This window comes from Devosia psychrophila, from assembly GCF_000971275.1.
GTDB lineage: Bacteria > Pseudomonadota > Alphaproteobacteria > Rhizobiales > Devosiaceae > Devosia > Devosia psychrophila.
Window position 1 is genome coordinate 1 of sequence record NZ_LAPV01000011.1, and the last position, 53,794, is coordinate 53,794.

Genomic DNA, 53,794 nt, shown 5'->3' on the forward strand with positions numbered 1-53,794 from the left:
AGGCCCATATTGCCGGTGGCCGTCTCTCGGTACGCTGCGCCCTCTACATGGCGAGCCTCTCCGCCATCCGCGCCAATCCCCCGATCCGAGACTTCTACCAGCGCCTGCGCGACCAGGGAAAACCCGGCAAGCTCGCCATCGTCGCCGCCATGCGCAAACTCATCACCACAGCCAACGCCGTCATCGCCAACGATGCACCATGGAAGGGCAAAAGCGATTGACATCAAACACGGTTGCTCAGGGGAGGGAGGTGGGGGTAAACTCTTTCTCCACCTCTCCCTTTGGGGGAAGAGGTCGACCCTCTTGGGTCGGGTGAGGGAGCCTTCCCCACGCAACTCACCCAGTAAAGACCCCTCACCCAGCGCTACGCGCCGACCTCTCCCCCGAAGGGAGAGGTAAGAGGAGGATTTTTCATCGGCACGTGCTTCAGCTTCTCGATCAGATAGGCATGCGTGGCCTTGTTGGCGACAATGAGCGTGCCGGTGCGTTCGTAGATGTCCGGGCCCCGCCCCCACCAGTCGGTGACGACACCGCCGGCTTCCTGCACGAGCAATATTCCCGCGGCCGTGTCGACGAAGCCGGTTTCCTCGTAATAGCCGGTGAGACGGCCGAGGGCGACATAGGCGCAGCTGTTGGCGGCGCTGCCCACAATGCGGACGGCACCGACTGGGGCACGGATGGCATCGAGGCGTTCGTAAGCGCCGGGATAGAGCTGCAGGCCCGGAGTCGGCAGGCCGGTGCCGATATTGAACAGACCTATGTCGGCCTGGTCGCTGACCGAGAGGCGCTCGCCGTTCATGAAGGCGCCCTGCCCGGCAATGGACCAGAACATTTCCTCAGCGGGCGGGTTGTACAGCACGCCGATCACCGTCTCGTTGCCGCGACGCAGCGCAATCGAAATCGTGTAGTGCATGCCGTTGATGAAATTGGTGGTGCCGTCGATTGGGTCGACCAGCCAGCGGTGTTCGTTGTCAGTGTCGACCGGGTCGAACTCCTCGCCAGTGAAGCTCCAGTCCGGATAGCGCTCGAACAGCACCTTGCGGATCAGCAACTCGCTTTCCTTGTCGGCGTCGGAGACGAAATCGGCCGGGCCCTTGATGCCGATTTCCAGCTCCCGGAAGCGTTTGAAATGCTCGAGCGTCAGCGCGCCAGCGTCGCGGGCAACGGCGATCATGTCCGCGAGGACGGTTTCGTAATTCATCTTTGGCTCCAGGATTATTCAGCACCATGCGCGCGGTGGCGCGCCGGATCGGGACGGCTTTCAACACTATCGCAGGCATGCTCAAGATTTATGGCAAAGCCTGTGTCTGTCGATCGAAATCAGGTGTCGGCGGATGCTTAAAGCAGCTCCGGTTCCTGCACCAGTTGCACGCCGAAGCGGGCTGCGACACCGGCGACGATTTCGGCGGCGAGGTCGGTGATTTCGGCCTGGGTGGCGCCGCCGTTGTTGACGACGACAAGGGCATGATTGGGTGAAACGCCAGCAGCGCCGTGGGTGTGGCCTTTGAAGCCGGCGCGTTCGATCAGCCAGGCGGCGGAGAGCTTGATGCGGCCATCGGCGGCCGGATAGCGCGGCGACGATGGGAATTCGGCGGCGATAGCCTGGGCCACTTCGGGCTCGACGATGGGATTGTGGAAAAACGAGCCGGCGTTGCCGGTGACGCGCCAGTCGGGCAGCTTGCTGGCGCGGATGGCGACGACGCGGTCCATGATGGTTTTGGCGTCTGCATCGGCGGGAATGTCGATGAGGCCGGGATAGGCGAGGTTTGGCCGCCAGTCATTGGGTAGCGCCAGCGTTACCGATAAAACAATGAAGCGGCCGGGAGCGCGCTTAAAAAAGCTCTGGCGGTAGGCAAATTCGCACTCATCGCGATCGAAGCTGCGGATGCTGTTGTCGGTCGCGTCGAAAGCCTGCAACGAGTGGAAGCGATCCACTAGTTCGAGACCATAGGCGCCAATATTCTGGATAGGCGCCGCGCCGACCGTGCCCGGAATTGAGGCAAGATTTTCCAACCCCGGCAGGCCCTGGCCGAGCGTCCATTCGACGATGGAGTGCCAGTTTTCGCCGGCACCGATTTGCACCAGCGTGTGGTCGCCATGAGTGCCGACGATGTCTCGCCCGGCAATGCCCATCAGGGCGATGACGCCCTCAAAATGCGGCCGCAAGACCACGTTGCTGCCGCCGCCGAGCACGCGTAGCGGCAGGTGCATTGCCGCGGCTTCGGCGAGCAAGGGTGCAAGTTGGCCCGCGTGGGTGATGGTGGTGCCAAACCGCGCGCGGGCCGGCAGGCCGAAGGTATTGTGGCGCTGCAGGTCAAGGTCCGGCGTCATGTTCAGGCTGTCTCCGCGATCACCACGCTGATACAGCCAAGATACGCCAAAATCGAGACTCTTCGCTACGAAGGCCCAGCCACACTCGATGTTATCCCGGCCTTGAGCCGGATTCATCTCGAGATGGTGGATCTGCCGCCAGGTGGCACTGCCTGTTCCAACACCTAACGGCCCCGTCCCAATCTCAAGATGGGCCCCGGCTTAAGGCCGGGGTGACACCGTGGATGTGGAAGTATTCAGGCTAGTGGGCCGCAGGGCCGATCAGGCGGGAGCGAATGGCGTTGGAGATGTTGTCGAAGATGAACACCACCATCAGGATCAGCAGGACCATATAGGCGACCTTGTCCCAGTCGGAGTTTGTGCCCATGGACTCGAGCAGTTTGAGGCCGATGCCGCCGGCACCGACGGCGCCGATGACGGTGGCCGAGCGGGTGTTGCTTTCCCAGAAATACAGCGACTGGGAGACGAATACCGGCAATACCTGCGGCACGACGCCGTAGCGGTTGACCGAGAGTGGGCTGGCGCCGACCGACTGCATGCCTTCGCGCTGCTTGTCGTCGACGTTTTCCAGCGCCTCGGCATAGACCTTGCCCAGCGCGCCGGTGTCGGTGAAGAAGATCGCCGCAATACCGGGGATCGGGCCGGGGCCGAAGCCGCGGGTGAAGAACAGCGCCCAGATCAGCATGTCGATGGAGCGGATAAAGTCGAAGAAGCGCTTCATCAGCCAGTTGGCGGGGCGGTTGGCAGTGATGTTGCGGGCCGCAATAAAGGCCAGGGGGAAGGCAAACAGCGTCGCGAAGAGTGTGCCGACAAAGGCCATGACCAGCGTCTGCATCAGTTTGGCGAGGATATCGCCATGCTGCCAGGCCTGGTTGTTGAGCCACTGGTCGAGCACCAGTTGCGCGTTGGACATTTCGGGGACAATCCGATCGCCACTGAACATCAGGCCGATGCTGGAAAACAGGTCATTGCCCCACAGCGGCGAATTGGTGTCATAGAGGAAATTGGCCCAGCCAAAGAAGCGGCGCTGCACATTGACCTGGTTGGCGCGGATTTCGGCCTGGCCAGCGAAACCGTAATTGACCAGGACCTTGGCGCCGTCCTGCTCGATGGCGGCAGGAACATCGGCTGGCGCAGTCGCACCGTCGGCGGTGATGGCAATTGGATAGCCGACGCCATCGATGTAGACATCGACCTGCGTGGTGGCGATCTCGAGGCGGTCATCGGCATTGCCGAAGGTTGCGATCATGCTGCCATCGTCCTGCGGCGTCAGCCAGTCGATCGTGGTGTCTTCGGCATATTGGCCGCGGCTCGACCATTGCGGCACCACCACGCCGTCTTCAAAGCGCAGGCGTGGCTGGGCCCGCCAGGAATACCAATCCTGGACATAGATGGCAGCGCGGTCCCATTTGCCGTTTTGCAGAGCCGGGCCGACGTTGAAGAAAAACCAGCAGAACACCAGGTAGGTCAACGTCGCGGCGAAGCCGACCAGCAGGCCCCAGCGCTGGAAGAAATTCTGTTCGAACACCGATGGATATTTGGCGTGCAGGCGATTGCTTTCGGCGACGGAAATGCTCATCACGCTGCTCCCCGGCCGAGTTCGAAGGACGCCTTGCCGACCAGCTTCTGGCGCAGATAGCCGGAGAACTGGTCGATGATGATGACGGTGACCAAGAGCAGGATGACGATGGCATAGGTCTTGGCCGCGTGATCGCGACTGATCGACAGTCGGAAGGCCTCGCCGATGCCGCCGCCGCCCACCGCACCGATAATAGTGGAGGCGCGCACGTTGATCTCAGTGCGGAGCAGAGCATAGCTGACGAAATTTGGCATGACCTGTGGCACGATGGCGTAGCGCACGCGCTCGAGCCAGGAGGCGCCGACCGATTGCAGCCCCTCGTCAGGCTTCATGTCGGCATTTTCGACAACTTCGAAGAACAGCTTGCCTAGCGCGCCGATGGTGTGGAGCGACACGGCGGCAATGGCGGCGATCGGGCCGATGGACAGCACGGCGGTCAGCAAGCCGGCAATGACGATCTCGGGGAAGGCGCGCATCACTTCCATGATGCGGCGGACGATCCAGCGGACGGCACCGGCGCCGACCAGGTTGGTGGCTGCGAAAAAGCAGAGGCAGAAGGCAATCGAGCCACCGATGATGGTCGAGACGATCGCAATATTGACCGTGATAATAAGTTGATAGATGAACTGGGGAATGTAGAGGCTATCGGTGAGATAGACGCGCTGCGAGGTGTAGTCGAACTTCTGACTGCCGTCGTAATAGGGCGACGCGATGTCGAACATGGCGCGGAAGATCTCGAACGGATCTTCGGGCACGAAGTTCTTGATGAAGTCGAACATGTAGGGAAGCCGCTCGAAGAACTTCCCGGAATTTGCGGCATTGGCGTAGTTCATTGCCGCCAGCAGTGCGACGAGAATGCCGAGGACGATCAGGATCGAATAGACCCGGCGCGTCAGCACCTGGCTGCGATAATGCTGCAGCAGGGTGGTGTTGGCATGGGAAAGGCCGTCGGTGCTGTGTGCGATGTCGGCCATAGGCGAGGTCTTTCCAAACTCTCGATGTCACCCCGGCCTTGAGCCGGGGCCCATCCTGAGGTGCTGGAGCGGGCGAGATGGCCTAGCAGGACCAGCTTGCGGTTGTGGCGCGATCTCGAGATGGATCCCGGCTGAGCTAATCCTCGTGCGCGAAGCGACACGGGGAGCCGGGATGACACCGCGGGTGGGAAGGGTTGCGGTGGCAGATCACCACCGCAACCTTGGCGAAATCAGCCGCCGATAATGGACTTACGAGCGTCGATGATGGTCTGGTACATGGTCTGGTCGGCGTCGACGAAGTCGGTGTAACCACCGGCAGTGAAGGCGTCGAAGCATTCGAAGTCAGCTGCTGGCAGGCCCTTGAAGAAGGCGGTGACCTTTTCCTTCATGTCGGCTGGGAGCTTGTTGGAAACCATCAGCGGACCGTTGGGGATGATTGGCGACTGCCAAACTTCGACCAGGTCATCCATGTCGAGCAGGCCCTTGTCGACCATGATGCGCAGGTTGCCGGAAGTGAAGCCTTCCGAGAATTCGCCCTGGCCCGAACCGAAGGTGGTGCCGACGTCGAAGGTGCCGTCGAGGACGCCGAGGACGAGGTTTTCGTGACCGCCGCCGAAGCCGGTTTCGCTGTAGAATTCAGCGATCGGTGCGCCGATTTCGGCTGGCAGGGTTACGTTTGGAACGAGGTAGCCCGAGGTCGAATCAGGATCGGCAAAGCCGAGCTTCTTGCCCTTGGTCGAAGGCAGATCGGTGATGCCGCTATCCTTGCGGGCAACCATGATCGAGTGGTAGCCGGTCGAGCCGTCTTCCTGCTGGGTGGTCAGGACGGGATCAACGGCTTCCGGGTCCTTGAGGTAGATGGCTGCATAGGACGAAGCGCCCATGATGGCGATGTCGATGGTGCCGCCGAGCAGGCCCTGGATGATGCCGTTGTAATCTGGCGACGGGAAGAACTGAACTTCGGAAACGCCAGTTGCAGCCTTCAGTGGCTCAGCAACGCATTCGGACCGACGCAGCTGGTCGGCTTCGTTTTCGCCGCCATCGAGGCCGATGCGCAGGACGGTGACGTCCTGAGCGAAAGCAGCGGTGGACATGGTAAGGGCCACGGAGGCCAGCAGGATTGTGCGGAGCGCGGTCATGGAGTTTTTCCTTTAGGACGCGGGTTGTCGGCAGGCCCGAAGCGGGCCGCGGAACGAGTTTACGAAGCGGGATTGGCGCTTGTGGTATTGATGATCGGCGGCCTGAGCGGCGCGATGGAAGTTGAAGTCATGGCTTCCGAGAAGGCCTCCTTGAGTCCGTCGGCGCCATAGATGGTGCGGGCCACGTCGGTGGTGAGCTCGTCGGGGGTGCCGTCGAACACGACCTTACCGGCCGCCATGCCGATGATCCGCTCGCAATAAGCGCGCGCCGTATCGAGCGTGTGCAGGTTGGTGATGACAGTGATCTTGCCTTCGGCATTGATGTCGCGAAGGCTGTCCATGACGATCTGGGCGTTGCGCGGATCGAGCGAGGCGATCGGCTCGTCGGCCAGGATCATCTTGGGGTTCTGCATCAGTGCACGGGCGATGGCGACGCGCTGCTGCTGGCCGCCGGAAAGGGTCTGTGCCCACTGCGTTGCTGTCTGGGCGATGTCGAGGCGCTCGAGGGCTTTCAGCGCCTCTAGCTGTTCCTGCGCTGTAAAGACCTGCAGCAGGTTGAGCACCGGATTGCGACCATTGAGCCGGCCGAGCATCACATTGGTAATGACGTCGAGGCGCGGCACGAGGTTGAACTGCTGGAAGATCATGGCGCAATCGCGCTGCCAGTTGCGGAGGGCCTGGCCGCGCAGCTCGGAGGTGCGCACACCCTCGTATTCGATATAGCCGGCCGAGACATCGTTGAGCCGGTTGATCATGCGCAGCAGGGTGGACTTGCCGGCGCCAGAGCGGCCGATGATGCCGACCATTTGCCCCTGCGGGATTTCAAGGTTCACGTCGCTGACGGCAAGCTTGTCGCCGAAGCGTCGCGATACGTTAGAAATCTTGAGCATCAAGCGCCCCTGCCCGTTGAACTGCGGCAGTGCTAGGGCGAGGCGATGAAGCTAGGATAACAGTTGAGTGACGGTTGTGTGACTGTGCGAGAAGATGTGTTGTGGGGGTGTCGCGGGGGATAAGGCCAAGGGCACTAACGCGCCGTAGTGCTAGTTGGACGCCCATCGACTACGGCGCTTCGGATAAGGGCGTCAGAATCTATTCATTTAAATCCAGCTTTACACCATAGTGGCCTTCGCCTTTACTATCGGTCCATCCGCCGACGATCATGGCATCCGCTGTAAATTGGCTGTAGCCGCGCCGATCAATCATCTCGGCCATCGCTTTGGCCTCGCGTCGAGCAACATATCCAACCTTGCGGCCCTCGATGAGCACGGCAATGGCATTCCTATCGTGCGAGTTATTGGGCTCTCGGATCAGCGTGGCTAAGAACTCGACCTCGTGCCCCTTCTTAGTTTTGCCACCGGCTATGCGATCTAACGCCTCTTGGTAGTTTGACTCGCCCACTATATCGAAACCGAAAGACCCATCGCCCTCTATATGGGGAACCGAAACTCGTTCAGACGACATCGAGTCTTCGTTGGCGCTTCGAAAATGCCCCAGCCACTTCCAAATAACTATGCCAGCGAGCGCAGCAAGTCCAAGCCACCCTATTACTGTGCCCATCAATTCCCCCCAAGACCTTCAGTCGTATGGGAACAGGAAGTAAGTGGAGAGTCTAGGACTAGGTTATCAGGGGGCATACTTCTCGAGAAACGCCTCGATGCCGAGCTTGCGGAAGTCTGGGAGAGCTTCGTGCAGCTTCTCGTGATCCCAGTCCCACCACGCCATGGCGTCTAGGCGGCTGGCGACATCGTCGGTGAAGCGTTGCTTGATCGTTCTGGCCGGGACACCAACGGCGATGCCGAAATCTGCCACATCCTTGGTGACCACCGCGTTGGAGCCGATGATCGCCCCGTTGCCGATGGTGATGCCCGGCATGATCACCGCTCCATGGCCGATCCAGGTGTCGTGGCCGATGCTGATGCCCTGCCCGGCGCGCCAGTCAAAGAATTCCTGGTCATCCTGCTCGCCCTCGAAATACCAGGCCGAGCGGTAGGTGAAGTGATGCAGCGAGGCCCGTTCCATCGGGTGCATGCTGGCATAGATGCGGGCATGGCTGGCGATATTGGCAAACTTGCCGATCGTCGCATAAGCGATCTGGGTATTTTCGACGCAATAGGAATAGTCGCCGATGCTCGAGCGCGACACATGGCAGCCGGCGCCGATTTCGGTATAGCGGCCGAGCGTCGAGTTGCTCACCTGTGCGGTCGGGTGGATACAGGGTTGTTCGCCGAGCCGGGTCATGCGGCCACCTTTGGAGCGAAAGCCGTGACGTCGACGATCCGGTCGGCGACCTGGATGCGCACATCCTCGTCGTGGAAGATGCCGAGAAGAGCCACGCCCGCCACCTTCTTTTCGGCGATCATGGCGACAACCACAGCCCGATTGGTCGCATCGAGCGAGGCCGTCGGCTCGTCGAGCAGCAGCACCGGATGATGGGTGATGAAGCCGCGCGCAATATTGACGCGCTGCTGTTCGCCGCCCGAAAAGGTGGCCGGAGGCAGGGACCACAGGCGTTCCGGCAGGTTGAGCCGGGCGAGAAGCTCCCGGGCCTTGGCCTGCGCTTCGGTCTTGTCGACGCCACGGATCACCAGCGGCTCCGCCACCACGTCAAGCGCCGACACGCGCGGCACGGTACGAAGAAACTGGCTGACATAGCCGATTGAGTCACGGCGCAGCGTCAGCACCGTGCGCGGATCGGCCGTTGCGAGATCGACGATCTTGTCGTGATGTCGGAGCTGAATGGCCCCAGCATCGACGCCGTAATTGCCATAGACCATCTTGAGAATGGAGCTTTTGCCGGCGCCGGACGGGCCACCCAGCACGACGCATTCGCCGGGGTGTAGCTCGAAGTTCACATTGGCAACGACGGGGAGAATGATCCCGTCTCGCAGATGCATGGTGAAGGTCTTTGAAAGGTTTTGGACGGATAGAGCGGTCATGATTGGAACTCCGAAGGTTCAGTCGTCACCCTCCCCCTTGCGGGGAGGGTCAGGGAGGGGGACGTTTGGCCCAAGTATCGGGGCTCTCGCACCCCCTCCCAACCTTCCCCGTCAAGGGGGAGGTGCGGTCCGGTGGTTGTTGCCGGCATAGTGCATCACACCTGCAAAATCGAGCTGACGAGCAACTGCGTGTAGGGCTCGCGCGGATCATCGAGCACCCGGTCGGTCAAACCCGCTTCGATGACATAGCCGTCCTTCATCACCATCATGCGGTGGCTGAGCAGACGCGCCACGGCCAGATCGTGTGTGACGACGATGGCGGCGAGGCCGAGTTCGCCGACGAGACCACGCAGCAGGTCGAGCAAACGCGCCTGCACCGAGACGTCGAGGCCGCCAGTCGGCTCATCCATGAACACCAGCCGCGGGCCGGTCACCAGGTTGCGGGCGATCTGCAGCCGCTGGCGCATGCCGCCGGAGAAACTGCGCGGTTGGTCGTCGATGCGGTCAGCGGCGATCTCGACGCGGCCGAGCCAGTCGAGGGCTGTGTCACGGATGTGGGCATAATTACGATCGCCTACCGCCATCAGCCGCTCGCCGACATTGGCGCCGGCCGAGACGGTCATGCGCAGGCCATCGGCCGGGTTCTGGTGCACAAAACCCCAGTCGGTACGGACGAGGAAGCGGCGCTCGGCTTCGCTCAGCTCATAGATATTGCGCCATTGCCCGTCGCGCATCCGGTACATGGTCTTGCCGGAGGTGGGTTCGAGCGTAGCCGACAGAGAGTTCAGCAGCGTGGTCTTGCCCGAGCCGGATTCGCCGACAATGGCCAGCACTTCGCCGGGCCAAAGATCGAAATCGACGTGGGCGCAGCCGAGGCGGGAGCCATAATATTTAGTCAGGCCTTCGACGCGGAGCAGTGGTTCCTGATGGGAAAAATCCTGGCTCATTCTGCTGCCTCCTGCATGCCCAGCGTGCCGACATGCCCGGCAGCCCGACGTTCTTCGCAGTTGTCGGTATCGGAGCAGACGTACATGTGGCCGCCGCGATCATCAAGGATGACCTCGTCAAGATAGACCTGTTCGGCGCCACACAGCGCGCAGGGGTCTTCGAAATGCTGGATGGTAAAGGGGTGGTCCTCGAAGTCGAGGCTCACCACTTCGGTATAGGGTGGCACGGCATAAATGCGGTGCTCGCGGCCGGCGCCAAACAGTTGCAGGGCGGCGCTCATGTGCATTTTCGGATTGTCGAACTTGGGCGTCGGGCTCGGGTCCATAACGTAGCGGCCCTCGACCTTGACCGGATAGGCATAGGTGGTGGCGATGCGGCCGTGGCGCGCGATATCCTCATAGAGCTTGACGTGCATCAGCCCATATTCCTCGAGCGCATGCATCTTGCGGGTCTCGGTTTCGCGCGGTTCGAGGAAACGCAGCGGCTCGGGGATCGGCACCTGATAGACCAGGATCTGGCCCTGCCCCAGCGGCTTTTCCGGGATGCGGTGCCGGGTCTGGATGATGGTGGCGTCGGACGTATGCGTGGTCGTGGCGACCCGCGCGACTTTGGCGAAGAAGGCACGGATCGAGACGGCATTGGTGGTGTCGTCGGCGCCCTGGTCGATGACCTTGAGCACATCGTTGGGCCCGATGATCGAGGCTGTGACCTGCACGCCGCCGGTGCCCCAGCCATAGGGCATCGGCATTTCGCGGGAGCTGAACGGCACCTGATAGCCTGGAATGGCGATGGCCTTGAGGATGGCCCGCCGGATCATCCGCTTGGTCTGCTCGTCGAGATAGGCGAAATTGTATTGGGCGGTGGTGGTCATTCCGCGGCCTCTTTCATGTCAGCGGCGTCGTGTTCGGCGCGCATGCGGCGGATCAGGTCGAGTTCGGCCTGGAAATCGACGTAGTGGGGGAGTTTCAGGTGTTCGACGAAGCCAGTGGCCTGCACGTTGTCTGAGTGTGAAATGACGAATTCCTCGTCCTGCGCCGGGGCGACGACGTCTTCGCCAAATTCGCGGGCGCGGAGGGCGCGATCGACGAGCGACATCGCCATGGCCTTGCGCTCGGCCTGGCCGAACACCAGCCCATAGCCGCGGGTGAACTGCGGCGGGACTTTTGCACTGCCCTTGAACTGGTTGACCATCTGGCATTCGGTGACGCGGACGCGGCCGAGGCTGACGGCAAAGCCGAGTTCGGGGACGTCGAATTCAACCTCGACCTCGCCGATGCGGATTTCACCGACGAAGGGGTGACTGCGGCCATAGCCGCGCTGGGTGGAATAGCCGAGGGCGAGCAGGAAACCCTCGTCGCCACGGGCCAGGGCCTGCAGCCGCAGGTCGCGGTCGAGCGGGAAGTCCAGCGGTTCGCGGGTGAGATCGCCGACTTCGCGGTCGGGATCGGTATCGCCGTCGGGCTCCATCAGGCCCTGGCGGCCGAGCATGTCGGTGACGCGGGGCGCCTGTTCGACGTCGGCTTCGCGGGTGATCGGCGCGGGGACTTCACCGCCGGCAATCGCGGGGTCGAGCAGGCGATGGGTGTAATCGAAGGTCGGTCCCAGCAGCTGGCCGCCGGGCAAGTCTTTGAAGGTCGCCGAGATGCGGCGCTCGATCAGCATGCTGCCGGTGTCGATGGGGTTGGAATAGCCAAAGCGCGGCAGCGTGGTGCGATAGGCGCGGACGAGGAAAATGGCTTCGATCAAGTCACCGCGGGCCTGGAGCAATGCCAGCGCGGCGAGTTCCTTGTCATAGAGCGAGCCCTCGCCCATGGCGCGGTCGACGGCGAGGCCGAGCTGTTCGACGATCTGGTCGAGACGCAAAGCGGGCACCGAGCGGTCGCCACGACGACGGTCGGCCAGCAGGGCATGGGCGTTGGCAATAGCGGCTTCGCCACCTTTGACGGCTACATACATGTCAGTGTCCTTCCGAAATGCGCGTCGAGCGCGGCAGGCCGATGACGTGACCGTCGGCCACCAGCAGGAGGTCGATACCGCGGGGAAACAGTTCGCGGTTTTCAACCCACTGCGTGAGGAAATCCTCGGGCAGTCCGATGGGGCTACAATGCCAGTGGTCGTTGACCCCAGGCCCACGCAATACGATGTCGGCGCCCCCGCTCAGGGCGGGCACGGCCAGCACGATGGTCGTCGAGCGATCGGGATATTCCTGGGTGCCGAGATTGAACTCGTCGAAGCGCGGCAACTCGTCGACACTGGCCACGATGGCAAAGGTCGCCCTGCCCGGATCACGCGTCAGCGGCGCGCCGGTGTGGAAGGCGATGAAAGCCTCGATGGGTTCGGTGCGCAGCGTCTCTGACAGCCAGATGTGGGTATCGGCGTCGCTCAAGGTTAACAGTGTGCTAGCCAATTCGACCTTGAGTGGCCCTTGTGCTAACGCCGTTTCGGCCAGTTTGTGGGGCGTACCGGGATTTGCAAGCGCATCCATGATAGCTCGGAACGACGTCTGGGCGTCGAATACAGGGTTGGCGAAGCCGCCCTCAAAAGTGCTGTCCATCTCAGTTATCCCCGCGCACCATGGTGAAGAAATCGACCTTGGTGGCCGCGGACTCTTCGCGGCTTTTCTGATCGCCAGCGGCGGCAAGCGCCTGCAATGGCGCGATGATCCGGGCTTCCACCGGCGCCACATCGCGCTGCCACAGCGCGTCGATCACCGCGATCACTTCGGCCTTGGCGAGGTCACGGCCGAGGCAATACCCATGACCCACCTGCCCGGTTACAATGCGCACGCTGGCGCGGCTCACCGTCGCCTCGCCCAGGTTGAACGGCGCCCCGCCGCCTCCGGCCCGGCCGCGCACCATGACGAGGCCGACCTCGGGGCCGCGCACTTTTGAATGCTCGGGCTTGTCGGCCCAGGCGTCCCACAATTGGGCCAAAGCACGCGATGGGGCGGCAGCCAAAACGTCGAGCATGGCTTTTCTGGCGATGTCAGAAAGGGAAGTTTGCGTCTGCATGCTTGCCTCGATTTGTCTAATGTAATAGACAACTAATGTCTGAATCCGGTCCTACGCTCCCCGTGTGAAAATGCAATGACAGTTTTGAAAGACGTTTCCGGCGGAGTGGCTTTATGGCGCCGCATCGCCGATGCCATAAGGCTCGACATCGTCGGCGGCAAGCTTGCCGAGGGTGATCGCCTGCCGACGGAGGCGGTTCTTGCTGAACGGTTTTCCGCAAATCGACATACGGTCCGACGCGCGCTTGCAGTGCTGGCTCAGGATGGCGTGGTGGGCGCCGAACAGGGTCGCGGCACCTTTGTGCGCAACGCCCGCCGACTCAGCTATCCCATTGGAAAGCGGACGCGATTTCGCGAGGGACTGAAGGGCCAGGCATCGTCGCTGACCTCGGTCAGCCTCAGCAACCGGCTGGAGAATGCCACGGCAGCGGTGGCGAAAGCTCTCGACATCCGCAGCGCCTCAAAGGTGGTCCGTCTCGAAGGCATGTCGCTGGCGGACGGGGTGTCAATTTCCCGATCGACCACGTGGTTGCCGTATCGGCGCTTCCCCGATTTCGCCGAGCGGATCGCCCGATTTGCATCGACCACCGAGACCTTCGCCAGCTATGGCATCGAGGACTATGCCCGCGCCTCAACCCGCATCTCGGCCCGCCATGCCGATGTGGAGGAGACCAAGCTGCTGGGGCTCGCGCCGGGGGCGATCCTGCTGGTTTCGGAGGCGGTAGATGTGGATGCCGAAGGGGTGCCGATATCCTATGCGCTGAGCAGGTTTCCGGCGGAGCGGATGGAATTGGTGGTTTAGGGTTGCACCAGTCCCGTGACATCCTGCAATAGCTGCACGAACTGTTCGCCGGCGACTTCCAGCTCGCCGGAGTTGTCGATGCGTATGGTGCTGGCCGGCAGGCGGTCGCCGACGCTGCGGTCGAGGCGGCGCGGGATGGATTCTCCGGTTTCGCGGCCGCGACTGGCGAGACGCTGGGCGATGACGTCGCGGTCGGCGATGACCGAGACGACGACGGTTTCGGGGTAGCGCTGCATGAGTGCCGGGATGACGGCGCGGGATAGATTGGCGACTACCGCTTTGCCTGCCGCAAGGTCATGTTCCAATGCAATTGGAAGACCATAGCGCAAGCCGTGCGCGTCCCAGTTCAGGGCGAACTGGCCGGCGGCCTCGGCAGCGGCAAAGGCTTGCCCATCCATGCTGTCATGGTCTTCGCTACCGCCATGGGCTTCGCGGGTGACTACGCGCTTGACGAAGGCAACACGGCCGCTGGCTTCCAGCCGGGCGCGGGCGAAGGCGATCAGGCTATCCTTGCCTACCCCGCTCGGTCCGACGACGGCTACGAAAGTTCCGTTCATATCACTCGCTTGCCCTGCCGCCACACGGTCAGCACGATGGGAATACCATCTTCGACGCGCAGATGCACGAAGTCGGCGCGCTTGCCCACCGCGATCTCACCGCGATCATCGAAGCCGGCGGCTTCTGCCGGGCGCTTGGTAACGAGCTGGATGGCCTTGGAAAGGCTGATCCCCTCGACGTTGTCGGCGAGCGAAAATGCCGACTGCAGCATGGAAAAGGGGATGTAGTCGGACGACAGGATGTCGAGCAGGTCGGCCTCGGCCAGAGCGCGGGCCGAGACGTTGCCGGAGTGGGAACCGCCGCGCACGACATTGGGGCCGCCCATCAGGATCGACATGCCAGCCTGGCGGGAAGCCTTGGCGGCTTCGATCGTGGTGGGGAATTCGGCGATGTGCAGACCGAGAGCGACGGCTTCCTCGACATGGTCGCGGGTGGCGTCGTCGTGGCTGGCGAGGACTATGCCGCGGTCGTGGCACATTTGGGCAATGGCGCGGCGGTTGGGGCCGGAATGGGCGTATGACTGGGCGTTGCGGCGGACGCTGAAAGCGTCCAGTTCCGCATCGTTCATCTTGGTCTTGCCCTGGTAATAAACTTTGTAGGCGTCGACGCTGGCGAACTGGCGCTGGCCGGGGGCGTGGTCCATGAGCGATGCCAGGCGCACCTGGGGATCGTCCATCATGGCCTCGAAGCTTTCAAGGCAATCGGGCGCCGAGACCTCGCAGCGCAGGTGAATGTGATGATCGGCACGCAGGCGCCCGGCTTTGCTCCCGGCGCCAATGGCGGCCGCAAGAGTGCGCATGTCGGCGGCGCCGATGTCGGTCTGCTCGTCCAGCCCGATGCGGATGGCATCGAGCACGGTTGTGATGCCTGAAGCTGCGATCTGGGCGTCATGCGCCTGTACGGCGGCGACGGGGTTCCAGCGCACTTTCGGGCGGGGTGCGTAATGGGTTTCGAGGTGGTCGGTGTGGAGTTCGACCAGACCCGGAATGAGGTAGTCGCCTTCGAGGTCGATACCGGTACGGGTGCTCTCCGAAATGTCGGTGATCATGCCGCCATCGACGCGGACAGAGCCCTCAAACACCCGGTCAGCCAAGACAATCTTGGCATTGGTCAGGACGAGTTCCCCGAGGGCGACAGTGTTCATGAGCGTACAGTTCTGGCTGGTGCGGATGCTAAAGCCCTGCGGTAGCCGAGTTTGATGACAGTTTGGCGACCAAAACATGTTGCTCACAGGCAGGGCGGCCGGGCTTAGCGCCGCTAAGGCAAAGCCTGAGTGACACACTTCTATTTTAGGCGTTGCCAAACAAAGAAGGGGACGTTTGCCGCAAGTCCGCTTTGCCGACAAAAACCGCTTGCCATCACACCCCTTGCCCGGTATCCACGCCCCTGCCGGAGAGGTGGCCGAGTGGCCGAAGGCACGCCCCTGCTAAGGGCGCAGATCTCAAAAGGGTCTCGTGGGTTCGAATCCCATCCTCTCCGCCATTTATCTGGCCTAAGTCATTGAAATTGCTAGTGACGTCTTAGGCGGTCCACCAGCCGCCCTAAGGAAACCCCTAAGGTTAGGCGGGCCGTGTCGAGCTTGAGCCCAAATCAGCCCCGAAAATAGTTTGGGGAGCCATCAACTGAAATTTGGTTACGAGGGGCAAATCAGTGGAGCGCAGAGAAAAGCCGCCAAACATCCCTGCCAAGCTTATCGTCATGCTTTCATTCGTGCGCAACGAGGAAGGCGACATAGTGCCCTTTGGTGAGGCTATGGAGATGCGCGACGAGGCGCAGGCGATCCGCGCGGCGCAGGCCATTGCATCGCAGCGAGCCGGGGTCATCGTATGGACGCGAACTGCCGACTTAGTGAATGGCGACTTCGGAGACCCCGTAACCCTATTCAAGCACGGCCAAGTGTCCGACATGGAATAGCTGTTCCGACAATGCCTGCTAAGTGGTTCAACTCAGCGTCACGCGGCTAGCAGGGAGTACCCTTGGCAAACGATATCAGCCTCAATACGAGACTGCCCCGGCCACAATAGCCGGTCGTCAGTAGTAGCCGTGGCTAAACCTCGCCAACCCATACTGCGTAAATGTTCGGGGATTGAAGCCTCGCATCCGAATGGCAGTACGAGCAAAGACGCGGCCTCTCCGGCAATTCCGTCTCTAACAAGCACGTTGACCTGCATCACATCCTCCAGACAATCAATCTGGTTGTTGAATACGCAGCCACAATGGCAGCCCCAATCACTCCCTTGTTTGTGAACCTAAGTGGTTTCGGACGGCTTTCGCCCAAAGGCATAGTGCGTTCTTGTGGCGGCGATCCGCTGAACACCCAACCCCTAGTGGCTGGTAAGAATCGCGCAGCGTTCTCATTCTGTTCACATGGCAACGCTGCGAGAAATCAAGGATAGCGGATGGAGGGTCACGGTTCACTGTGAAGCCAATCTGGTCGGTCGTATATGCGCACACTACACACAACCCCGCATCGACCAGCTTATCCAATACCTGGGCGGCGACTTTAACCTAGTGCTTCAGCGCAACGAGTTCCTGTCTCGGTTCAAATGCCAACGGTGCGGCAGTAAGAACGCCACCATCCGAACCGTTCCGCCTTCCGGTGACGGCCTTATGGATGGTTCAGGCGGTGCCCATCATCACAGTCATATGCCGTCAATCGAAGAAAGGGCCGCGCGGGCCGCAGCATTCGAGGCCGAGTTCCGGCGGATGGGTTTCAAGACCAACGCCGAGCTTGCCGCCGAGTCCCGTGCGAAGATCAAGGCCGAGAAGAATGCCGCCAAGACTGGCGCTGACTTCATTGGCCCTCCAAGCCCCTGGGCGCATCGAAAGCGTGGCAAATGGCTTTGAAGTCGCAAAACGTCTACGGAAGGGCATGGAAAACAATATCACTCCGCTTGAGCGCGCCTTCGAACTAGCAAAGTCCGGGCAATTCACTAACGTCGCCGACATCAAAAGACATTTGGGTCAGGAGGGTCTCAGCTCTGAGCAAGTCACCGGACGCACGTTGATGAATCAGTTGAGAGAACTGATAAGGACTGCCGCAGAACCCAAGTCGGGCTGATGAGCCGGTCGTTCAATTCGGACTGTTTTTTAAAGCTGTTGGTAAGGACGGCAGCAGCCGGCGGAGCTTGCGCCCAAAACTCTCACCGGCCCGGCGATTGCCTATCTAGTGCCAAATTACTTTGCGCTAGAAATCACTTTCCGAGAGGGCCTTAGCAGCAGCGTCGGCGCCTGGCCGGTCGGCGCCGAATTGCTCAATGATGAAACGCGCGCGCTCTAGTGCTATCTGGTGCCTGCGGGCGAACGCGAAGAGCTCATAAGGCTGCCCGGCTGGCTTTCTTTCGATGTCGGTCATAATGGAAGATACGCGCGAGACGGTTCAAAGTTGCGTATGGCGCATATGTTTTACGCGGGGAACTCCGTCTACTGCCGGTCCTATGGCGTGGCACCCGTACTCATATCGCCAAATAAGAGAAGCCGCCGTGGGTACCACAGCGGCTTCTCTCCGGACCCGGCGCGGGGGGCTCATTGCGCCGGACGTGCACAAATCCACCAGTAGGCAGAAGGTTCCTAAAGCCATCGCCCAAACGCGGGACCGAAAGCATTGCAATGCAGTGCGAGAGCGAGGGCGATGGCTTCCGTTACTTCCGGAGACATATTGGCCCTGCTTTCCAGGTAGTGATGGCACTTTCGCCGGAAACAGTTTGCGCTCTAAACCGCGGCTGCTTCCCCCCGCTGCAGGCAGATGACTTCGGACAGGAGCCGGTCGCATTCACGCTCGGCGGCGTCGGCGCGCTGGGCTTGTGCGCCAAGGGCCTTTTCCACCTTCTGCAGCTTGTTGACCAAATCCCGCTTTGTGATGGCGCGGTTCTCCTCTTGCACCTTCATGGTCGGTGTCCGGGAAATTGTAGGACTACTGGCGGCGGGAGCATTGCTCGAGCTTGGGCAACTAGCCGCTCGCCTTCATCCCAAACTTCATCCTTTTGATCCTCGGTCATGCGGCCATGGATGGGCATTTCGTCGGCTGGGCACCCCTCATTGATATCGTCGTGAGGCTCATCCTGCACATCGCCGCCGTGCTCGTTCTCATCCTCCCGGCTATCGTCGGGACCGCTCGACCAATGCAGTTGCCCTATGGCACTACCTGTCGGCTCATTGGCGCCTAGCCATGGTTCGCAGTCCGCATCGCCTTCCATGGCGTCGAGCGCGTCCACAAGGGCGGTCAGGACGGCGGCTTGGCTCTCGATCCGTTCCAACAGGGCATTGCGCCAGTCGGCGGAGGCGATGCCACAGGGGCACCCGGCAGGGCGTAGGAACGCGGCGTTCATTTACCTCCCCCCTCAAGCCGCGCGTCCAGCTTCGCGCCAACATCGGTTAATCGCTCGGCAATCGTGCCGAGTAGGCGGGCTAGGGCATTGCGCTGGTGTTTGTCTGTGACCGCTTCCACGGCCATCAGCGCCGCTTCGATCAGATCCCGCGCTTCGGACAATTGGTCGATAGTGTCGATCAAGTCGATTTTCCCGGCCATCATGCACCCATCTGCCGGAGGCCGCGCGAGAGGTTCTTTGCCGCGATGCGGTGATAGCGCTCGCAGAACTCCCCCAGCTCGCCACCTAGCCATGCCGCCATGCATGCAGCGCCCTCGGTCGTGGTCGGTACGGTTCTAGCGGCGATCCATAGCGACTGCCTGAACTCGTGCTTGGTCGTTTCATTCAGTCGGCGCAATTGGACAACGCCAGCTTTTCGGTCCCACGCGCGGGCAGCGATGGCCGCACTGCGCAACCGGCGTTTTGCCGCTGTAAGCTCCCTTTTAACCTGTTCCGGATCGACGCCGGCGGAGAGGAAATAGTCACTGGCGCCGCCTAGCTCGGAACCGCCAATCATCGAATACCGGCCCCATGAAATCATCGTGCAAGGCCTCAGCCCCAAATCGATCACGGCGCGGGCCTCTGCAGCATCGAGGCAGGCATAGGCCAGGTTGCTTGCCCGCTTGGCTTTGCGGATATTGGCGAGTGCGGCAATGGCCGGGTCAACGTCTGCTGCGACGGCGTTAGGGGAAATTGCAGCCAACGCGGCCAGCCCCAACGGAGCGGCTTTCAACAGTGTGCGGCGGGATGATGCGACTCTCGTTCTGAAGAATGGGCTTGTTGTCGCTTGCTTTGCTCGTGAGGCAGAAGGCTTTGGCCATGCCGTTGTTTCGGCTTACAGCGATATTGCAAAAACGGGCGGAATTATCGAGCGCTTCGAGCCTGACTTTCTAGTCAGCCAAACGGAAATTGCAGCACGGACAAAACTATCGCGCGCCGCAATCAGCCTGTACGTGTCTGGAGAAAGGGGCAGTGGTTTCCCACCTCCCCATGCCCGCATCACATCATCAAGTCCGCTCTGGGACTGGGTTGAGGTGTCGTCCTGGATGCATAAGCACGCCCAGCTTTCTCTGGAAGAAGTGGTAAACGCCCGCCTGTCGCGCGCCATTAATTGGTTCGTGCAAAACCCGCTTAAGGCCATGAAGGCTACGGACCGAGACCTGTGGGAGATTTTCGAGGGCGCCGCGAGAGAGCCATTTCTATAGAGCCGCCGCCGATCCAAACTGGTAAGCATCGACAAATCAAATGCTTGCGCTGACTAGTCGCTGGATCGGGTCGCTCTACTTCCCTCTACTTTAGAGGCGATGATGAGAAGGGTGTCCTCCCGGCATCTGCGTGTGTGTAACACCCGTGCAGGTATGTGGGTAATTCATCGTTTCAGTTCCTCAAGCTTTTTGATGCGGTCCATAAGGTCTGTGGTCTCAATAGCCTTGCGGCGCCCTTCAATGGCACTGATGAAACTGGCGCCCTCACTCGGGGAAATTGTGCCTGTGCTCATCGCTGCAATGATGCGGTCTAGCGCCTGGTTGATGCCTGCAATGGTGGAAGTGTCCGGTAACTCGACGGTTACGGTTCTGTCGGTTGGCGTCGGGCGAGGATGCAGATAAGGCGCGGACTTCTCTGCTGCCCAATCCCGTCGCTTTTCATCTGCCGTAGGGTCTCGCAGTATTTCCAGCATGTATTCCACTGGCGTAAGCCCGGCAGCGAGCGCTTCGGCAAGCGTGTCGGCGCTGCGCTTGTTCAAGCTGCCTTTGGGGCGTCCTGCCCCTTCTCGTGCGCCGCCAACTCTGGTCATGCGGCGTTGTCCAGCTCCGCCAACATTTCTTCGACCGTTTGAGTTACGGGGATAACTTCCACCAGCGAAAGCGGAGTGCCGGGCGCAGCCTCGTCATGGCCTGTCCAAACGAAATCAGTGCGCTGCCTTACGATGCCTTGCTCTGACAAAAAGGCGTTGACCGTCTTGTTGGCGGGTCGAGGGTCGCCGCCTAGCAAAATCCAGCGGCCTAGAACCTGCGGGCCATAGTTTGCCTCAAGCCGACTGATGCGAGAGTTAAGGCCACTCATACGTTTTCATCCTCAGCGTAGTGCCGAACCGTTGTTTCGCCAGTTTTGAAGTCGGTCACAGACAACCGTTCCATCTTGCCGGAATAGATGCGGCGCATGGTGCCCGGCTCCACGCCAACAATTATGCGGTGAAAGATTCGGTCGTCCGGCTGCACTTCGACACCCTGGCCTCGTAGCCATTCGTGAAGTTCGTCGCTGGTCATTTCCCGCCCGCTTAAAACTTCGATATTGCGGCGGGGCTCGCCAACGGGCGCAAGCTCCCGCTCAAGCTTTTCTATGCGGGTGTTAAGGGTGCTCATGGGGCGCTCTCACTGGTGGCAACTAGGCGTTTGCCGTGCTTGGCAACGTAGGCCAGCACTCCCGTCCAATAACTGTCTGCGACGGGCGCTGCCGACCGCTCTAGCTTCTCAATCCGAGTAGTGGCGCTCATGATTTCACCTGATTGTTTTCAGCCGCCGTTCCGTGGGTGGCTTCAAGTTTTGAGATACGGGTTGCCAAGGTCATAGCAGCGCCGCCCAATGGGGCGTGAAAGCCGCGACCATCTCGTCTACCAGGTCGAGGGCATAGTTGCGGTTCATCACATCGTCGCCACTCGCAAAGATGACGCCGCGCCGAATTCCCTCGGCGGCGCAAATATCGACCAGCTTCGCCATGGCAGGCCCGGCGAGTGCGCCGACTGGATCGTCACGCAGCCGGAATAGCTCGACCATTTCGCTAAGCACTGAGTATTCATAGGCAATGTCGATGAGGTCTGCGACCGCAATGCCAAGGCGGTAGGAAGGCACATTGCGCAGGATGTTGAGGTACTGCATCTGTTCGCGCCCGCCCTGAGTGAACGGGGCCACGAAGTCACCAAGGGCGCGACCGCCAGCACCAGCAAGGCGAGGGAGGGCAGTTGCAACCGTACCAATACCGGCGCCTGTCAGACCGCCGCCAATGGCCGCTGTGCCCTTCCATTCTTCCGGGGCGGCATCTGCAGCAATCTGCGCACCCATGCTGCCAGTGCCGCCCGCAACCATGTTCCCCGCCGTGGCGCGGACGTTGCGAGCTTCACCGAAGATTTGGCCCATGATCTGCTGAGCCTTCCTTCGCGCCACGAACGGCGGTTGCCTCGTCCTGCGCCCGTATCTGGATTTTGCGGCCATCAGGGGCTTGGATCGTAAACGTCTGGTCACTGCCCGGCCCCATCCCCAACATTGGGCGAGGACGTGGAACGGGAGCGATTTTCTGCGGCATCGGCGTCGGCAAGGCTTGAGCCTGCTGCTGCTGCGCGACCTGGGGGAACTTGCCCGCAATCATGGTGCGGATTTGGTCGTCAGGCATGTCGTCTGGAAAGCGGACAACGACCCCATCTGGCATGCGCACATCGACCATATCAAAGCCTCCTACGCCGCGCGGGGTTCTGCGAGGAAAGCGTCGATTGCCTGCCGCATCAGCAGCGAGGCCGGAAGCCCGCGCTTGTTGGCGATTGCAAAAATCTTAGCCTTGGTGTTGGCAGGAACGGCGACCGTCAGGCGCTCGTCCATCACCTCGGGGTTCGAGTACTTCGAACGGTTCATCGAAAGCTCCTGATTTCCAGGCCTTCAATGTACCCCGAGAGTCCACAACATGCAAGAATGTGTAGTAAATACAATAACTTAGCGTGCCAGCAAGCCCCCTTGCGTACCTAGACGTTTCTCATGCGTGAAGGTGAGGGGAATATCCGTCACTATTTTACTAGCCGACGCCCGGTTTTCATGGAGTGACAAAACTCGCCCCTCGCGCGCCTGCGCGTACTGCACAGAAAAGACCTGATCGCATCGACACGCAGGGACGAGACCCTATTAAAGGAAGTCGACTACGACACCTTGCGACACCATGCTACCGAGTTCTTGAGCGTCCCAGTTCGTGAGGCGAACGCATCCATATGAGCTTGTTTTGTCAATTTTCGACGGTTCGGGAGTGCCGTGAATTCCATAGGTGGGCTTTGAAAGCGCGATCCACATACTCCCGACTGGTCCATTCGGCCCGGGGGGAATTGTAAGGACTTCGGTGTTCTCGCCCTGCTGAAAGTTGATGTCGGGATTGTAGGTGTAGTTGGGCATTGAGGCGACCACTTCCACCACATAGCTTCCGCTGGGTGATGGGGTGCCCTCACTGCCGATTGTTGCGGGATATGTGACTAAGAGTGTCCCTTGAGCATCATAAGCCCTCACTTGGCGCAAGGCTTTGTCAGCCTCAATTCGTTGGACTTCTCCGGTTCGGTCCGGGCCGGTGACAGCTACCGAAATAGACTCTCCTGGCTCGAAAACGGCGTTCGGGTTGAGAGCGGTGAGAAGGTCAACATCCATATGGAAGCGTTCAGCAAGCGCTTCTTGAACGCTGCCATAACCTAAAAAACCCAATACTGCCTTTTCTGCATAATCGTCCGGCGTTGGCCCGGTTACGTCTTCAAGGTCGGTAGCAGCGATAACATAACTGTCGATTGCGGGTTGCCCTGTTTCCACCAAAGCCAACAAGGCATCATCGACAATGCCTGTGACTGGCATTCCAGCCATGGCCTGAGCCCCCATGACCGCCTTGCGCAAATTTTCCCCATCAAAGCCGTCAATGACACCCGGCGACGCGCCTTGTTGGTCCAAAAGGATTTGAAGCCTGGCGACGGCTGGATCAGGCGTCGCTGCAACTTCCGGCGCTGCGTCATCAGAAGTCGGCCCTTCCGGCGCAACGATATAGACCCGCTGAGGATCAGCGAAACGAGCGCCCAAGTCTGCTTCATTCACCGCTGCTGCGCTCATTGGCTGCGTCGGTACAACTTGGTCTTGAGCCACACTGGACGTAATTCCGGCAAACAAGCTAGGGGCAGCAAAGAACGACACTAGGAACAGTCTGCGCATTTGAACCTCGTCTTTCCCCACGAACGGCTTGCCAATCAGGAAGTTGCCATCTGTGATACGAGGTAACTCGATTTTGCTCGACATTTCTTTCATCCCCAGCCCTGCGATATCGGGCCGGGAGTGGAGTTTGGTGTTACCGTCACATGTCCGTAACGCGTGACGCTGAGTGGCGGTCTGGGGTCTAGGTTTTTGTATTTGTCTAGTTTGGTGTCTCGGTCTTAGTCTCCAGTCTGTGTCTCTGTCTCTGTCTCTGTATATGCCTAGGGTATCGATACGGTATGGATAGGGTATCAAAACGCCCTCTTAGCTGGCCCCGCCAATTGACTGCGTAATGCCGACGAAACGGGCGTTTGCTGCAAAGCTGCGGGGGGATTGCGGCGACCTTCAACGTCTTCGAAGTCCAACATTGCCAATTCGGCTATCCGCTGGCTGTCGAGTTCGAAAATGATCCGCTTGCAGCCTTGGGCATGCTTCTCGTTTTGGGGTGGATTGTGCTTGAACCAACGCAGCACATAGACTTCCTCGGCCTCGTCATCATAGGCGACCAGCTCGGCTTCAACGAGGTTGGCAACACACTGGCGATAGACTTCGCGCTGCCATCCCAAGTCCGCAAGGGCATAGCCCTCACGCACCCGATAGGCGCCAGCGCTGTTGTTGTGCTCATTGCTCAGGAAATACAGGTAGAGCAGCTTTGCCTCAGTCGTGGGCAGGGAGACGAAACGTTTAGACCCCCACACGGCAGGCGACACTTTCGAGAACTGCCGGCTCATGAGCGTTTCCACTTCCAGATCACCGGTGAGCGCAAAACTGCGCTCACCTCATTGTTGCGGTGGGGGTCGGTCATTGGGCCAGCGCCTTTGCCGCCATTAGTATGCGCAGGGACTTGCGCATGCGGATCGCGATGAAGGCCAAGCCAGCGGCAGGCTGGTCGGGGAAGCGCGCTTTGATCGAATCCATGGTGCTGCTCATGTCGCTTTCGGCAATCCGGCGACGGAGCTCTACGGTGCAGGCATCTTCGGAGGTGGAAAGCTCCGTCGCCAAGGCGTCGGCATCCTTGAACAACGTGTCGATCATGTCGGAGAACCAGACACCCATTAGTGCGCCCCCAAAAAGTTCGCATTGGGGAATTCGCGGCGTCCATCTGGGCTCATCAGATACTCAGTGAGATTTCCGCCGAACAAGCTGGTCTGGTCGCGAAGCACATAACGGGCGTGAGTACCGCTAAAGACGCCTTCATGGCCTTCGTTGATCGTTTCGACGTTGATGTTGTAGACGGTGCGCAACTGGTGGATGTAGTGGCTCCACCGTGGAGCTGGGCGGGTGATTGGTGTGCAACCGCGCTCGCCTTCGCGCATCAGCGAAAGCAGAGCCCAGAGTACACGCCCGCTCAGTTTGATCGTGCCGATGACTTCACCGCCGCGACGAACAATGCAGTCGCAATTTGGCTTGAGAGATTTGGTCATTCTGCAAAGGCCTCCTGGCCGATACCAGCGAGGCGGGCGATTGCATTGCATGTCGCGACAGGGCGCCGGGTGCGCTCAAAGACTAGGCGACCGCCTGCGGTGAGGTCGGACGGAAAGGGCGCATGGGGGTTGTTGGAATTGGCGGCTTCGCGCCAGTCGAGCAGGGGAAGTCCGGCGTAAAAAGGCAAGCCGGTAGCGTTGCCCGCCGATGCGGGTTCGTGATATGAGTTCATTTCAGGTGAAATCCTATCTGGGCCTTGGCGGTGTGATGACCGCTGAGGCCTTTTCTTTTGAGGGGGTTACGCGGCCTTACCAGCGGCGGGCAGGCTGTTCAGCCAAGCAGTAGCGGCCTCGGCGGTGATCAGGGTGGCACGGCCACGCTTCACGGCTTTGAGACGGCCTGCGTTGATTTCACGATAGGCAGAGCTTTTGCTGATGCCATATCGGGTGAGAAAGTCGAGTAGTGTGTAGGCGGCCTTTTCGGGGGTCATGTGGGCTCCTAAAGAACATTCCGCGCCAGACACTCTGTGGCGCTTGATGAAACACTAGGACTCCCAAAGACTGCTCTATAGCGGGGGGATACGATTATTTTCGACGGTCAATTCCCCCTACAGCGGGTGGTTTAAGCCTTCGTCGCGGCGCTCAAAACCACCCGTTGCGCAGCCGGTCGGTTCGCCTCGTATGCATCACGCGCTTTGCCAATCGCTTCGGCCAGCGAGCCATCGGCAACAACGGCCCGGCGCATTTGTTTCTCAAGCGCTTTGCCGCTGTCGTCTTTCAGGATGGGCACTTGGTCGAGAATGGCTTTGACTAGCCGGGTGAGGCGCCCGCCAGCACTATTGGCCGATCCCTTGTTGACCCCGGCTGTGATCCGATGCGCTGCCTTCCACTCGTACATCACGCCGATAAACTCTTGGAATGCGCCGCCCTTGGTGGTCGATGGAGCGGTGCCATTCTCGAGCGCGACATAGGCAAGGCGGGCGGCGGTTGCCAACTCGCCAAGGTGGATGATTGTATCCGCTACAGGCTCGGGTCGGAGTATCCGCCCAGCGGCATACCAAGAGCGCACGAGCGACCAAGCATCATCTTCTGACATTACCTGGCAGAGGTCTTCGACCATGACATTCACGTTCCGGTCGTGTTCGGCCTCCCGGTCGTAAATCGTCGCCCAAGCCTCGCCCATATTGTTCGACACCGCCCGGCCATTAGCCTGGGTGTTCGCGGCCTCAATGGCGTTGAGCAATTCGCCAGCAGCAGCGGAAACGCGCTTGACCGCTTGGACCTGTTCGCTGAGTGGGGCGGCTGCATATTCATGGTTCAAGGACATGGCATAGATACGGGCGCATCTCTGCAGGCCGTCCCATGCGGCGTCCGACATATGGATGCCTAGGATATCGTCGGCGGTGCCCCGGAACTCGCCGGTTAACTCCCCCCACCAATGCACTTCTGCGCTGGGGGTCCATGCCTTTTTTGACTTCGGCGCCATTCGCTATCCTCTGCGAACACCTAAGGGGCGGGGATCGGCGGGAGGTGTGCCCCGCTTTTCGACTGGCCGGTCTAGACCCCCGCTTTACGTCATGCCGCCGTGGGCTTCCTTCGCGTCATCGGCAACACGTTCTCGACTGGAGCGGGCAGGCAATATGCCGCCCATGCGTCCATAAGGGTTTTGCGCTTCGCTAGGGCATCGCCACGGCGATAAGCGCGCTCGGTCTCGTCACCGATGATATGGGCAAGCGCCGCCTCTGCGATGGCCTCGGCAAAGCTGGTTTCCTCGCCAACCCAATCGCGGAAGGCGGAGCGGAAGCCGTGAACGGTGAAATCAGATCCACCGGCAGCGCCGAGCGCCTTAGACATGGTGGCGTTGGAAATGTGGGCATTTGCCTTCTTGCCGGGGAACACATAATCGCCCGTTCGGGTCTCGGCCAATTGCCCAAGGATATAATGGGCGCGGGCGGATAGCGGAACGCGGTGTTCACGACCAGCCTTCATGCGCTCCGCTGGAACGGTCCACACTTTGCCGCTCATATCGAACTCATGCCACTTGGCGGTGATGATTTCCCCGGTGCGGCTGGCGGTCAGTATCGCAAGCTCCAAAGCCTGGGCGCCAAGCCCCTCGACCTTGTGCAACTCGGTTATGAAATCGGCAACGTCCACATAAGGCATTGCGGCGTGATGGCCGCGCGTAAGCTTCCTGCGCTTTGGTAGCTTTAATTTGAGGTGGCCGCGCCACCGAGCCGGGTTTTCCCCGCTTCGGTGGCCATCGACCTTTGCCGCGTCTAAGACATGCTCGATCCTGCCACGAATGCGCGATGCCGTTTCGGCCTTATCCAGCCAGACTGGCAACAGCACCGACATGACCTCGGGAGTGTCGATTTCTGCAACCGCAGTGTCGCGGATTGCCAAGCAATAGCCGGTGTCCATCAGGTTTCCGGCTTTGTCGCGCTGGACCGATAGCGTCATGCGCCACTGGTCGATGTGCTTGGCGTTCCGGTAGCCGGATGCATGGGCGTTGATATGGGCCTCTGCAGCCATTCCAAAGGTGACGACAACCTTGCCAGCTTCGGCGGCAGCGTCGGCGCGGTTAGCGCGTCTGGCCTCTATTGGGTTTTCACCGCGAGCAACCATGCGCCGGGCTGCGTCTGCCGCATCGCGTGCGTCGAGCAGGGAAACGGCGGACAGCTTGCCCAGCCCCATTTCCTTGCGCTTGCCCTGCATGAAGAAAACGAACGTCCAGCGCTTCGCGCCCTGGGGACTGACAATGAGGTAGAGCCCGTCACCATCGGCGTGCATTCCCGGCGCCATGCTCGGGGAGGCGATTGCCTTTGCCGAAAGCTGCTTGCCGACTGCCATAACCAAATCACCCTAAGGAAACCCATAAGCTCTAGATGGGATTATAGGGCACGCCGGGGAACGTTGAAATACGTGGGGAGAAGCAACCCCCCGCTAATGCTGGGCTTGTGGGCACTTGCTGAACTGCTATGGAACGTCAGTTGAGCGGACATCCTCTCCGCCATTTTCCCTTGTTGATACCTGGAAGCCTTAGTGCAGATTTACTGGCACGGGGCTTCCTGACTTGTCCAAGGTTACCCTTCGATTCCCGATCAGGCAGGCATGGATACCAGTCCCTGGAGCCGCTGACGGGGATATCTCTGGAGCGGTTGCATTAGTGGGTCCGGGGGATGCCCGAACCCGAAGTGATCGTTAGCGCTGGTTGAACAGGATTTTCTGGGCTTCCTTGTCGTCGGCCAAGCTCCGTTGGGGAACGTCCTTGCCCCAGGCGAGGCCGCGTTCGACGGCGGGGCGGGCGGCGAGGCGTTCGATCCAGGTGACGACGTTGGGATATTCGGCCTGGGTGATGCCGTAGCGTTCCCAGCTTTGGGCCCAGCCGATGGAGGCGATGTCGGCGATGGAGTATTCGCCGGTGATGTATTCCTTGCCTGCAAGCTGGATGTTCAGCACGCGGAACAGGCGATGGGTTTCATCGCTGTAGCGCTTTTGGGCGTAGGGAAGTTTTTCGGGCGCATAGACGTTGAAGTGGTTGTTCTGGCCCAGCATGGGGCCGAAACCGCCGACCTGCCAGAACAGCCATTCGTCGACTTTGACCTGCTGACGCGGATCGGTCGGGTAGAATTGGCCGAATTTCAGGCCGAGATATTTGAGGATGGCGCCAGATTCAAAGATCGAGATCGGCTGGCCATCGGGGCCTTCGGGGTCGACGATGGCGGGGATCTTGTTATTGGGGGAGATGGCGAGGAATTCCGGGGTGAACTGCTCGCCCTTGCCGATATCGATGCGGTGGTAGTTCCACGGCACGCCCAACTCTTCGAGCATGATGTGGACCTTTTGCCCATTTGGGGTTGGGAGCGAGTAGGCCTCGATCGGCTTGGTCTGGGTGGTCATGTGCCGGTTCCGTGGTTGATTTGGTGGCGGCAGACTATCGGCACCTTACGATGAAGGGCAAGGCAGCATATTGCCGCCCTGCCCCGCATTCAAGAACATCATGCCCGCTTGAGCACCAGTTGCGGATTGCCGTTGCCGCGCATGGCGTTGGAGATGCCGTGCAGGTCAATGGTCGAGACGACGCGGTGGCGCAGAGCGGCGAACATGAAGGTCGGCGTGACGTTGACCGGCTCATCGAACTGGATGGTGACAGTGTAGCTCTGCATGTTGCCGAGCAGTTGCACGCCGATCAGCATGCCGGAGAAGGGCTGGTCGAGGTAGAAGCCTTTGACGCGGCTGCCGACCTGCCAGGGCGAGACGACGCGATCCGGCAGTGCGGCGCGGGCGGTGTTCCAGTCGCGATAACCGTGCGACCTGGCAACGGCTTCGAGGGCGGCGCCATGCGACAGATTTTCACCCGCCTGATCGCGCTGGGCGCGCAGGGCTTTGGCTTCGGATTTCAGGCTGTGGGCGGATGGGGTATCTAGCGAAAACGACATGACAGGGTCTTCTCATTGCGATGAGGCGACTGTTTCATGGGGCTCGCTTTGCCATGATGCGCCTTGCAAAGATGAACCGGGGTTCGTTTCTGCCTGGAGACTGGACTTCACCATCGGAATTGCTTCCGGCGAGCGGCGGGTGCCAGCGACCTAAGGCGGATATGAGCGCGGGCGGCGGTTTTGTCAATGTTTGGCTGGGATGCGATCAATCGCGGTGATGGGGAGATCAGCGATTTATGTTGGGCCAACTGGTCCGCTCGGGATATGCGCTGAGATCTCAGGATGGGTCCCGGCCTTCGCCGGGATGACATCGTTGTTGGGAGAGTAAGGTGCTTGAAGCGCTGTTCCTGTTTTTGGCGGGTCTGATTGGTGGCGCGGTGAATTCGCTGGCGGGCGGTGGCTCGTTTATCGTGTTTCCGGCGCTGCTGTTTGTCGGGGTGCCGCCGGTGATCGCCAATGCGTCGAACACCTATGCCGCCTTGCCCGGCTATGCGAGCGGAGCGTTCGGCTATTGGCATGCCATGGGCCAGTATAAGGATCGGCTGGTGATCTATGGCGTCATCGCCGCGGTGTTTGGCTATGTCGGGGCCGAGCTTTTGCTGGTGGTGAGCGATGAGCTGTTCTCGCTGGTGGTGCCGTGGCTGATGGCTTTTGCAGTGTTGCTTTTCATCTTCGGGGGCCAGCTGAACGGGTTCGTGGCATCGCGCAGTGGTGGGCGACGCGGCCTGAAGATGCTGGGGACCGTGCTGCTGATGGCATTCCTCGCCGGCGTTTGTATTTACGGCGGGTTCTTCAATGCCGGGCTGGGGATATTGCTGCTGGCGTTTCTAGCCACCGCAGGAATGAGCGACATCCACGCGATGAACGGACTGAAGCTTTATGTATCGTCTGTGGTGGCGGTCGTAGCCGTGGCACGGTTTGCCTTTAACGGGTCGATCGACTGGTATCACGGCTCCATTGCGCTGGTCGGGGTGACCATCGGCGGCTATGTGGCAGCGCGGAATGCGCATCGGATTCCGACGCAGTGGATCCGGATGGCGGTCATTGTCTATGGGGTGTTCATGACCGGGTATTTCTTTTGGGGCGCCTATGGCTGATCAGAGCGCTTGATCCAGACAGAGGCATCGTGGAAGGAGGCGCCGCCGAAGGGTGGCGCGGGGGTTGAGTTGGTCAGGGTGTTGATGCCCTTGCCGCCGCGGTGGGATTTGTTCTTGTGGAGGCCCTCCGCGATGAGGACGCCGGTGGGCAGGCCGGTGCGGATGCGGGCAGTCAGGTCGACCAAGCCGCGACGATTGCCGACGGTGACGAAATCGCCTTCGACTATGCCCAAGCCCGCGGCGTCTTCGGGGTGGATGAATACGGACGGGACGCCTTCGCGCTTTTGGCTGCCGGGAGTTTCGTTGAAGCTGGAGTTGAGGAAGCCGCGCGCCGGGCTGGTTGCGAGGCGGAACGGGTGTTCGGCGTTGGTGGCTTCGGTGATGGCCCAATGGTCGGCAAAGCGCGGCATGTCAGCCGGATCGCAGACCCAGAGATAACCCTTTTTATCGGCGACCGCCTGCCAGTTAGGCGCAAAGCGGAAGCGCTTGTCAGGCCAGGCAAAGCCGTCGGCGAAGCGGGCATCGGCGTCGGGACGTTCGCGATCAACGAAGCCGGTCTTTTCGACCTCGTCGAGGGCTGGATAATTCGAGCGGCGGAAGGTTTCGGCGACGACGTCCTTGTCGACCGTGCGGAAGCTATCGTCATCGAGGCCGAGGCGCAGGGCCAAGGCGTTGATGACTTCGTGGTTGGAGCGCGTTTCGCCGGGGCGCTGGATCAACGCCGGGCCGTAGAGCACGCGGGTGTGGCCGCCCCGGGTGTAATAATCGTTGTGTTCGAGGAACATGGTAGCGGGCAGCACGATATCGGCAAACTCAGCCGTTTCGGTCATGAACTGCTCGTGCACCACGAGGAACAGGTCATCGCGGCTGAAGCCCTTATGGGTAAGGGTCTGGTCGGGCGCTACCGAGGCAGGGTTAGTATTCTGCACGATGATGGCCTTGACCGGACCGCCGTGCTTGAGGGCCTTGGCGTCGCCGGTAAGGATGGCGCCGATTTCGGACATGTCGAGCCAGCGCGGGTCGCCCTTTTGCATGGAGTCGCCGGTGATGGCGGATTTGTCGAGGCGGAAGGTGCCTGAATTGGAATGGAAGGCGCCGCCGCCACGATGCTGCCAGGCGCCGGTCATGGCAGGAATACAGAGCGCAGCGTGCATCGCCGTAGCGCCGTTGCGCTGGCGGGTGAAGCCGTAGCCGAGGCGGAAGTAGGATCGCGGCGTGGTGCCGACGAGGTGGGCGAAGTCGGTTATTTCAGCGACGGTGAGGCCGGTGATGGCGGCGGCCCATTCGGGGGTCTTGTCGGCGAGGTGGGCTTCGAAATCAGGGCCAAAATCGGTGTATTTGGCCATGTAGGCGCGATCGGCGAGGTTATCCCGCAGCAGCACGTGCATGACGGCAACGGCAAGCGCGCCATCGGTACCGGGGCGCAGCACGAGGCCCATGTCGGCTTGGGCCATGGTGGCAGTTTCATAGATGTCGATGACGACGACCTTGGCCTTGCGCTCTTTCTTTGCACGCATGGCGTGGGTCATGACGTTGACTTGAGTGTGCACGGCATTCGTGCCCCAGATGACGACGCAGTCGCTCTCGGCCATCTGCTCGGGATTGATGCCGCCCAGCATGCCAGTGCCTGCGATATAGCCGGGCCACGAGGTGCCGGTGCAGATAGTGTCATATTGGCGCGAATAGCCCTTGGCAGCGCGCAGGCGGTCGATGCCGTCGCGGTGCACGTGGCCCATGGTGCCGGCGTAATAATAGGGCCAGATGGCCTCGGCGCCATGCTCGGCCTCGATCTGGGAAAAGCGGGCGGCAATTTCGTCTAGGGCCTCGTCCCAGGTGATGCGGGTGAACTGGCCGCTGCCCTTGGGGCCGGTCCGGCGCATCGGGTGCATCAAGCGCTCGACATGATGCACGCGCTCGGCGTAGCGGGCGACTTTTTCGCAGATGACGCCGGCCGTATAGGGATCGTCCTTGGCGCCGCGAACGCGACCGATGGTGCGCTCGTCGATGATGTCGACGTCCAGCGCGCAGACGGATGGGCAATCGTGCGGGCAGACCGAGCGGGCGGTGCGAATGGCGACGGACTGGTTCATGGGGCGAGGTTAGCCGAGCGGCGGCCCTGGCTCAATTGAATTGGGGTGATGGCGGGCATTTGCGGCGTGAATGGGTGCGGGGGCGGTGGCTGGTGCGTGGGGTGATCTGCCGCTCGCCACGCCCACCTCCCTTTTCTCCCTCGGGCTAGACCCGAGGGAGAAAAGGGAGGTGGGATAATTTGAGGACGTACTGGGCCACGGGTCCCTCGCCCCTCAGGGGAGAGGCGATCAGGGCGAACCCCGCCCAACCCATGCGCCTTGCCATTCGGACACAGCCCTCGTGGCCTCTTCTCCTCAAATCACGCCACTGGCGTGATTTGTCCTTCGGAACCGCTCAGAGCGTTTCGGCGGGCGCGGTTGGTGGCGTGGATGGCCAGTTGGGCAGCGCCGGAGTGGAACTGGGAGAAGGTGACGCGCTGGGCGTCGTGGGTGGCGATGGTGATGCCGCGCCAGTTGGGGCGGACGGAGCGCACGTCGGACCAGGCGATTTGGTTTTCACGCCCGAAAGTGTTGCGGTGTTCGAGCAGGGTGTCGTTCCAGCGTACCTTGGTGAAGAGACCGCCAAGGCCGATGCCGACGGCGCCTGAACCGAGGAGCAGCGAGGCAATGAACGTGGCGAGCATCTGGGTGGCCTGGACATGCTTTGTGCCGCCGATGACGATGATGGCGCTCATCAGCACCATGGCGAGGGCCGCTGCGCCGTAGCAGGCAAAATATTCGACCATGGAGGGGCGCAGCTCGGACCAGCCATCGACGCGGAGGGCTTCTTCGCCCTGCACCAGCCGCAGAGCCAGGAAGGCGGCATATCCGAAGGCCACGACGCCGGCGGCGCGGGCCAAAGGCAGGCCATCAGCAAAAGGCAGGTGTTTGAGGACGATCAACGACACAATAACGAACAGTGGCACAGCCACTTCCTGCCAGCGCAAGGGCACTATTTGCTCTCCAATATTTGGGGGGCGCCGGCGACGCTAGTCGGCATTCCTGTGAGGTCGAATCTAGCAAGGTTCGCGGAATTGACCATTAACAAAAATGGGAGCGGGCCATGTCGGGATGGAACCAGAGCTTTTTTGTCACAGTGGTCGGGTGTTGAGATATTGATTCAAGGGGTTCGTGTGGTGAGTGAGAGTGATGGCGGGCAGAGTCAGACTGCCATCCTAAGCAATTGATATATCTTGTAAATTTGCTTAGCATCGGGGCCAAACTACCCCCACCCTTGATCCTTCTTCACTCAAATCGCTCCACAGGAGCGATTTGGCCCTATGGGCAGGTTCGAAGCCCACAAGGGGGAGGGAGACGATGAACACTGGCATCCGGCCTAGCGCCTCCCTCCCCTGAATGGGTAAGAAATGAGGGTGGGGTGATGGATAGGCACTTGTGACGAGCGGCCCTCGGGTCGAGCCCGAGGGAGAAAGAGAGTGATGGGGACTAGCTCAACACCTTGAGGCCGATGATGCCGGCTACGATGAGACCGATGCTGGCGAGGCGGGCGGCGGTGGCGGGGTCGCCGAAGAGGTACATGCCGAGGAGGGCTGTGCCGACGGTGCCGATGCCGGTCCAGACGGCGTAGCCGGTTCCGACCGGCAGGTCGCGCAGGGCGAGGCCGAGTAGTATCACGCTGATGATCATGGCGGCGACTGTGAGCGTGGTGGGGACGAGGCGGGTGAAGCCCTCGGTGTATTTGAGGCCGATGGCCCAGCCCATTTCAAAAAAGCCGGCGATAACGAGGTAGACCCATGCCATGGGATTTCTCCTTTTGACTCCTAGGCGTCGGCACGCAGCCGATTGCCCGAGGCGTCCTGGTGTGGCGGGTCGTCCCAGCCGGAATATGGAGAAGGTCGCGAGGTCGTCCAGGCGCTGTAGAAAGAATAGAACAGCGGCGTGGAAAGGTGAAGTGCCTCCGAGGACCATCTTATGGTCGCTAATTGCATGGCCGGCTGAAACAATGTGGCCGCGGCAGCCGTAGCTGAGGGCATGATAGCCCGAGTAAGATCATTGCCCGTTTTCTACCGTAATATCCCCACAGCGAACCAGGACAATACCATTGCGGTTCGCATCTTCTGCCTGCCGGAGGGCCTGTCCTGCGTGGTCAGCTGGCCATTGCCGGAGCCGGGACTGCGCATTTTTTCCCCTACGGCCAAGTCACCACAGGGGGTGGATGAGGCCCTGCCCTATGCCAAGTTCCTCAGTGACCATCTGTGCGCGGGGCGGGTTGCGGTGGAACTGGACGAGGATGTTGAGTGGGACCCGAGGTGGGGCGAACTGGTCGACCTGCAGTAGAAGTCGATCTGCTGACCGAAACGTGCCGCGCTGTGGTCGCGGCGGTCGGGCGTACAAGTTTTTGATGGGCGACTACCTCGGCGGTTTGAGTGCCGAAGAGCGGCGGCGAAATTTGCCGATGATATTTGCGGTGCTGGCGAGGAAGGTCGAAGCTTCACGCAAGCAAGTCGAGCTCGTGTAGGGTGCGGTTATGGATCAAGCGGTGGCGGCGTGGGGCCAAGTCGGCTATCTGACCACGGCGAGTGGTAGCGGGACAACAGTGCGGATTGACCGGGACAAGGCCAGCGGGCAGCCGGCGATCTACGTCAACTGCAAGACCGACCTGCTGGGCCGGTATCGCGAGCTGTATCCCGACGCGTTTGGCTATGACGGCAATCGGGGCGTGGTGGTTGGCGACGCGCCTGATCAGGCCGCGCTGCGGCATGTGATTACGCTGGCGCTGACCTATCACATGAACAAGAAAAGCGCCGGCTGATCAGCCGAGTGTAATGCCTTCGCGGTTACAGAGTTCGGCCATGGCGCTGCCCTGTGGTGGCAGGGGCATGTCGGCGCGACCACGGCGGGTGAGCTGGCTGCGCCAGAGGTGGATGGCGAGGGTGTCGGGCGTGATGGCAGCGTCGACGCTGGAGCCGGGCTGCATCAGGGCGGGAATGCCTTCGTAAGGAATTGGATAGAGCGCGGTGCTGGGCAGGACTTTGGCTGAGAGGCCGCGCTGCTTTACATAATGGGTCAGCGCCATCGGGCCGGTGGCGCCATATTGCATGTTTTCGGGCGCGATTTTTTCGCCGAACAGGCGGCGGATGGCTACTTCGATGCGCCGGAATGGGGGCAGATGCGGTTCGATGATCGGGCGCTCGGTCTCAGTAAAGATGCTCAGCAGATCATCGAGTAGCGGCGCATCGGCGGGGATGTGCAGCACGGCGCCGTTGACGGAACCGGGGCGCTCGTAGGCCATCAGGTAATCAGGCGGGCCTTGTATGGGGCGGACGCAATAGACGTCGAGATCGGCGTAGACGCCGCGGGACTGGCGCAGCGCCATCATGCGGAAATAATCAGAGAAGACGCCGGGCGTGCCGCGGCCTTTGTAGAACACCAGCTTGTCGCGCGGCAGCACGTCGGCGGCGCTGCAGGCGATCGCACCCTCCGGCATGTCTGGGACCGGGTCATAGGAATAGACCTCGACCCGGTGCCCCTGCCGGCGGAAGGAGGCGATCGAAAGCGCCTCCAACCAGCTCATCGGGCCATGCCAGAAACTGACGATGGTGGGGAGCAAAGGTGTCTCCTGGTAGTTAGGCGAGCCCGACCTCGTGGTTCGACAAGCTCACCATGAGGTCTTAGCGGCTAGAGCCGTGGATGTCTCGACCCTCGCGGCAGGTTGTGAGTGGCCCTCGGGTCAAGCCCTAGGGAGAAAGAGAGGGAGGCTCACAGTGAGGTCTTAGTGGCATTCAATCGTAAATACACCCACCGACTTTCTCCTCGGGCTTGACCCGAGGATCGCTCGTCGTTCGCGCCGGGCTGGTAGTGGCCCTCGGGTCGAGCCCGATGGAGAAAGGAAGGGGGTGCGGGCGGCGAGTGGTGCCGCCCGGCCAACTTTGGCTATCAGACCTGTGGCTTGCGCTTGGGCTTGTGGTCCTTGGGCTTCTTGGCGGCGGGCGGCGCGCCATCGGCAGGCTTGCCGGCCCATTTGGGCTTGCCCTTGTCCTTGGTCGGGGGGGCCTTGCTCACCTTGGGGGCGCGCGGCTTGTCGAAATCGGGCTTGGGGGCGTAGGAGGTTGGTGTTTCGGCTGCCGGGTTCCATCCCTCTGTTGCCGGCTCATCGGCGAAATCATCGGGGCGCAGGCCGGCGGAGCCGTAGCGGGTCTTGCGATCGGCGCGTTCGGGACGCTGTGCATCGGGATCGAAGCGTTCGACCGGGCCTTCGGGACGGCGCTGCGACGGCGGCGGACCGGCGCGGCGTTCGCCGGGACCGTCGACGGCCGAAATGGTGACGCCGCGTTCGCCCGAGCCGTTCTTTTCGACCGACTTTGCGAAGGCATCGGCCTTCGGGGCAGCGATTTCAAAGATCGATTCGGTGTCGAAAATGCGGATCGAGCCGATGGCGGTCTTGGTGACATTGCCGGCCTTGCATAGCATGGGCAGCAGCCAGCGCGGCTCGGCCTTATGCTTGCGACCGACGGAAACCTTGAACCAGGTGCCGCCCTCGAAGCGCTCCTTGGTGCGCGGATCCTTGTCGCCGGGCTTGTCGAACACCGGAGCGTCCGACACATCCTCGGGGGCCGGACGGGCGGCCATCTGCTGGCGCAGGTAAGCGGCGGCGATGGCCTCGACGGAATAGCGGGCCATCAGCTGGGAGACGAACTCGGCCTCTTCCTCGGCCACCGGCAGGTTCAGCATCTCGTTGGACAGGATGCTTTCGCGGTAGCGGGCTTCGATTTCCTCGGCCGAGGGCGGCGCCATCATGGTGACGTCGATCTTGGCAGTCTTGAGGACGCGCTGGGCGACAGCACGACGGTGCATCGGCGCGATGATGACGCAGGTGCCCTTGCGCCCTGCCCGGCCGGTGCGACCCGAACGGTGCAGCAGCGTATCGGGATTGGTCGGCAGGTCGGCGTGGATGACGAGGTCGAGATTGGGCAGATCGATGCCACGGGCGGCAACGTCGGTGGCGACGCAAATGCGGGCACGGCCATCGCGCATGGATTGCAGCGCATTGGTGCGCTCGGCCTGGGACAGTTCGCCCGACAGGGTGACGACGTCGAAGCCACGGTTATGCAGGCGGGCCGACAGGTGCTTGACGCCCTCACGGGTGGAGGCGAAGACCAGCGTATTGGCGCTGTCGAAGTAGAGCAGCGTGTTGATGATGGCGTTTTCGCGCTCGGCGGCGGGCACCAGCATCAGCTTGTAGTCGATGTCGCTGTGCTGCTCGGCGGAGTTGCTGGCCGAAATGCGCAGGGCATTGCGCTGGAAGGTCTTGGCGAGCTGGGCGATCGGCTTCGGCACGGTCGCCGAGAATAGCAGCGTGCGGCGATCTTCAGGGGCGGCGTCGAGGATGAATTCAAGATCTTCGCGGAAGCCGAGATCGAGCATTTCGTCGGCTTCGTCGAGCACCACGGCGCGGAGGGCCGACATGTCGAGAGCGCCGCGGGTGATGTGGTCGCGCAGGCGGCCAGGGGTGCCGACGACGATATGGGCACCACGCTCGAGCGCGCGGCGCTCGGCACGGGCATCCATGCCGCCAACGCAGGAAGCGGTCTTGGCGCCGGTTTCGGCATAGAGCCACTCGAGCTCGCGCTGCACCTGGAGGGCCAGTTCACGGGTCGGTGCGATCAGCAGCGCAAGCGGCGCGCCGACCGAAGTAAAGCGGTCTTCATCGCCGAGCAGGGTTGGCGCGATGGCCATGCCGAAGGCAACGGTCTTTCCGGAGCCGGTCTGGGCGGACACCAGCAAATCGCGACCGGAGGTCTGGTCTTCAATGATGGCGGCCTGCACTGGCGTCAGAGTTTCATAGCCTTTGGCGGCAAGAGCGCGAGCGAGTGGAGCGAGAATAGTATCGGGTAGGGACATTTTGGCTTTCTGGACGCCGGCCAAACACTTGGCGTCATTTTCACAATAACGGGCTTCGCCCTGTGGAGGAGATTGTAAGGTAGAGTTCCCGCCTCTGGCGGGGACGCCGTGCTGTTGGCGGCATCATAGCATAAACGAACGAAAAGGCCGCCCCGAAGGCGGCCTCCACGCATATCTAGCAGATTGCGAGGCTTAACGCTCGCTAAAAGGAATGCCGCCCTTGGCTTTGCTGTCCTTGGGGGCCTCGATGATCTGCACCGTCACATTTTCAGGATCGGTGCCGAAATTCTTCACCACGGCATCCGTGATGTCCTTCATGAGGCCGCGCTTCTGTTCGGAAGTGCGACCCTCCACTGCATAGACGTAAATTTCAGGCATTAGCCAACGAGCTCGTCGTCGGAAAAGAAATACTTGATCTCTTCGGCAGCGGTTTCGGGAGCGTCCGAACCGTGGACCGAGTTTTCGCCGATCGAGAGAGCGAATTCCTTGCGGATGGTGCCTTCTACCGCGTTTGCCGGGTTGGTCGCGCCCATGACTTCACGGTTCTTGAGGATGGCGCCTTCGCCTTCCAGAACCTGCAGCACGACGGGCGAAGCGATCATCTGCTCGACCAGTTCGCCGAAGAACGGGCGTTCCTTGTGGACCGCGTAGAAGCCTTCGGCCTGGGCGCGCGTCATCTGGATCTTCTTGAGGGCGATCACGGTCAGACCGGCTTCCTCGAACTTGGTGACGATCTTGCCGATGAGGTTACGACGGACGGCATCGGGCTTGATGATGGAGAAAGTGCGTTCGAGCGCCATGAGGGTCGATCCTTGAATGGGTCTGTTGGAAAGGTGGCGCCTTGTAGCGGCGAACTGCGACGGAGACAAGACTGTGCGCACCGTAGCAAGGCGGCGCGCACCATACTGGTTAAGTCCGCAGTGATGACCGCTATTGTGGGGTCAGCGTCTCGGTGCCGGCGCCATCTTGACCCGCAACGGTCCAAGAGCCAATCATCGAGCCGTCCTCTAAGATTTCATAGATCAGCAGGCCAAGATTGTCGCCCTGGAAATGTGCTGCAGCAAACGCAATGCCGTCGCGCATGCAGATGCCACTCGACGTGATTTTGCCAGTGGTCCATTCGATGGCACAGGTGGTTTCGCTGAGCCCGGTGATCTCGGCAGTGCCGGTATATTGCGACCCATCGAGATTGGTACCGGTGACACCGTAGGTGCCTCCGATATCCTGTGCCGTGGCAGCTGCGGTTATTGCCAGTATCAAACCTGCAGAAAGAACAATCAGACGCATTTATTACCCTCCAAAATGCCGATGCTTCGACACTTTGAATATCGGACGAAAAATAGCAATGGTACCAGGACTAGTTTTTTCCAGGGCGCTAACGCGACACTAGAAAGTCATCGTCGACCGCCATGATGCCAGCCTACCCGACGCTGATTTCAGCGGCCCCGAAGGGTGGGGAAGCTGCGCGGTCTGGCAAGTGGCACGCCAGAGGTCGCGAGGGTCAAGTCATCATCCTTTGCGTTCCGGACAGTCGAAATCGTGCGCCGGGACAATTATGCTAGCGCGACAAAGAGGCACCTATGCAGCATGGGACGGTTGCCATGCGGGGCCGTTGACACTATCGAACGGCAAAGCCTTTTTCGGGCGTCTTGCCGTGGTGGCGCCATTGCCATGCGGTCCTGCCCTCTCCACAGATTGCCGCACCATGCTGACCATCAACAATCTCACCTATCGCATCCAGGGCCGGGAGCTGTTCGAGGATGCGTCCGTGGTGCTGCCGACCGGCTCCAAGACCGGCTTCGTCGGTAAGAACGGCACGGGCAAGACCACGCTGTTCCACCTGATCCAGGGGCATATCTCGCTGGATTCAGGGTCGTTCGACCTCAACAAGAAAGCACGTATCGGCGCGGTGGCGCAGGAAGCGCCGGCTGGCAACGAGAGCGTGCTGGACGTGGTGCTGGCCGCCGACAAGGAGCGCACCGCGCTTTTGGCCGAAGCCGAGACCGCCGAAGACCCGAACCGGATCAGCGATATCTATACGCGGCTGTCCGATATCGACGCCTATTCGGCCGAAGCGCGTGCTTCGTCCATTCTGAAGGGCCTCGGCTTCGAGCAGGACCGGCAGAATTCGCCGACCCATGAACTGTCGGGCGGCTGGCGCATGCGCGTGGCGCTGGCGGGCGTGCTGTTCAGCCAGCCCGACCTGCTGCTGCTCGACGAGCCGACCAACTATCTCGATCTGGAAGGCACGCTGTGGCTGGAGAAGTATCTCGCCACCTATCCCTACACAGTGTTCATGATCAGCCATGATCGCGACCTGCTGAACAAGTCGGTCAGCTCGATAATCCATCTCGAACATAAGAAATTCACCTTTTACAAGGGTAATTACGACACGTTCGAAAACACGCGTCGGATGCAGATGGAGCTGAACAACAAGGGCCGCGACAAGGCACTTGACCAGGTCGCGCATTTGCAGAAGTTCGTCGATCGCTTCAAGGCCAAGGCCAGCAAAGCCAAGCAGGCGCAGTCGCGCATGAAAATGATCGAGAAGCTGCGGCCGCCTGCAGCGATGTTCGACGAATATTCGGCGCCGTTCACCTTCCAGCAGCCCAAGGCCGAGGCGGCGACGCCGATGCTTTCGCTGGACAGCGTGTCGGCCGGCTATGGCGACCGGACCATCTTGCGCAACATCAACATGCGCATCGACCCCGAAGATCGCATTGCGCTGATCGGCGTCAACGGCAATGGCAAGTCGACCTTTGCCAAGCTTTTGGCAGGCGATATCGAGCCGATGAGCGGCACGTTGCGCAAGGGCAAGAAGCTGGAAATCGCGCATTTTGCGCAGCACCAGATGGACAAGCTCAAGCCTGAATGGACCCCGTTCGAGCATGTGGTCGATATGATGCCGACCGATAGCGAAGCCAAGCGCCGCTCGCGACTGAGCCAGATGGGCCTGACCAAGTCGCGGATGGATACGCTGGCCAAGAACCTGTCGGGCGGCGAGCGCGCCCGCCTGCTGATGGGCCTGATTACCTTCAGCGGCCCAGGAATGATGATCCTTGACGAGCCGACCAACCATCTCGATATCGACAGTCGCGATGCGCTGGTGCATGCGCTCAACGATTATGAGGGCGCCGTGCTGATCATCAGCCATGATCGCCATTTGATCGAAGCGACCTGTGACACGCTGTGGATCGCCGAAGGCGGTGGCATACGCGTGCTGGACGAAGACTTAGACAGCTACCAGCGCAGCATTACCTCCAACAAGGAGGGCAAGGGCGGCGGTGGCGGCAAGGGTGGCAACAAGCTGAGCAAGCATGAAGCTGCGGCCAAGCGAGCGGAGGTCGCCCCGTTGAAGGCCAACATCAAGGACGCCGAGGCCAAGATCGCGCGGCTCAAGACCGAGATCGGCAAGGTCGATGCGCAGCTCGACGATCCCAAGGTATATAATGGTGCGCCTGACCGGATGATCACGCTGGGCAAGGACAAGGCACGTTTCACTGCGGATCTCGAGAAGCAGGAAGAGCAGTGGCTGGCGCTGAGTGCCGAGCTGGAAGCCGCGGAAAAAGCATGAGCGAGCTGAGCGCCGAGGACGTCGTTGCGGCGCTCCGGATGCAGCGGCATCCCGAGAGCGGCTGGTATGTGCAGTCGTTCAAGGATGAGGACAAGGTCGATGACCGCGCTTGGTCGACGGCCATTTATTACCTGCTGCAGGCGGGTGATGTTTCGCACTGGCATCGCGTCGATGCCGTCGAAGTGTGGCACTGGTATGCGGGCGCGGCGCTGAAGCTTTCGATCTCCGACGGCCAGACCGTCGATTTGCACATGCTGGGCAATGACCTCATCGTCGGGCAGCGCCCCCAGATCATGGTGCCGCGCCGGGTCTGGCAATCGGCGGTCAGCACCGGTGCCTGGACGCTGGTGGGCTGCACGGTAGCGCCCGGCTTCCGCTTTTTGGGCTTTGAACTGGCCGCTCCGGACTGGGCACCCGGCGCTAACCAAGATCGCAATTCCGCCGATTGACACGGGCCGCGGCTTGTCATTCTCATGGGCGCCACGAAGATCGGCCGAAGGCGCGCGATGTCGTTGTTGAAGAAGCTGGTTTTGATCGCGGCGATTGGCCTGTCTCTGTTGGCCGGCGCTGTGCAGGCGCAGGAACTCACCAAGCATCAGCGGGCCGAGCAGCGGCGGTTTGCCTATAATAACAGCCTGTTCGTGCTCTATCACGAGGTCGGGCACCTGCTGTTCCACAAACTGGAACTGCCTGTGCTGGGGCGCGAGGAGGATGCCGCCGACAATGTGGCGACGTGGACGCTGCTGCGCCAGGGCACGCCAAAAGCCGACCAGGCGCTGAAGGACGCGGCGCGCGGCTGGATCCTGTCCGGCATTGCCTACAATAGCGGTGGCACGGAGGGCGACTATGCGGCCGCCCATAGCCTCGACAAGCAGCGCGCCTATCAGATCGTCTGCCTGATGATCGGCATGGATGCGACTGCGTTCCGGCCGGTGGCCAATGAATACCGGCTGGATAGCGACCGGCAGAAAAGCTGCCAACTGGACTATGACATGATCGACCGCTCTCTGGATGGCCTGCTGGCCAACCGCGGCGTCGGCAAGAAGCACCGCGGTACAGAGGTCGTCGTGACCTATCACAATGTGAGCGGACAGCTGAAAGTGGCGGCAGATGCGTTCAAGGCCAGCGGCGTGTTCGACCAGGTAGCCGAGGAGCTACGGACCCGTTATCGCCTGAGCGAGACAGTCCGGTTCAATGCCAAGCGCTGCGGCGAGGCAAATGCTTTCTATGACCCGGACACCGTCGAGGTCATCTTTTGCTATGAACTGATGCAGGACTATATGGATCTGTACTCCAATAACCTGGAGCAGACGGCTATGCCGGCGCCGGGCGGCAAACAAAAAAACAACTAAGCCATGATGTTTGTGTGATTAGATAAGTGCTGCGGCGAGGGGCCGCCGTCTCTGGAGATTATCTTGCGCGTTTCGTCACTCATTCTAGCCGCCCTGGCCTTCGCCATGGCGCCCGCCTCCCTTGTCGTTGCCCAGGATGACATCCCCGACAAGGATCTGGTCGCCGCCGTCGATTTCGCCATGCATGACGCGACGTTCACGCTGTATCACGAGATCGGCCACATGCTGGTCGGCGAGCTGGGCATTCCGGTGTTGGGCAAGGAAGAAGACGCGGCGGATGCGCTGGCGACGATCATGTTGCTGACCGACGACGAGGACGACGACAGCTATAATGCGCTCGTGGACGCCTCGGACGGCTGGTATTTCAATGCCGTGAAATCTACCGGGTCGGGCGTCGAGGACTTTTCATATTATGACGAGCATAGCCTCGATATTCAGCGCGCCTATGCCATGGTCTGCCTGATGGTGGGCAAGGACCCCGAAGCCTTCGCGCAGACCGCGGAGGCCTATGATCTTGACCAGGATCGGGTGGATGGCTGCGCCTATACCTATGCCCAGGCATTTTCGTCGTGGACCTCCCTGCTCGAACCGCATGCTGTAGCCGAGGAGCAGGGCGCAGAAATCAGCGTGGTCTACGAGGACGCGGGCGACTACGATTCCTTTGCCGAAATGCTCAAGCAGCGCGAGGTGCTGGAACGCGCTGCGGCCCTGGTGACGAGCCGCTACGTGCTGCCCGGCCCTGTGACCTTCAAGGCTACGCTATGCGGCGAGGCCAATGCCTATTACAGCCCCAGCGAGGGCGAGATCACCTATTGCTATGAACTGGCCTCGGACATGTTCCAGCTTTATCTGGTCGATATTCTTGGCCATACACTTGAAGAATAGAATGAAGAATAGACCGGGCGGCATCAAGCCGAGCCGCCCGCCGCGCCCAATCGGGCAGTGATCCGAGGGCGTTCACCACTCATGCCGTGTTGAATGTGACCCGCAGACCAAGTCCGCGGGTAGGCAGGTGACGCGGCGTTGACACGCCACTTCGCAGGCTAACTGAAGCCGACGTAGCGGCCGGGCTTGTGGTTGGTGGCGATGATCATGTTGAGCACCAGGGCGCCGAGGATCGAGTAAAGCACACGATCCAGCGGCAGCACGAAAAAGGCCGCGGCGAGGATCACGGCGTCAACACCAAGCTGGAAGTAGCCGGCGCGAATGCCGAAATTCTCCTGCAGATACAGCGCCAGAATGTTGATGCCGCCGACGCTGGCCTTGTGTCGAGCCAGCGACAGAATGCCCAGGCCGATCAGCCCGCCGCCAAGCAATGCCGCGAACAGCGGGTGAATGCTGGAAATGTCCATCCAGCCGGGAATGTGCGCCGTGAAGTAGGACACCAGGCCGACGCCGATGAAGGTTTTGATGGCAAAGGGCCAGCCCATGCGCAGCAGGGCCAGAGCATAGAAGGGCAAGTTGATGGCGAAGAACAGCCAGCCGAAGGGAACGCCGGTTCCATATTGCAGCAGCAGGGCAAGGCCGGCGGTACTGCCGGTGGTCAGCGTCGCTTCGGCGTAGAGTACGACGCCGAACGACACAAGCATGGTCCCGATCAGGATGGCGAACAGGTCTTCGGGCATTGTATGCCGGCTGGGCGTTGCGAGTTCGGTCGTCATGCCTTCTTGACCCACCGACCGCCGGGTTCCTGCTGCCAATAGGTTAGCACATTGTTACCCTTGAGCGCCTTCCATGCGACGCGCGCTTCGGCGACGGCGTCGGGATCGTGGCCGGAAAACATGTAGACGATGCGTTCGTAGCCCTCCGCCGATTGCGGCACGGCGCGATCGACGAAGAAGCGGCAAGCCGCCTGGTTGGGGTTGTCGGTGCCCGTGGTGATCAAGATGGGTTGGTGGGCATCGCTGCTGGCATCACCGGCGAGGCCATGTGGCAGGAAGCTGTCGTCGCGGAAAGTCCAGAGATGGGCATCCAGCGCGTCAGCCCGCTCGGTCGAACCAACTTCCACCACGGCGCGCCAGCCGCGCTCAAGGGTCTTTTCCAGCAATTGCGGAATGACAGCTTCGAGCGGCCGGGGTTCGAGATGGTAGAAAAGGATATCTGGCATCAGCACAACACTTCGACAAGGAAGCCGCCAGGAGCCCTGACATAGAAAGTCCACCCGTGGGAGCGTTCCGGTGCAGCGACGTCGATGCCGTCGGCCTTCATACGCGCGTTGATGTCGTCAACTGCCGCTTCGGACGCCTGAATAAACCCAATGTGGAAGGTTGCGGGATAGGCGATGTCCTTGCCCTTGAACATGGAGAGAACCAGACCCTCGTCGTCCTGCAAGAAGGCCATGTTCTTGTTTCCGCCACCCAGGTCTCGAAGACCGAAATACGTCATCAGGAAACTCTTGGCAGGTTCAACATCTGTGACGGCAAGATTGACGTGGTTCAGGCGCATGGTTGCTCCTTTAGCCTTGGTAATAGTCACGGACCAGGCGGTCCAGCAGGGCGACGCCGAAGCCGGGCGCCCAGGAGGTGTTGATCTCCGAGGTCCCTGCCCCAAAAGCGGTGCCGGCGATGTCGAGATGGGCCCAAGGGACGTTGTTGACGAAACGCTGCAGGAACTGGGCGGCGGTGATCGAGCCAGCCGGACGGCCGACCGAATTGCGGATGTCGGCGAACTTGGATTCGATCATCTTGTCGTAGGCCGGAGCCAACGGCATGCGCCAGAGCTTCTCGTTGGCATTGAGGCCGGCATTCAGCAGTTGGATCGACAGCTCGTCATTGTTGGAGAACAGGCCCGCATGCTCATGGCCGAGTGCCACGACGATGGCGCCGGTGAGCGTCGCCAGGTTGATCATGAAGCGCGGCTTGAAGCGGTCCTGCGTGTACCAAAGCGCATCGGCCAGCACGAGGCGGCCTTCGGCATCGGTGTTGATGACCTCGATGGTGGTGCCGCTCATCGCCTTGACGATATCGCCGGGGCGCACTGCGTTGCCCGACGGCATGTTTTCTACCAGCCCGATAACGCCGACGACATTGACGGGCGCCTTGCGGCTGGCAAGTGCAAGCATCAGTCCGGTGACCGCAGCCGCTCCACCCATATCGCCCTTCATGTCTTCCATGGAAGCGGCGGGCTTGATGGAAATACCGCCGGTATCGAAGACCACGCCCTTGCCAACAAAGGCCAGCGGGGCCGTATCAGCTTTGCCACCGCGCCACTGCATGACGACGAGGCGCGCCGGGCGATCGGAGCCCTGGGCGACGCAGAGCAGCGAGCCCATGCCGAGCTTTTCGAGCGCCTCGGGCTCAAGGACTTCGACATCGACCCCGAGCTTGGAGAGTTCGGCAGCGCGGGCGGCGAATTCGACTGGGCCGAGCAGATTGGCCGGCTCGTTGATCAGGTCGCGGGCCAGCAGCGTGCCATCGACTGTGGCGTTGCGATCGGCGATAGCGGCACCGGCGGCCTCTATGTCGGCAACGTGGAGGGTGATTTCCAGCGCGGCGGCGGCGTCGTCGGCCTTTGCGGTCTTGTATTTGTCGAAGCGGTAGTGGCGCAGGCGAAGGCCGGCGGCGAGTTCGGCAATGGCAGCTGGCGTGGCGGCGGCTTCATCGAGGATGACCGCGACTTTTTCGGCGCGGCTGGCGGAAATCTTGGCCAGCAGCGAGCCGCCACGATCGGTCCAGCCATTGAGCGGGGCCTCATCACTCGCCTTGCCGCTGCCGAGCACGATGAGGCGCTTGCCCCCTGCCCCCAATATGTCCAGCGCATGGCCCTGCTTGCCCTTGAAGCCACCAGCGGCAGCGGTCTCGGCCCAGACCAGACCCGTGGCAGACCAGGCAGTCGCGGCGGCGCCTGCAGGCGGGCTGTCCTCGGTTGCATAGATGATCGTCGTGGTGGCGGAAACGGCGCCGAGCGGCGCGGTACGGATGGTGATGGACTGGGGCATGGAAGGCCTTGGTAGCGGTTGCAGGGAAGTAAGCTCATGGCGAGCGGAAAACCCGACCGTTCGCCACACTCTGACCCAACTCCCCACACAACCAAGGATTGTTCAGTATGAGTACTTTACATTGAGGTCTTTGCCCGCCGCGTCAATCCCGCAACAGGGCGCGGACAAATCCGTGCACAGAAGGCTGATTGCTTGAATGCCCGGGCGAATTACACCAAGGTCCGCCCGTTCCGGAGACGTTTTGCATCGCATGAAGAGATTGACCGCCTATCTGGCTCGGCTGTTCGTAACCGACGCGCTGATCCTGTTCGGCGTGGTCTGCTTCCTATTGTGGATGATCAACTGCCTGCGCTCGTTCGATGTGATTTCGGTCAAGGGGCAGAGCATACTGGTGCTGGGCGCGCAGGCGTTGCTGACCATGCCGCCGCTGGCCATTTCGTTCTTCTATATCTGCATCGGCATTGGCCTGACGCGCGCCCTGCAGGCGCTGCAGGAAAATCGCGAATTGCACATCATCCATACCAGCCACGGCTTGCCATCGCTGTGGAATGCGACTGCCGTGGTGACCGGCGTCGGGGTGATCGCGGTGCTGCTGCTGTCCAATTTTATCGAGCCTGCCGCAAATCGCCGACTCAACTTGCTCAATGCCAGCGTGGCTGCGGACCTGGTTAGCTCGACGCTTCGCCCCGGGCGGTTCACCCAAATAACGCCCGGGGTAATATTGCTGATTGGCGGGCGCGAGGGCGACGGGGAAATCCGCGAGTTTTTTGCCGACGACCGGCGCGACCCGGAAACCCGGCAGACCTATATTGCAGAGACCGCGCGCGTCTCCGCCAATGGCGACGACTACGTGCTTGAGCTGCGCAACGGCAAGCTGCAATACACCCAGGCCAACGGGCGGTTTTCCGAGATTTCTTTCGCGCGCTATGACGTCAGCGTAGACCAGTTGTCGCAGTCGATCGGTGCCACCGATCCAATGCTGGAGAAAGACACGATTACGCTGGTGCGCGAGGCCCTGGCCAGCGGCGACTGGAACCAGGGCATGCTGATATTGGTCGCCAACCGCATGGCGGAAGGGCTGCGCGTGGTCGGCATGGCTATCATGATGCTGGCCATCATGGGCTTCCCCAGCGGCAGGCGCACGCGCTTTAATGTGCCCATGGAAGCGGTGGTACTGCTGATCGCCTTTGGCGAGCGCGGCATCAGCGCCTATAGCCCGCTGGGCACGGCGACGGGGGCATTGCTGCTGATCATTGTCGCGGTGGTCGCCTTGGCCGCGCGCGTGTGGCCGCGACGGTATCCGCTGGCGGTGCGGCCATGAGCCGGATCGACTGGGTAGTTCTCAACCACGTGGGCAGCCGCATCGCGGTCACCGTGTTGGTATTTTACGGTCTGATTGCGCTGGTGGAGTCGCTCGACACGTGGCGGTTCAACTATGTCGCCGAGGGCCATGGTTTTCACATGGCATTGGTCATGGTGGCGATGAGCGCGGTCAAATGGACCATCAAGACCCTGCCGGTGACGGTGCTGATGGGCGCCATTCTAGGCTTCATCGACTTGAAAGCACGGCACGAACTGACGGTGATCCAGGCCAGCGGCATTTCGATATGGCGGACGGTGAGGGCGCCGGTGATCGTGCTGGGGCTGCTGAGCCTCGCCACATCGCTGGGCCTTGAAACCATCAGCACGCAGATCAACCGGCAGCTCAGCCCGACCCCGCCCGGCCAAGCGTCAATGCTGACACCGGCAGGTGAAATCTGGCTCGAACAGCGCAGCGGTGATTTTCACTATGTGATGATGGCGACCGGCATGCAGCAGGGCGGCACAGCCTTGGGTCAGGTCACCGTGTTTCAACTCGGCGAGAGCGAAGAGGCCCGGCTGGAAGCTCCCGAGGCGATTCTCGAGAGCGGACACTGGGTGTTTTCGACGGCCATAGTGCGCACGCCAGACAGGCCGGCGCGGACATTGTTCAATTATAGCCTGCCGACCAGTTCGACAGCGGAAGAACTCGGCCTCAAGCTGTCATCCACCGAAGACATGACCTTTTTCGAGCTGGCGAGCCTGTTACAGGCCGGGGTAGCCGACCCGGGCATTAGGACGGCGGCAACCATGCGGCTGATCAAACTGCTGGCTTTGCCGCTGGTGCTGACCGGCTCGCTGTTCATTGCTTTTGCGTTTACCGCAGGTTATCGAAGAGGCTCTAATTATGGTCCGGCGGTCCTTTACGGGATTGTACTGGGCTTCGTCGTGTTTGTGATTACCGAGATGGCCGACCGTGCCGGGTCGACCGGCGTTCTCGACCCCACCTTCGCGTCGATCGGACCGGCGTTTGTAGCAATTGTCATTGGCGTGACGGTGCTGCTGCACAAGGAAGACGGGCGCGCGTGAAGTACGGTGCGAATACGAGTAAGTGGGTACGTCGCCTGGCTCTGGCCAGTGCGTTGCTGGCGCTTACCCTGACGCCGAGTGCCTTTGCGCAAGGTCTCATTCCAGCGGATTTTTTCAATGCATCAATCGACCCGGCGGCGCCGACGGCTGTCGATGCGGACACGCTGACATTCGACAGCGTCGCGAACGTCATCACGGCCACCGGATCGGTGGTGCTACGCCAGGGCGGCTATACGATGGCTGGACAAAGCCTGGTTTATAACCGCGTTAGCGGCGAGCTGAAGTTCGTCGGCGAGGTTACGGTGCTCGATCCTTCAGGCAATTTGGCCGAGATGGACGATCTAGAAGTGACCGGCGGCATGAAGCAGGCCTTCATGAATGCGCTGACCATCACAGCCTATGATGGCTCCCGGATCACCGCCGACAGTGTCGACTACGACGATGAACTGCTGACCGTGCTGGAGCGCGCCAATTACGCGCCTTGTGGCGAGTGCGTTGACGGTGCGGGGCAACGCATTGGCTGGTCGGTCCAGACGTCCCGCGTCATCAAGAATGGCGAGGATGGATCGATCACGCTGGAGCAGCCTACGTTGTCGCTGCTCGGTATTCCGGTCGCCTGGTTGCCTTATTTGTGGCTGCCGGACACCGGTGCTTCGACCCTGGGCAGCTTGCGTATGCCCAACTATGATTACAGCGAACAAACCGGGCATCGCCTGGAAGTGCCGTATTATGCCTATTCGAGCCGTTGGACCGACGTCATCCTGACGCCGACATTCATGACGCGGCAGGGTTTTCTGCTCGGGGCGGAAGTGCTGCAGCGGTTCGATGCCGGCTCGTTCCAGATCAAGGCATCCGGCCTGTACCAGTGGGACAAAGCGGCGTTCACCTTTACGGAAGCGCAGCGCGACTGGCGTGGCGCGATCCAGACCTCGGGTGAATTCAAGCCGATCAAGGATTGGACCGTCGGTTGGAGCTATACGGCCTTCACGGACGCTGCATATCTGGTGGATTATCGTCTGGCAGTGGGCAAATCTACGACCAATCAGGTCTATGCGACGCACCTGACCGACGACACCTATTTCGATGCTCGCGTGCAGCAGTTCAACCAGATCGGCAACTACACCGCCGCTGATCAAGGCCAACAGGCGCAAACCGTGCCTGTGGTGCAATTCAATCATGTCGAGGACCTGGGGCCAGGCAATGGCCGGGTCGAGATTGCCGGCAAGCTGCTTGGCGTGCGGCGCGAATTCGATTCGAAGACGACGTCCAATGGCGTACCCTATGTGTTTGGTTATGCCGGCAACAAGCAGCATGCGAGCCTGCAGGCCGGATGGCAGACGCAGTGGATCGGCGCTGGCGGTTTTGTTGCCACCCCGTATCTGGGCGGTCGTGCCGATCTTGCCTATTACGATGGGACCAGCCCGATCCTACCCGGCGCGACCACGCTGTGGAGCGCGACGCCGATCGCCGCCATGGATGTGCGTTTCCCGATGGCCGCAAGCGACGGCTCGACCGTGCATTTGATCGAGCCGATCGGACAACTAGTCTATCGCGGATCCAATACCAGTGCAGTCGGCATCACCAATGATGACGCGCAGAGCTTCGTGTTCGATGACACAAACCTGTTCAGCTACAACCGCTTCTCGGGCAGCGCCCGCCAGGAGACGGGGTTGCGCGCCAATGTGGGCGGTCGCTACCAAGCCAACTTCCTTGAAGGCAGCTTCCTCGAATTGATCGCCGGACAATCCTTTCAGCTGGCAGGCAGCAATGCATTTGCGGGGTCGGACCACACGCAAGTCGGCGTCGGATCGGGGCTCGACACGTCGGCTTCCTACGCGGTGCTGGGCGCCTATGCCGGGCTCACGCAGGGCATTACTGCCGGTGGCAAGCTGCAGATCGACACTACCAATCCGCGGATTTCGCGCGGTTCGTTGACAGCGGCATATTCCAAGGATCGCTACGGCGCTTCGCTCGACTACAGCTATATCGCGGCAAATCGGGCAGCGGGCGTGATCAAGGACCAGCATGAGATCGGCGGGACATTGACAGTTCCGGTAACCGAATACTGGTCGGTGAATTCCAGTGCCGCCTGGGACTTGAGCGCCGGTAGCTTCCTGCAGGTCGGCGGCGGGGTTGTCTATGACGATGGCTATCTACTGATCGGCGCGGGCGCTACCCGCAATGGCCCGACCCACACGACACCCAATGCTACAAACTTGACGGCTAGCTTCCGCCTGAAGGCGCCGGCGGGGCTTAATCTGGGCTATACTGGCTCAACCGCTCTGCCCACCTTACCTTGATATCGGATTTTGGCCTCAATCATGGGGCAATTGACAGCGCTCTATTCCCGCCGCATTGAGTGCGGGTGGTTTGACGTGAGGCGGAACAATGATGGCCAAGAATTTCTGGGGGCGCACTGCCAGCGCCATTCTCGTGGGCGCAATGCTGCTGATGGGCGCTGCCGTGCCGGCGATGGCGCAGAATGTCCGCGCGACAGTCAACGGGACGATCATCACCGACCTCCAGGTCGCCCAGCGCCAGAAGCTGTTTGCCCTCGAAGGCAATCGCGGTGGCAGCAAGGGCGCGTTGGACCAACTGGTCACGGAAGCTATTCAGCTCGGCGAAGCCAAGCGTATCGGCATCACCGTCTCCAATGCGCAGGTCGACGAGGCGCTGCTGCAGATCGCTCGCAACATGAAGGTCAGCCAGGACAAGCTGGTCAGCATGTTGCAGCAGGGCGGCGTAGGCATGGATACGCTGAAGGACCGCTTGCGTGCAGCCATCGCCTGGAATGCCGTCACCGAGCAGGCCATCATGCCGCAGGTTCAGATCTCCGAGCTGTCGCTGGACCAGGAGGCCGCCGCCAAGGTGCAGGTCTATCAGGGCTTCGATTACATTCTTAAAGAAGTGATCTTCGTCGGCAGCGCTGGCCGTTCAGGCCAGGCCAACAGCTACCGCTCCAAGTTCTCGGGCTGCGACACAGCCGTCGATCTGTCGCTCGGCTATACCGATGCCGCGGTGATCGATGTGGGTCGCCGCCATGCCACACAGATGCCGGAAGCCATCGCCAAGGAACTGGCGGGCCTTAATGTTGGCGGCATCACCAAGCCGCGCGCGGTGGAAACCGGCCTGTCGATGCTGGCGGTCTGCGAAAAAACCCAGGCGGAAGACCTGACCTTCATCAAGGGCGACCTGCGGGCCGAAGCCGGCAACACTGCCTTGGGCGGCCAGTCGGAAACCTATATGGCCGAGCTGCGCAAGAACGCCAAGATCATCTTTAACTAACTTGGACGGGTCCGCCGCTGGCGGGCTCTTTTTCGTCTGCGACGGGGGCCGAGATGGACAAACCGCTGGCCATCAGCATGGGCGAACCCGCTGGTGTGGGGCCTGATCTCATCCTGGCACTGTATGCGAAACGGGTCGAGCTCGATCTTCCCGAATTCTGCGTCTTCGGCCATGCCGACCTTCTCAAGGCCCGGGCCGCGCGGCTGGGACTTGATATAGAGATCGCGACGGTTGGCGCTCCCGGTACCAATGCTGCTTTTGCTACCGCACTGCCCGTCTCTCATGTCGAGGGACTGGTGCCTGACAATCCCGGCCAGACCTCACCGCTTTCCGCCGCTGCGGTGATCCGGTCTATCGAAGCCGCCGTCGAGGCGACCATGACTGGCGAGTGCCGCGGGCTGGTAACCGGGCCAATCCACAAGGCGGCACTCTACAATGCCGGCTTCAGGCATCCTGGCCATACCGAATTCCTGGCCGAACTATGCGCCATGGGTGGTAAGCCTCGGCTGCCGGTCATGATGCTGGCGCATGGCGGTCTGCGCGCGGTGCCGGTGACCATCCATGTGCCGATCCGTGCCGTGCCTGACCTTTTGACCAAGCAGCTCATCGTCGATACTATCAAAGTGTTGGCGCATGACCTCAAGCAGCGCTTCGGCATTGCCAATCCGCAGATCGGCGTGGCCGGGCTGAACCCGCATGCGGGTGAAGGCGGCGCGATCGGGCGCGAGGATCTCGAAATCGTCG

65 protein-coding genes, 1 tRNA gene and 1 pseudogene (1 of these 67 cut by a window edge) are annotated in these 53,794 nt (G+C 61.1%); 18 read left to right on the plus strand and 49 right to left on the minus strand.

The features are described 5' to 3' along the window. Positions 1–221, plus strand: a pseudogene (locus WH91_RS01605) (IS110 family transposase); the annotation flags it as partial. A gap of 143 nt (positions 222–364) precedes the next feature. On the opposite strand, the gene WH91_RS01610 reads toward WH91_RS01605, so the two are convergent. From WH91_RS01610 to phnG, 14 genes are all read right to left on the minus strand, one after another. Further along, positions 365–1,201, minus strand: a complete 837-nt coding sequence (locus tag WH91_RS01610; RefSeq protein ID WP_052952525.1) for an inositol monophosphatase family protein — start codon at positions 1,199–1,201, stop codon at positions 365–367. A 137-nt stretch (positions 1,202–1,338) separates the two neighbouring features. Further along, on the minus strand, positions 1,339–2,331 hold the full coding sequence (gene murB / locus WH91_RS01615; protein WP_046169272.1) for a UDP-N-acetylmuramate dehydrogenase: 993 nt from the start codon (positions 2,329–2,331) through the stop codon (positions 1,339–1,341). 241 nt (positions 2,332–2,572) lie between these two features. Continuing rightward, positions 2,573–3,910 (minus strand): phosphonate ABC transporter, permease protein PhnE, encoded by a 1,338-nt coding sequence (phnE, locus tag WH91_RS01620; protein WP_046169273.1) that lies wholly within the window; start codon positions 3,908–3,910, stop codon positions 2,573–2,575. Continuing rightward, complete coding sequence (gene phnE / locus WH91_RS01625) at positions 3,910–4,884, minus strand: phosphonate ABC transporter, permease protein PhnE (RefSeq protein ID WP_046169274.1); 975 nt, start codon at positions 4,882–4,884, stop codon at positions 3,910–3,912. The genes phnE (WH91_RS01620) and phnE (WH91_RS01625) overlap by 1 nt, the downstream gene beginning before the upstream one ends. Before the next feature lie 230 nt (positions 4,885–5,114). Next, complete coding sequence (gene phnD, locus WH91_RS01630) at positions 5,115–6,023, minus strand: phosphonate ABC transporter substrate-binding protein (RefSeq protein ID WP_046169275.1); 909 nt, start codon at positions 6,021–6,023, stop codon at positions 5,115–5,117. A 59-nt stretch (positions 6,024–6,082) separates the two neighbouring features. Next, the gene (phnC, locus tag WH91_RS01635; RefSeq protein WP_171910578.1) at positions 6,083–6,916 is read right to left on the minus strand and encodes a phosphonate ABC transporter ATP-binding protein; all 834 of its coding nucleotides are present in this window, start codon (positions 6,914–6,916) and stop codon (positions 6,083–6,085) included. Positions 6,917–7,112: 196 nt separating this feature from the next. Next, entirely contained in the window at positions 7,113–7,580 is a 468-nt protein-coding gene (locus WH91_RS01640; RefSeq protein WP_082101939.1) for an HIRAN domain-containing protein, read from the minus strand. 66 nt (positions 7,581–7,646) lie between these two features. Continuing rightward, positions 7,647–8,261 (minus strand): DapH/DapD/GlmU-related protein, encoded by a 615-nt coding sequence (locus WH91_RS01645; protein WP_046169277.1) that lies wholly within the window; start codon positions 8,259–8,261, stop codon positions 7,647–7,649. After that, a complete protein-coding gene (gene phnL / locus WH91_RS01650) occupies positions 8,258–8,959 on the minus strand; it encodes a phosphonate C-P lyase system protein PhnL (protein ID WP_425285352.1) in 702 nt (233 codons plus the stop codon). Before phnL ends, WH91_RS01645 begins: the two co-directional genes overlap by 4 nt. 155 nt (positions 8,960–9,114) lie before the next feature. Beyond that, complete coding sequence (gene phnK / locus WH91_RS01655; RefSeq protein WP_046169279.1) at positions 9,115–9,906, minus strand: phosphonate C-P lyase system protein PhnK; 792 nt, start codon at positions 9,904–9,906, stop codon at positions 9,115–9,117. Next, positions 9,903–10,778 carry an alpha-D-ribose 1-methylphosphonate 5-phosphate C-P-lyase PhnJ gene (locus WH91_RS01660; RefSeq protein ID WP_046169280.1) on the minus strand — a complete coding sequence of 292 codons (876 nt, stop codon included), beginning with the start codon at positions 10,776–10,778 and terminating at the stop codon, positions 9,903–9,905. The genes phnK and WH91_RS01660 overlap by 4 nt, the downstream gene beginning before the upstream one ends. Continuing rightward, positions 10,775–11,863, minus strand: a complete 1,089-nt coding sequence (locus WH91_RS01665; protein WP_046169281.1) for a carbon-phosphorus lyase complex subunit — start codon at positions 11,861–11,863, stop codon at positions 10,775–10,777. The genes WH91_RS01660 and WH91_RS01665 overlap by 4 nt, the downstream gene beginning before the upstream one ends. A 1-nt stretch (position 11,864) precedes the next feature. Then, on the minus strand, positions 11,865–12,461 hold the full coding sequence (phnH, locus tag WH91_RS01670; RefSeq protein WP_046169282.1) for a phosphonate C-P lyase system protein PhnH: 597 nt from the start codon (positions 12,459–12,461) through the stop codon (positions 11,865–11,867). 1 nt (position 12,462) lies between these two features. Further along, positions 12,463–12,918, minus strand: a complete 456-nt coding sequence (gene phnG, locus WH91_RS01675) for a phosphonate C-P lyase system protein PhnG (protein WP_046169283.1) — start codon at positions 12,916–12,918, stop codon at positions 12,463–12,465. A gap of 75 nt (positions 12,919–12,993) precedes the next feature. On the opposite strand from phnG, the gene phnF reads away from it, so the two are divergent. Then, positions 12,994–13,719 carry a phosphonate metabolism transcriptional regulator PhnF gene (gene phnF, locus WH91_RS01680; protein WP_046169284.1) on the plus strand — a complete coding sequence of 242 codons (726 nt, stop codon included), beginning with the start codon at positions 12,994–12,996 and terminating at the stop codon, positions 13,717–13,719. Here phnF and phnN read toward each other — a convergent pair. After that, positions 13,716–14,276, minus strand: coding sequence for a phosphonate metabolism protein/1,5-bisphosphokinase (PRPP-forming) PhnN (gene phnN / locus WH91_RS01685; RefSeq protein ID WP_046169285.1), 561 nt, complete (start codon positions 14,274–14,276; stop codon positions 13,716–13,718). The genes phnF and phnN overlap by 4 nt on opposite strands. Next, positions 14,273–15,421: an alpha-D-ribose 1-methylphosphonate 5-triphosphate diphosphatase gene (locus WH91_RS01690; protein WP_046169286.1), complete on the minus strand. Its 1,149-nt coding sequence runs from the start codon at positions 15,419–15,421 to the stop codon at positions 14,273–14,275. Before WH91_RS01690 ends, phnN begins: the two co-directional genes overlap by 4 nt. A 247-nt stretch (positions 15,422–15,668) precedes the next feature. Between WH91_RS01690 and WH91_RS01695 the strand changes: the two genes are divergently transcribed. The 3 genes from WH91_RS01695 (at position 15,669) to WH91_RS24000 (ending at position 17,124) form a co-directional block, all read left to right on the plus strand. Next, positions 15,669–15,759, plus strand: a tRNA-Ser gene (locus WH91_RS01695). A gap of 168 nt (positions 15,760–15,927) precedes the next feature. Then, positions 15,928–16,191, plus strand: coding sequence for a hypothetical protein (locus WH91_RS01700; RefSeq protein WP_244542405.1), 264 nt, complete (start codon positions 15,928–15,930; stop codon positions 16,189–16,191). A gap of 453 nt (positions 16,192–16,644) precedes the next feature. Next, positions 16,645–17,124 (plus strand): hypothetical protein, encoded by a 480-nt coding sequence (locus WH91_RS24000; RefSeq protein ID WP_143078183.1) that lies wholly within the window; start codon positions 16,645–16,647, stop codon positions 17,122–17,124. 340 nt (positions 17,125–17,464) lie between these two features. Here WH91_RS24000 and WH91_RS24840 read toward each other — a convergent pair whose 3' ends face one another. The 5 genes from WH91_RS24840 to WH91_RS22320 all read right to left on the minus strand — a co-directional run bounded on the left by WH91_RS24840 (position 17,465) and on the right by WH91_RS22320 (position 19,362). Then, the gene (locus tag WH91_RS24840) at positions 17,465–17,632 is read right to left on the minus strand and encodes a hypothetical protein (RefSeq protein WP_171910579.1); all 168 of its coding nucleotides are present in this window, start codon (positions 17,630–17,632) and stop codon (positions 17,465–17,467) included. 356 nt (positions 17,633–17,988) lie between these two features. Continuing rightward, positions 17,989–18,165 (minus strand): hypothetical protein, encoded by a 177-nt coding sequence (locus tag WH91_RS24515; RefSeq protein WP_158409500.1) that lies wholly within the window; start codon positions 18,163–18,165, stop codon positions 17,989–17,991. Beyond that, positions 18,162–18,605, minus strand: a complete 444-nt coding sequence (locus WH91_RS01715; protein WP_046169289.1) for a hypothetical protein — start codon at positions 18,603–18,605, stop codon at positions 18,162–18,164. The genes WH91_RS24515 and WH91_RS01715 overlap by 4 nt, the downstream gene beginning before the upstream one ends. After that, positions 18,602–18,787, minus strand: a complete 186-nt coding sequence (locus tag WH91_RS01720; RefSeq protein WP_143078184.1) for a hypothetical protein — start codon at positions 18,785–18,787, stop codon at positions 18,602–18,604. Before WH91_RS01720 ends, WH91_RS01715 begins: the two co-directional genes overlap by 4 nt. Before the next feature lie 17 nt (positions 18,788–18,804). Continuing rightward, positions 18,805–19,362 (minus strand): hypothetical protein, encoded by a 558-nt coding sequence (locus WH91_RS22320; RefSeq protein WP_052952526.1) that lies wholly within the window; start codon positions 19,360–19,362, stop codon positions 18,805–18,807. A gap of 19 nt (positions 19,363–19,381) precedes the next feature. On the opposite strand from WH91_RS22320, the gene WH91_RS01730 reads away from it, so the two are divergent. Beyond that, positions 19,382–19,849 carry a helix-turn-helix transcriptional regulator gene (locus WH91_RS01730; protein WP_052952527.1) on the plus strand — a complete coding sequence of 156 codons (468 nt, stop codon included), beginning with the start codon at positions 19,382–19,384 and terminating at the stop codon, positions 19,847–19,849. 164 nt (positions 19,850–20,013) lie between these two features. Here the strand turns inward: WH91_RS01730 and WH91_RS22325 are convergent, their stop codons facing one another. The 16 genes from WH91_RS22325 to WH91_RS01805 all read right to left on the minus strand — a co-directional run bounded on the left by WH91_RS22325 (position 20,014) and on the right by WH91_RS01805 (position 29,486). Then, complete coding sequence (locus WH91_RS22325) at positions 20,014–20,388, minus strand: hypothetical protein (protein ID WP_143078185.1); 375 nt, start codon at positions 20,386–20,388, stop codon at positions 20,014–20,016. A gap of 47 nt (positions 20,389–20,435) precedes the next feature. Beyond that, positions 20,436–20,708 (minus strand): hypothetical protein, encoded by a 273-nt coding sequence (locus WH91_RS01740; RefSeq protein ID WP_046169292.1) that lies wholly within the window; start codon positions 20,706–20,708, stop codon positions 20,436–20,438. Beyond that, the gene (locus tag WH91_RS01745; RefSeq protein ID WP_046169293.1) at positions 20,705–21,007 is read right to left on the minus strand and encodes a hypothetical protein; all 303 of its coding nucleotides are present in this window, start codon (positions 21,005–21,007) and stop codon (positions 20,705–20,707) included. Before WH91_RS01745 ends, WH91_RS01740 begins: the two co-directional genes overlap by 4 nt. Before the next feature lie 201 nt (positions 21,008–21,208). Next, the gene (locus tag WH91_RS01750) at positions 21,209–21,778 is read right to left on the minus strand and encodes a hypothetical protein (RefSeq protein WP_046169294.1); all 570 of its coding nucleotides are present in this window, start codon (positions 21,776–21,778) and stop codon (positions 21,209–21,211) included. Further along, entirely contained in the window at positions 21,759–22,082 is a 324-nt protein-coding gene (locus tag WH91_RS01755) for a hypothetical protein (protein ID WP_046169295.1), read from the minus strand. Before WH91_RS01755 ends, WH91_RS01750 begins: the two co-directional genes overlap by 20 nt. An 11-nt stretch (positions 22,083–22,093) precedes the next feature. Further along, positions 22,094–22,267 carry a ribbon-helix-helix protein, CopG family gene (locus WH91_RS24005; RefSeq protein WP_143078186.1) on the minus strand — a complete coding sequence of 58 codons (174 nt, stop codon included), beginning with the start codon at positions 22,265–22,267 and terminating at the stop codon, positions 22,094–22,096. A 264-nt stretch (positions 22,268–22,531) separates the two neighbouring features. Next, a complete protein-coding gene (locus WH91_RS01760; RefSeq protein ID WP_052952533.1) occupies positions 22,532–23,584 on the minus strand; it encodes a L,D-transpeptidase family protein in 1,053 nt (350 codons plus the stop codon). Positions 23,585–23,874: 290 nt separating this feature from the next. Beyond that, the gene (locus tag WH91_RS01765; protein ID WP_046169296.1) at positions 23,875–24,354 is read right to left on the minus strand and encodes a hypothetical protein; all 480 of its coding nucleotides are present in this window, start codon (positions 24,352–24,354) and stop codon (positions 23,875–23,877) included. A gap of 70 nt (positions 24,355–24,424) precedes the next feature. Beyond that, positions 24,425–24,679 (minus strand): hypothetical protein, encoded by a 255-nt coding sequence (locus WH91_RS01770; RefSeq protein ID WP_046169297.1) that lies wholly within the window; start codon positions 24,677–24,679, stop codon positions 24,425–24,427. Then, entirely contained in the window at positions 24,679–25,047 is a 369-nt protein-coding gene (locus WH91_RS01775; protein ID WP_074797606.1) for a winged helix domain-containing protein, read from the minus strand. Before WH91_RS01775 ends, WH91_RS01770 begins: the two co-directional genes overlap by 1 nt. Then, entirely contained in the window at positions 25,044–25,280 is a 237-nt protein-coding gene (locus tag WH91_RS01780) for a hypothetical protein (protein ID WP_046169298.1), read from the minus strand. Before WH91_RS01780 ends, WH91_RS01775 begins: the two co-directional genes overlap by 4 nt. Positions 25,281–25,346: 66 nt before the next feature. Then, positions 25,347–25,538, minus strand: coding sequence for a helix-turn-helix domain-containing protein (locus tag WH91_RS01785; RefSeq protein WP_046169299.1), 192 nt, complete (start codon positions 25,536–25,538; stop codon positions 25,347–25,349). A gap of 131 nt (positions 25,539–25,669) precedes the next feature. After that, positions 25,670–26,533, minus strand: a complete 864-nt coding sequence (locus tag WH91_RS01790) for a hypothetical protein (protein WP_046169300.1) — start codon at positions 26,531–26,533, stop codon at positions 25,670–25,672. 89 nt (positions 26,534–26,622) lie between these two features. After that, positions 26,623–27,897, minus strand: coding sequence for a tyrosine-type recombinase/integrase (locus WH91_RS01795; protein ID WP_046169301.1), 1,275 nt, complete (start codon positions 27,895–27,897; stop codon positions 26,623–26,625). Positions 27,898–28,248: 351 nt separating this feature from the next. Continuing rightward, positions 28,249–28,947, minus strand: a complete 699-nt coding sequence (locus WH91_RS01800) for a glutathione S-transferase N-terminal domain-containing protein (RefSeq protein ID WP_046169302.1) — start codon at positions 28,945–28,947, stop codon at positions 28,249–28,251. A 98-nt stretch (positions 28,948–29,045) separates the two neighbouring features. Further along, entirely contained in the window at positions 29,046–29,486 is a 441-nt protein-coding gene (locus WH91_RS01805; protein WP_046169303.1) for a glyoxalase superfamily protein, read from the minus strand. Between the two features lie 329 nt (positions 29,487–29,815). Between WH91_RS01805 and WH91_RS01810 the strand changes: the two genes are divergently transcribed. After that, a complete protein-coding gene (locus WH91_RS01810; RefSeq protein ID WP_046169304.1) occupies positions 29,816–30,583 on the plus strand; it encodes a sulfite exporter TauE/SafE family protein in 768 nt (255 codons plus the stop codon). Here the strand turns inward: WH91_RS01810 and WH91_RS01815 are convergent. The 3 genes from WH91_RS01815 to sugE all read right to left on the minus strand — a co-directional run bounded on the left by WH91_RS01815 (position 30,574) and on the right by sugE (position 34,413). Further along, the gene (locus WH91_RS01815) at positions 30,574–32,673 is read right to left on the minus strand and encodes a molybdopterin-containing oxidoreductase family protein (protein WP_046169305.1); all 2,100 of its coding nucleotides are present in this window, start codon (positions 32,671–32,673) and stop codon (positions 30,574–30,576) included. The two genes, WH91_RS01810 and WH91_RS01815, sit on opposite strands and share 10 nt — an antisense overlap. Positions 32,674–32,972: 299 nt before the next feature. Continuing rightward, positions 32,973–33,605, minus strand: coding sequence for a hypothetical protein (locus WH91_RS01820; RefSeq protein WP_046169306.1), 633 nt, complete (start codon positions 33,603–33,605; stop codon positions 32,973–32,975). Between the two features lie 493 nt (positions 33,606–34,098). After that, a complete protein-coding gene (gene sugE / locus WH91_RS01825; RefSeq protein ID WP_046169307.1) occupies positions 34,099–34,413 on the minus strand; it encodes a quaternary ammonium compound efflux SMR transporter SugE in 315 nt (104 codons plus the stop codon). A gap of 252 nt (positions 34,414–34,665) precedes the next feature. Between sugE and WH91_RS01830 the strand changes: the two genes are divergently transcribed. Beyond that, complete coding sequence (locus WH91_RS01830) at positions 34,666–34,950, plus strand: hypothetical protein (protein WP_143078187.1); 285 nt, start codon at positions 34,666–34,668, stop codon at positions 34,948–34,950. Between the two features lie 190 nt (positions 34,951–35,140). Continuing rightward, positions 35,141–35,425, plus strand: a complete 285-nt coding sequence (locus tag WH91_RS01835) for a hypothetical protein (protein WP_052952529.1) — start codon at positions 35,141–35,143, stop codon at positions 35,423–35,425. Here WH91_RS01835 and WH91_RS01840 read toward each other — a convergent pair whose 3' ends face one another. From WH91_RS01840 to WH91_RS01860, 5 genes are all read right to left on the minus strand, one after another. Then, positions 35,426–36,223, minus strand: a complete 798-nt coding sequence (locus WH91_RS01840; protein WP_046169309.1) for a glycosyltransferase — start codon at positions 36,221–36,223, stop codon at positions 35,426–35,428. A 326-nt stretch (positions 36,224–36,549) separates the two neighbouring features. Next, the gene (locus tag WH91_RS01845; protein ID WP_046169363.1) at positions 36,550–38,514 is read right to left on the minus strand and encodes a DEAD/DEAH box helicase; all 1,965 of its coding nucleotides are present in this window, start codon (positions 38,512–38,514) and stop codon (positions 36,550–36,552) included. A 192-nt stretch (positions 38,515–38,706) separates the two neighbouring features. Next, positions 38,707–38,892 carry a tautomerase family protein gene (locus WH91_RS01850; RefSeq protein WP_046169310.1) on the minus strand — a complete coding sequence of 62 codons (186 nt, stop codon included), beginning with the start codon at positions 38,890–38,892 and terminating at the stop codon, positions 38,707–38,709. Then, entirely contained in the window at positions 38,892–39,314 is a 423-nt protein-coding gene (ndk, locus tag WH91_RS01855) for a nucleoside-diphosphate kinase (protein ID WP_046169311.1), read from the minus strand. The genes WH91_RS01850 and ndk overlap by 1 nt, the downstream gene beginning before the upstream one ends. A gap of 130 nt (positions 39,315–39,444) precedes the next feature. Beyond that, entirely contained in the window at positions 39,445–39,801 is a 357-nt protein-coding gene (locus WH91_RS01860) for a hypothetical protein (protein ID WP_046169312.1), read from the minus strand. Between the two features lie 418 nt (positions 39,802–40,219). Here WH91_RS01860 and WH91_RS01865 point away from each other — a divergent pair, with 418 nt between their 5' ends. The 4 genes from WH91_RS01865 to WH91_RS01880 all read left to right on the plus strand — a co-directional run bounded on the left by WH91_RS01865 (position 40,220) and on the right by WH91_RS01880 (position 44,325). Next, positions 40,220–42,088: an ABC-F family ATP-binding cassette domain-containing protein gene (locus WH91_RS01865; protein WP_046169313.1), complete on the plus strand. Its 1,869-nt coding sequence runs from the start codon at positions 40,220–40,222 to the stop codon at positions 42,086–42,088. Then, complete coding sequence (locus WH91_RS01870; protein WP_046169314.1) at positions 42,085–42,537, plus strand: cupin domain-containing protein; 453 nt, start codon at positions 42,085–42,087, stop codon at positions 42,535–42,537. The genes WH91_RS01865 and WH91_RS01870 overlap by 4 nt, the downstream gene beginning before the upstream one ends. Before the next feature lie 24 nt (positions 42,538–42,561). Further along, positions 42,562–43,440 carry a DUF4344 domain-containing metallopeptidase gene (locus WH91_RS01875; protein WP_046169315.1) on the plus strand — a complete coding sequence of 293 codons (879 nt, stop codon included), beginning with the start codon at positions 42,562–42,564 and terminating at the stop codon, positions 43,438–43,440. 63 nt (positions 43,441–43,503) lie between these two features. Continuing rightward, the gene (locus WH91_RS01880; protein ID WP_052952530.1) at positions 43,504–44,325 is read left to right on the plus strand and encodes a DUF4344 domain-containing metallopeptidase; all 822 of its coding nucleotides are present in this window, start codon (positions 43,504–43,506) and stop codon (positions 44,323–44,325) included. A gap of 158 nt (positions 44,326–44,483) precedes the next feature. On the opposite strand, the gene WH91_RS01885 is transcribed toward WH91_RS01880, so the two are convergent. Genes WH91_RS01885 through WH91_RS01900 form a run of 4 tightly spaced genes read right to left on the minus strand, consistent with a single transcriptional unit; the run spans position 44,484 to position 47,377 of the window. Continuing rightward, on the minus strand, positions 44,484–45,101 hold the full coding sequence (locus WH91_RS01885; RefSeq protein ID WP_046169316.1) for a YitT family protein: 618 nt from the start codon (positions 45,099–45,101) through the stop codon (positions 44,484–44,486). After that, the gene (locus WH91_RS01890; protein WP_046169317.1) at positions 45,098–45,547 is read right to left on the minus strand and encodes a DNA polymerase III subunit chi; all 450 of its coding nucleotides are present in this window, start codon (positions 45,545–45,547) and stop codon (positions 45,098–45,100) included. Before WH91_RS01890 ends, WH91_RS01885 begins: the two co-directional genes overlap by 4 nt. After that, positions 45,547–45,915 (minus strand): VOC family protein, encoded by a 369-nt coding sequence (locus WH91_RS01895; RefSeq protein WP_199533485.1) that lies wholly within the window; start codon positions 45,913–45,915, stop codon positions 45,547–45,549. The genes WH91_RS01890 and WH91_RS01895 overlap by 1 nt, the downstream gene beginning before the upstream one ends. Continuing rightward, on the minus strand, positions 45,896–47,377 hold the full coding sequence (locus WH91_RS01900) for a leucyl aminopeptidase (protein ID WP_046169319.1): 1,482 nt from the start codon (positions 47,375–47,377) through the stop codon (positions 45,896–45,898). The genes WH91_RS01895 and WH91_RS01900 overlap by 20 nt, the downstream gene beginning before the upstream one ends. 250 nt (positions 47,378–47,627) lie before the next feature. Here WH91_RS01900 and WH91_RS01905 point away from each other — a divergent pair, with 250 nt between their 5' ends. The 5 genes from WH91_RS01905 to pdxA all read left to right on the plus strand — a co-directional run. Next, positions 47,628–48,698 carry an LptF/LptG family permease gene (locus tag WH91_RS01905; protein ID WP_046169320.1) on the plus strand — a complete coding sequence of 357 codons (1,071 nt, stop codon included), beginning with the start codon at positions 47,628–47,630 and terminating at the stop codon, positions 48,696–48,698. Beyond that, positions 48,695–49,765 (plus strand): LptF/LptG family permease, encoded by a 1,071-nt coding sequence (locus tag WH91_RS01910; protein WP_046169321.1) that lies wholly within the window; start codon positions 48,695–48,697, stop codon positions 49,763–49,765. The genes WH91_RS01905 and WH91_RS01910 overlap by 4 nt, the downstream gene beginning before the upstream one ends. Beyond that, positions 49,762–52,065 (plus strand): LPS-assembly protein LptD, encoded by a 2,304-nt coding sequence (locus WH91_RS01915; protein WP_143078188.1) that lies wholly within the window; start codon positions 49,762–49,764, stop codon positions 52,063–52,065. The genes WH91_RS01910 and WH91_RS01915 overlap by 4 nt, the downstream gene beginning before the upstream one ends. 91 nt (positions 52,066–52,156) lie before the next feature. Next, positions 52,157–53,050: a SurA N-terminal domain-containing protein gene (locus WH91_RS01920; RefSeq protein ID WP_158409501.1), complete on the plus strand. Its 894-nt coding sequence runs from the start codon at positions 52,157–52,159 to the stop codon at positions 53,048–53,050. 53 nt (positions 53,051–53,103) lie between these two features. Next, on the plus strand, positions 53,104–53,794 hold the 5' portion of the coding sequence (pdxA, locus tag WH91_RS01925; protein ID WP_046169324.1) for a 4-hydroxythreonine-4-phosphate dehydrogenase PdxA. The gene runs 308 nt beyond the window's last position; 691 of the gene's 999 nt are visible here — the first part of the coding sequence; it begins with the start codon at positions 53,104–53,106; its stop codon lies off the right edge, out of view.

What these genes read in the sequence shown, in the direction of transcription:
- sugE (WP_046169307.1), bottom strand. Translation starts at nt 34,413, where the DNA reads ATGGCATGGGTCTACCTCGTTATCGCCGGCTTTTTTGAAATGGGCTGG.
- WH91_RS01770 (WP_046169297.1), bottom strand. Translation starts at nt 24,679, where the DNA reads ATGGGTGTCTGGTTCTCCGACATGATCGACACGTTGTTCAAGGATGCC.
- WH91_RS01860 (WP_046169312.1), bottom strand. Translation starts at nt 39,801, where the DNA reads ATGCGTCTGATTGTTCTTTCTGCAGGTTTGATACTGGCAATAACCGCA.
- WH91_RS01875 (WP_046169315.1), top strand. Translation starts at nt 42,562, where the DNA reads ATGGGCGCCACGAAGATCGGCCGAAGGCGCGCGATGTCGTTGTTGAAG.
- WH91_RS01785 (WP_046169299.1), bottom strand. Translation starts at nt 25,538, where the DNA reads ATGACCCCCGAAAAGGCCGCCTACACACTACTCGACTTTCTCACCCGA.
- WH91_RS01745 (WP_046169293.1), bottom strand. Translation starts at nt 21,007, where the DNA reads ATGAGCACCCTTAACACCCGCATAGAAAAGCTTGAGCGGGAGCTTGCG.
- WH91_RS01640 (WP_082101939.1), bottom strand. Translation starts at nt 7,580, where the DNA reads ATGGGCACAGTAATAGGGTGGCTTGGACTTGCTGCGCTCGCTGGCATA.
- WH91_RS01835 (WP_052952529.1), top strand. Translation starts at nt 35,141, where the DNA reads ATGGATCAAGCGGTGGCGGCGTGGGGCCAAGTCGGCTATCTGACCACG.
- WH91_RS01610 (WP_052952525.1), bottom strand. Translation starts at nt 1,201, where the DNA reads ATGAATTACGAAACCGTCCTCGCGGACATGATCGCCGTTGCCCGCGAC.
- WH91_RS01780 (WP_046169298.1), bottom strand. Translation starts at nt 25,280, where the DNA reads ATGAACTCATATCACGAACCCGCATCGGCGGGCAACGCTACCGGCTTG.
- ndk (WP_046169311.1), bottom strand. Translation starts at nt 39,314, where the DNA reads ATGGCGCTCGAACGCACTTTCTCCATCATCAAGCCCGATGCCGTCCGT.
- WH91_RS01905 (WP_046169320.1), top strand. Translation starts at nt 47,628, where the DNA reads ATGAAGAGATTGACCGCCTATCTGGCTCGGCTGTTCGTAACCGACGCG.
- WH91_RS24840 (WP_171910579.1), bottom strand. Translation starts at nt 17,632, where the DNA reads ATGACCGACATCGAAAGAAAGCCAGCCGGGCAGCCTTATGAGCTCTTC.
- phnE (WP_046169273.1), bottom strand. Translation starts at nt 3,910, where the DNA reads ATGAGCATTTCCGTCGCCGAAAGCAATCGCCTGCACGCCAAATATCCA.
- WH91_RS24000 (WP_143078183.1), top strand. Translation starts at nt 16,645, where the DNA reads ATGGCAACGCTGCGAGAAATCAAGGATAGCGGATGGAGGGTCACGGTT.
- WH91_RS01815 (WP_046169305.1), bottom strand. Translation starts at nt 32,673, where the DNA reads ATGAACCAGTCCGTCGCCATTCGCACCGCCCGCTCGGTCTGCCCGCAC.
- phnG (WP_046169283.1), bottom strand. Translation starts at nt 12,918, where the DNA reads ATGCAGACGCAAACTTCCCTTTCTGACATCGCCAGAAAAGCCATGCTC.
- WH91_RS01900 (WP_046169319.1), bottom strand. Translation starts at nt 47,377, where the DNA reads ATGCCCCAGTCCATCACCATCCGTACCGCGCCGCTCGGCGCCGTTTCC.
- phnD (WP_046169275.1), bottom strand. Translation starts at nt 6,023, where the DNA reads ATGACCGCGCTCCGCACAATCCTGCTGGCCTCCGTGGCCCTTACCATG.
- murB (WP_046169272.1), bottom strand. Translation starts at nt 2,331, where the DNA reads ATGACGCCGGACCTTGACCTGCAGCGCCACAATACCTTCGGCCTGCCG.
- WH91_RS01715 (WP_046169289.1), bottom strand. Translation starts at nt 18,605, where the DNA reads ATGAACGCCGCGTTCCTACGCCCTGCCGGGTGCCCCTGTGGCATCGCC.
- WH91_RS01890 (WP_046169317.1), bottom strand. Translation starts at nt 45,547, where the DNA reads ATGCCAGATATCCTTTTCTACCATCTCGAACCCCGGCCGCTCGAAGCT.
- WH91_RS01870 (WP_046169314.1), top strand. Translation starts at nt 42,085, where the DNA reads ATGAGCGAGCTGAGCGCCGAGGACGTCGTTGCGGCGCTCCGGATGCAG.
- phnL (WP_425285352.1), bottom strand. Translation starts at nt 8,959, where the DNA reads ATGACCGCTCTATCCGTCCAAAACCTTTCAAAGACCTTCACCATGCAT.
- WH91_RS24515 (WP_158409500.1), bottom strand. Translation starts at nt 18,165, where the DNA reads ATGAAGGTGCAAGAGGAGAACCGCGCCATCACAAAGCGGGATTTGGTC.
- WH91_RS01755 (WP_046169295.1), bottom strand. Translation starts at nt 22,082, where the DNA reads ATGGTCGATGTGCGCATGCCAGATGGGGTCGTTGTCCGCTTTCCAGAC.
- WH91_RS01885 (WP_046169316.1), bottom strand. Translation starts at nt 45,101, where the DNA reads ATGACGACCGAACTCGCAACGCCCAGCCGGCATACAATGCCCGAAGAC.
- WH91_RS01760 (WP_052952533.1), bottom strand. Translation starts at nt 23,584, where the DNA reads ATGCGCAGACTGTTCCTAGTGTCGTTCTTTGCTGCCCCTAGCTTGTTT.
- phnH (WP_046169282.1), bottom strand. Translation starts at nt 12,461, where the DNA reads ATGGACAGCACTTTTGAGGGCGGCTTCGCCAACCCTGTATTCGACGCC.
- WH91_RS01850 (WP_046169310.1), bottom strand. Translation starts at nt 38,892, where the DNA reads ATGCCTGAAATTTACGTCTATGCAGTGGAGGGTCGCACTTCCGAACAG.
- WH91_RS24005 (WP_143078186.1), bottom strand. Translation starts at nt 22,267, where the DNA reads ATGAACCGTTCGAAGTACTCGAACCCCGAGGTGATGGACGAGCGCCTG.
- phnE (WP_046169274.1), bottom strand. Translation starts at nt 4,884, where the DNA reads ATGGCCGACATCGCACACAGCACCGACGGCCTTTCCCATGCCAACACC.
- WH91_RS01790 (WP_046169300.1), bottom strand. Translation starts at nt 26,533, where the DNA reads ATGGCGCCGAAGTCAAAAAAGGCATGGACCCCCAGCGCAGAAGTGCAT.
- WH91_RS01750 (WP_046169294.1), bottom strand. Translation starts at nt 21,778, where the DNA reads ATGGGCCAAATCTTCGGTGAAGCTCGCAACGTCCGCGCCACGGCGGGG.
- WH91_RS01800 (WP_046169302.1), bottom strand. Translation starts at nt 28,947, where the DNA reads ATGACCACCCAGACCAAGCCGATCGAGGCCTACTCGCTCCCAACCCCA.
- WH91_RS01765 (WP_046169296.1), bottom strand. Translation starts at nt 24,354, where the DNA reads ATGAGCCGGCAGTTCTCGAAAGTGTCGCCTGCCGTGTGGGGGTCTAAA.
- WH91_RS01660 (WP_046169280.1), bottom strand. Translation starts at nt 10,778, where the DNA reads ATGACCACCACCGCCCAATACAATTTCGCCTATCTCGACGAGCAGACC.
- phnN (WP_046169285.1), bottom strand. Translation starts at nt 14,276, where the DNA reads ATGAACGGAACTTTCGTAGCCGTCGTCGGACCGAGCGGGGTAGGCAAG.
- WH91_RS01865 (WP_046169313.1), top strand. Translation starts at nt 40,220, where the DNA reads ATGCTGACCATCAACAATCTCACCTATCGCATCCAGGGCCGGGAGCTG.
- WH91_RS01665 (WP_046169281.1), bottom strand. Translation starts at nt 11,863, where the DNA reads ATGTATGTAGCCGTCAAAGGTGGCGAAGCCGCTATTGCCAACGCCCAT.
- WH91_RS01845 (WP_046169363.1), bottom strand. Translation starts at nt 38,514, where the DNA reads ATGTCCCTACCCGATACTATTCTCGCTCCACTCGCTCGCGCTCTTGCC.
- WH91_RS01795 (WP_046169301.1), bottom strand. Translation starts at nt 27,897, where the DNA reads ATGGCAGTCGGCAAGCAGCTTTCGGCAAAGGCAATCGCCTCCCCGAGC.
- WH91_RS01910 (WP_046169321.1), top strand. Translation starts at nt 48,695, where the DNA reads ATGAGCCGGATCGACTGGGTAGTTCTCAACCACGTGGGCAGCCGCATC.
- phnK (WP_046169279.1), bottom strand. Translation starts at nt 9,906, where the DNA reads ATGAGCCAGGATTTTTCCCATCAGGAACCACTGCTCCGCGTCGAAGGC.
- WH91_RS01645 (WP_046169277.1), bottom strand. Translation starts at nt 8,261, where the DNA reads ATGACCCGGCTCGGCGAACAACCCTGTATCCACCCGACCGCACAGGTG.
- WH91_RS01920 (WP_158409501.1), top strand. Translation starts at nt 52,157, where the DNA reads ATGGCCAAGAATTTCTGGGGGCGCACTGCCAGCGCCATTCTCGTGGGC.
- WH91_RS01775 (WP_074797606.1), bottom strand. Translation starts at nt 25,047, where the DNA reads ATGACCAAATCTCTCAAGCCAAATTGCGACTGCATTGTTCGTCGCGGC.
- WH91_RS01805 (WP_046169303.1), bottom strand. Translation starts at nt 29,486, where the DNA reads ATGTCGTTTTCGCTAGATACCCCATCCGCCCACAGCCTGAAATCCGAA.
- phnF (WP_046169284.1), top strand. Translation starts at nt 12,994, where the DNA reads ATGACAGTTTTGAAAGACGTTTCCGGCGGAGTGGCTTTATGGCGCCGC.
- WH91_RS01690 (WP_046169286.1), bottom strand. Translation starts at nt 15,421, where the DNA reads ATGAACACTGTCGCCCTCGGGGAACTCGTCCTGACCAATGCCAAGATT.
- WH91_RS01740 (WP_046169292.1), bottom strand. Translation starts at nt 20,708, where the DNA reads ATGAGTGGCCTTAACTCTCGCATCAGTCGGCTTGAGGCAAACTATGGC.